Here is a 56,787-nt window from a genome sequence, read left to right as displayed (position 1 = left end):
TCTGAGCAACCGGCCAGTTCGGTGCCGCTTCTTCGATAATCCGGTCGAGATACGAACGGTGCTCCCATGCGCCAAAGACGAGGCGGCGCAAGAACTCGGCGCTCTCAGGCGGCATTGGTTCATCGGCAAGCCGGCGTTCGAGCACCTGATCAATCGCGTGATCGGTTTCATCAACTTCAAACAGGATCTGCAAGGCTGCGATCCGCACTCGATGCCGCTGACTGGCCAATCTCGCCCTCCCCATACGCATCCCGCCACTGGCCTATGCCGGATTGAGTGACTCCTTCCACTGGCGCAGCAGTTCGGCCACATATCCAGTGTGAATCCGTCCCGCCCGGAAATCCGGATCATCGATCAACGCCAATTGGAACGGGATGGTTGTTTTGATCCCAGTAATCACACACTCATTGAGTGCTCGCCGCATCCGGTTCAGAGCTTCATCGCGAGTATCGCCGAACGTAATAATTTTTGCCAGCAACGAGTCATAGTTACCGGGAGGCGCGTACCCTGAGTAGAGGTGCGAATCAACTCGCACTCCGGGGCCGCCGGGTGGTAGATAAAATTCCACTTCGCCGCTGGCCGGCAAAAAGTCACGCTCCGGATCCTCGGCGTTAATCCGGCACTCAATCGCGTGCCGCGCTATTGTAATGTCTTCCTGCCGCAGCGTCAAGCGTTCGCCACTGGCGATCAGCAACTGCCAGCGCACCAAATCGACGCCAGTCACCTGTTCGGTCACCGGGTGCTCGACTTGGATGCGCGTGTTCATCTCGATGAAATAGTAATTCCCCTGCTCATCGAGCAGAAATTCGAGCGTGCCGGCATTGACATAACCAATTGACTGGATACCGCGCACCGCATCGGCGCCCATACGGGCGCGCAATTCTGGCGTAACAACCGGCGATGGCGCTTCCTCAACGATCTTTTGGTGGCGGCGTTGGGCCGAACAGTCGCGTTCGCCGAGGTGGATCGCGTGGCCGTACTGGTCAGCCAGCACCTGAATCTCGACGTGGCGCACGCGGGTGAGGTACTTTTCCAGCAGCAGCGCGCCGTTGCCGAAGGCAGCCTCGGCTTCAGCGCGAGCGGTGGGGTAGGCACGTTGCAAATCGGCTTCATCATACGCCACGCGCATACCGCGCCCACCACCACCACCAGACGGCTTGAGTAATACCGGATAGCCGATCTGGCGGGCAATATCGATCGCCTCTTCGAATGAACGAATCTCGCCATCGGAGCCGGGGACGGTAGGCACTCCCGCTTTGCGCATCGTCTCCCGACCAATCGCTTTGTCACCCATCAAGCGGATCGGCTCAGGCGGCGGTCCGATGAAGATCAGATTGCAGTCAGCGCACATCTCAGCAAAATACGGGTTTTCCGAGAGAAAGCCGTAACCGGGATGCACTGCATCACAGCCTGAGATTAGCGCCGCACTAATCAACGCTGGCGCGTTGAGGTACGATTTCGCCGGTGGCGGTGGCCCGATACAAACTGCTTCATCTGCCAGTCGTACTGCCAACGAATCACGGTCGGCAGTACTGTACGCCGCAACGGTACGAATACCCAACTCCTGACAAGCCCGAATGATACGCACGGCAATTTCGCCGCGGTTAGCCACTAACACTTTGCGAATCATCAGGACATCACCATCCCGCCGTCGATTGTCAGCGTTTGCCCGCTGATATATGCGCCGGCATCAGAGGCCAGAAAACAGATTAATCCCGCCACTTCAGCCGGCTGGCCGAACCGGCCGAGGGGGATCGTTGCCAAAATGGCTTTGCGCGTCTCTTCGTTGAGGGCATCGGTCATCTCAGTCTCGATAAAGCCGGGAGCAATTGCATTGACGGTAATACCACGGCTTGCCATCTCGCGCGCAGTCGATTTAGTAAAGCCGATGATTCCCGCCTTGGCCGCAGCGTAGTTCGCTTGGCCGGCATTGCCAATCAACCCAATCACCGAGGTGATATTGATAATCCGGCCGAAGCGCTGCTTGGTCATCGGGCGCAGCACCGCGCGAGTACAGAGAAAGGCACCGCGCAGATTGGTTGCGATCACCTCATCGAAATCGCTCTCCTTCATTCGCAAGAGCAGATTGTCGCGGGTGATGCCGGCATTGTTGACCAGAATATCGATCCGACCAAACTGTTCCAATGTTGTTTTCACCAAATGCTCGACATCAGCCGGTTGGCTCACATCACCCTGCACGGTTATCGCTTTGCCGCCGGCAGCAGTGATAGCCGCCACGGTTGCCGCGGCCGCCGCAGCATTGCCACGGTAATTGACCACGACCGTCGCCCCGCTGGCTGCCAACCGTTCGGCGGTAGCGCGGCCAATCCCGCGGCTGCCGCCGGTGACAATCGCAACCCGCCCGCTCAGATCAAGCAGCATGCTCTTTTACCCCTCTGCCATTGCAAACAATGTCGCCCCATCAATAATGAGTACATTGCGTCGCCCGCTGGCCGCCTTGACGGTATCGGGCGTGAACTCAGTTGACGTAATGACCAACCCTTTCGGAATGCCCATCCGCTTCATATCTTGCAACAGGCTTTCAAGCGTACCGGGCCGCACCTTATCGGCAACCGACAGCCGGAGTAGATATGTAACACCTTCGTAGGTCAGTTCGAGATCAAGGTGCTTATCCTTGTCGATAAAGCGATAATCTTTGAACTCAAACCCCTTCTTGCGAAAGAGATTAAGGACATACGAGCCAAACTGGGGCAGCGACAACCCTTGCAAGTCTTCGAGCGTGCGCACCACGTTGGGGCGTTCGAGGCGGCCACCACGCTCGGCGATCTCCTTCTGCAACTGGCGGTTGCGTTCTTCGGCCCGGCCCGACATCACGGTGCCGAATGCAGGGAAGGGGATCAAAGCAAACGCCGAGAAGATAAAGTAGATCGTGATCAGATCTATCAACGTGGCCGGTGCTGCTGGTTGATCAGGATCGAGCTGAATCACCGGCATCGGGGCAATGCCGGCTTGACCAACCAACCCGTACCCGGCCATAATGGCCAGCCCAAAGAGAAATGTTACTACCCCGAGGGCAAGGCCATTGGCCAGATACTCGCCGCGCACCTTGCGGCCCAGATAGATGCCGGCCAGCACCGGCACCACCCCTGCGAGAATCTGCAAAATGTTGTTGGCCAAAAAGAGCGAACACCACGCAATGGCGGTAAGAAGGCCAACCAGTAGCACTTGTACCCATTCAATCGAGCGAAATGAATGGGCAAGGCGCTGGAGGAAAGACGGCTTCGCTGTTGGTTCTGACACCGGCTGCGGTGTCGTCTCGACGCTCATAGAATCCTCTACATTGTCAATTATGGACGGCCATTGCGATCGCCTTCGCGTTCCAATAATTCATCAACCGCTTCACGCAATTTGCCGATGTCGGTGAATGCGCGGTAGACCGAAGCGAACCGGATGTAGGCGACTTCATCAAGATCGCGTAACCGGCGCATGACCGCATCACCGATCACCTGCGAGCTAATCTCTTGTTCGTCGGTTGCCATGACCATCGCCTCGACATCGTTTACCAATTGTTCGATCGCGTTCGCCGATACGGGGCGGCGATAGCAGGCCGTACGCACACCGCGAGCGATCTTCTCGCGATCGTAGGGTTCGCGGGTGCCATCCTTTTTAACCACCATCAGACTCACCGATTCGATCCGCTCATAGGTGGTGAAGCGACGGCTACAGGCGCGGCACTTGCGCCGGCGCCGGATCACCTCGCCCTCGTAGAGTTTGCGCGTATCGATCACATCGGTCTCTGGAAAGTGGCAGAACGGGCACCGCATGAACGATGTCTACTCCTTCAAGTGTCTTTAACACGCATTATAGCACACGCTTATGCCGCCCTGATCTGCACCTCGCGTCCGAAACTACGGCGGAGGAGGCCACTGCGGCGAGTAGCCTCCCAAATTTCGACGTGGGCATCACCATCGGCAATGATATCAATCGTAATCGCTTCACCGATTTGCACCCGTACATCGCGCACTATCTGGCTCTTGCTGCGTTCAAGATACTCGGCCAACCGCAGCATTGCGCTGAGGCGGGCGATGCGCGTTTCATCATCCGGGGTGACAATCGCCGCATAGGGGGCCGGGCCACTCCAGCCTTTGCGGTGGTTGCGCACCAGACTGGCGATTATCACAATTTCGCGGTGGCTGAAACCAAGCAGCGTGGCGTTGTGAATCAGATACTCGCCGTGCTTGTGGTGGTCGTAGTAGCCGACACTCACGCCTACATCGTGCAAGATGGCGGCATACCCAAGCAATTCCCGTTCCCACGCGCCGTAGCCGTGCAAGGGGGCTAGTTGATCGAAGAGCGACTGGCTGAGGTGAGCGACACGGGCGCAGTGTTCGGGTTCATAGTGCGTGAGCCGGGCCAGATTAAGCACGCTAAACCGACGTGGATTGGCTAGGAGCGGTTGCGGCTGGTCGGCGAGAAAGTGTTGGTAGAAAATGCCTTCGCGCACGCCTTGGCCGCTGACCAGCAAGCTGGAGAAGCCGCCACGATCCATTAAGGTAGCGATGATGACCGCGCCGGCCAGCGTCACATCCACCCGCTCCTCTTTCATGCCCGGAATTTGGAGCCGTTCACGGCGCGGACGGCGGGCCAGTTCATCGATCATCCGCTCGAGCGCTTCACGGGTTAGTACATAGCCATGCACCCGTTCGAGCGGGTAGTTACGCTGCTTTTGGTCAATCCGGGCCAATTGGCGCACCGTGCCACCCATCCCGCCCAACTTGCCGTGGTGCAGGTCGGGCAACCAATCGAGCGGAGCAAAGGCGGCGCGGGCGGCTTCGCGCAGCCGGCGAAGGTCAGCGCGGCTAATGGGGTCGCTCTGCACAAATTGTTCGGTAAAGCGCACGACGCCGGCCTGTACCGAGAAACTGCGGGTGAGCGAACGATCGTAAACCGCCATGACCTGTGTCGAACCGCCGCCGGTATCGAAGAGAGCACCGGTTTGCAGCGGCAAGGCATTGATCGCGCCCAGATAGCCAAAGTAGGCTTCCTCCTCCGCCGAAATAATACGCAGATCGAGCGGCGTGGCCGCGCGCAGGGCGGCCCAAAACTCGGCTTGGTTGGCCGCCTCGCGGATGGCACTAGTACCGACCGCGATCACCTGATCAACACCGGTAGATAGGCAGAGGGAATAGAACATCCGCAGGGCTTCAACCGCCCGCCGGATTGGCACCGGCTGGAGCATGCGCGACGGGCCGATCCCCTCGGCGAGGCGCACGGTTTCGCTCACCTCATCAGTGAGCCGGAAGCTGTAGCCCGGCTCGTATGCCATCACAATCAGGCGTGTGGTGTTGGAACCGAGATCGATCACGCCGATTTTTTTCATAGTGGTAGTCCTAGCGGTTAGGCGAGGCTGTGAGTCGCTCGGAAAGACAGCTCTGCCATTCAACGCAACGGCACGTTGCGATTGCTGCATAAGGATTATGGAATGAGGCGGGGATGCTGTCAAATGACAACATAGGGACCACGACTCAGCAGCGCCTTCGGCGCGGCATGGGCGGGGGTGGGGCGGCGCCTAAGAGCTGCACCGCCGTGAGGCTCTCTATGTTACTTTGGACGGTACAATCAATGGTGTTGGGAATGATGCATGGCATGGTGCAGATTATGGCGCGCACGATCGCGTTGGCAATGCAAAAAGGCGGCGTCGGCAAGGCGACGACGGCGCTGAATCTAGGGGTCATGTTGGCGGCGCGCGGGCGACGGGTGCTGCTGGTTGATCTCGACCCGCAGGCTAACCTGACGCAAGGGCTTGGAGTTGACCCGGCGGGGTTGGAATACAGCGTCTACGAAGTCTTGCTCAACCCTGAACACGGGAGCGCTTTCGCTACTCGCACCCTCAGCGACGGGTTGGATCTCATTCCAGCCTCGCTCGATCTCGCCGGAGCCGAACTCGAATTGGCCGGGAGGGTAGGGCGCGAATTGCTCTTGCGCAAGGCCTTGCGCGCCGCCCAGAGTCAGTACGACTACATTCTGCTCGATCCGCCGCCGAGCCTCGGCTTGTTTGCGCTCAATGCGCTGGCCGCCGCCGAGATGGTGCTGGTGCCGCTGCAACTGCACGCTTACGCCTTGCGCGCCCTACCGCCGCTTGAAGCGACGATCGCGTTGGTGCGCGAGATTAATCCGCCGTTACGGATCGGCGGGATTGTCTGTACAATGGCTGACCGGCGCACCAACTTGAGCCAGCAGATCGAGCAGCAAGTGCGGGCACAATACGGCGATCTGGTCTTCAAGACGGTCATTCCTTTCAACATCCGGTTGGCTGAAGCGCCGGCAGCCGGCGCGTCGATTGCGACCTTTGCCCCACAGAGCGCTGGCGCGCAGGCGTATGCCGCCTTGGCAACCGAATTGGAGGAACAGTATGGCCGATGAAACAAACGAATCGATCCGGCGTGGACGCGGATTGCGCATCTCGGTGTCCTCTGCCGATCAAGCTGCTGAGTCTCCTCTGCCGGAACGTGATACGATTGTGCGCGGACACGGGCTACGGCTCTCAACAGCAGCAACCACCATGCAAATAGCAACGGTGCGTACCGTGAATGGCCCATTGCGTTATCGCCGTATCGGTGAAGGGCCACCATTGATAGCAGTGCATGGCGTTGGCGCATCCGGTCATTTGTGGCGTGATGTGTTGAACGGTCTGGCAGACATCCGTACCGGCTACGCTATCGATCTGCCCGGTTGCGGTGAGTCACCGGCGCGGAGTAGCGCTCCAACGTTAGCGATGCTGGCCGATGAGATCATTGCGTTCGCCAATGCACTAGGACTGCGTCGATTTGATCTGCTTGGTCACGCACTGGGTGCCGGTGTGGCAGCGATAGTCGCAGCAACTCATCCGGCACGGGTAAGTCAACTGATTCTCGTCAGCTTTGGTGTACGGCCTAGTACCCCTGATGCGCTCACTCTCGCCCTCACTCGCACCCCATTCGATGTCTTCCTCGGCCTTGCTCGTCCCCTGATCAATACGTGGACGGGCTGGGCAGTCGGGACTCCATTAACCAATCAGTTGATGGCGGCGTGGCTGCTGGCCGGGCCACCGGCTGATCCGGCATGCTGGGATGCGTATCTGTCCGACCATGCGCGTGCTGATAGCCGAATGTACGTTACAATGCAGACAATGCCTGCCGATCCGACACTGAAGCGCCGGTTGCAGGCGATCAAAGCCCCTACGTTGCTCATCAGCGGACAAGACGACCGGATCATCCGTCCTGCCGATGTGCAGGCAGCAGCAGGATTTATCGAATCGGCAAAAGTGGAATTGATCCCTGCTTGTGGTCATTTACCACCAATTGAGCATCCGGTTGAGTGTCAGCGGCTAGTACGCGAGATGATAATGGCGTGACCCCATCTCCCTTCTCCCCAGCAGGGATGTGCCGCGTGCTTGCGGGCGATTACTGCGATCACTGCACACCCGCGCAATGACAGACATCTCCACGTGGGGGAGAGGTCGGGGGTGGAGGCACCTCCGGCATCCAGCAGATTGACAGGAACGGGATCTATTCACCTCGTCTCCTCGCAGCCAGAGATTGCTGCGAGCGATCTGCGCCTGCACAATGACAGTAGCCCCATTCACCGACACGGAGGAGAAGCCGGGGTGGGGCCATTTCGCTCTGAATTGTTGAGAGGAATGCATTCCGCCTTACGGGAGAGTGGTCCCCTCTTCCCTATGAGAAGCGAGCTAGAGCCTGTTATGCACTTCGGAGATAAACGTGGGATGCGTTCAGCCTGACACACCAAGCCTATCCACGCGATGTGAGCCTTCATCGCTCTCTACCTAACCTTCATGACTGAAGACGCTCCGCAGCGCGACCACTCGCTGCGTGAGGTTGTGAATAGATGGCGTTGGAGCGTCCGCACGGGCGTAGCGACGTTGCAATGCAACGTCGCTCCAACGCGCATGCTGCCCACCGATCTGCCGCCGTGGCCCACCGACTCCCAGTAGAGACGGTGCATTGCACCGTCTCTACTCAGCGCACCGCACTCGTCCATGAATGGCGCGCGTTCGCCGGTTGGCACGCGATGATGAGCGGTTGTCAAAACCCTTGGCCGGAGTGCATGTGCCAGTGCGATCCTCATACGGAAGCGGTTCATTCCTGTTATGGTCGAACGTACATAACAGGCTCTAGGGGCAATGTGGTGCATTGCCCGCGCCGAGCAGCAATCCCCCGATAGCGCTATCGCGCTACCAACGGCACAAACAACCGGTGCGGGCCAATCAAGATAATCGTGTCACTATTGCGGTAGACGGTTGTGCCGTTTCGTATCTCAACGAAGACCGTGCGCTCGCCACCACCATCGAGTAGTGTCCAATTGTAGGCGGATTGATACGGCATCCACTCTGTCCAGTTGATGCTGTCATTGCTCAGCCGCATTTGTTGCGCCCAGCCGGTGCCATAGATGTAGAGGTTGACATTCGGTGTTGTCGTTACTGCTGCCTCGCCGTTGATCACAACCGGGTAGGTATTCCAGCGACAACCAAAGGTCTGCGACCAGAAGTGCTTATAGGTGGCCGCGCTCTGATAGGTGTAGCCGGCGCCCATCTCGCAGAGGCCGGCGCGCAGGATGTTGTCGCGATGACCAGCGCTACCCATCCAGCCATTCATAACCGCCTCTGACGTTGCATACCCCGCCGCCAGATTCTCGGCGGCCAGTGAATAGGTGTAACCGAAAGCGGGAAACCGCTGGCCGATATTGCGCCCGAGGCTATCAGTGTGCGATAGTGTGTTACGGCTGGCATTGTCTTGCGTAATCCAATCGGCGGCGGCTTGTAGGTTATCGTTGCGCTTGAGCGGTGGCAGGTTATGAGCCATCCGGATCTGGTTGGTCAATTCGATTATTTGTTGGCGAACGTCGGTTTGCGCCGCAAGCGGCGGCGCCGGCGCCGCTATGGTTGCGCACCCTAGGCTGAGGAGAAGCAGAAGGGCAACTGTGTATTGAGCACGCATACGATCCTCGCGCGACTGAGTTGTGCTAGATCTGTGTAATGTAGTGTAATGGGAACCCCCTGTTCTCACCAGAGAGAAATCAGTCCTACTCTCTTCATCTCGACCGGCGCAGCCGCTCTATCTGCCAATGCCACACAATAGATAGATGCCTTGTCACCGCTCGACAGCCAAACATCTTCGATCACGCTGTCTTTTTGATAATTGCCAGCGGTATTGTATCATTAGCTTACCATCCCCCTTGTCCCATTTCAACAATCGCATCATGAACCTTTTCTTGTATCCGTTACAGGACAACGCAGCTTCATGACGCTGTTTTTAGCTAGAACAATCACTACCATGCTGATGTAACTGCCACCGACCAGATACGTCTCGCCATCACAGTTTCCACCATCCACCAGTTAGAAAGGCTTGCTCACAACAATGAAACTGCTCAAAAACGTCTATGGAGTTGTGGGTGTGATCATCTTTGTCTTTATCTTTGCAATGGGGATCTGGCTCGAATTTGGCTGGCGTGATTCGCTGCTGGCGGCAGCAGCTTTGACGGTGGTCGGGTTGGTATTGGAGTGGCTGCGGAATACGTTTGGGTTGCATCTCTAAATGAATCACGATGGCAACCGGAAGCGGGCCACTGATTTGGCAGCCCGCTTTCATCTTCATTCATCAACCGGCCATATCAGCGGAACATTAGCAGTCGCAAGCCGTTGAGCACCACGATGATCGTACTGCCTTCGTGCCCGACCACGCCAAGCGGCAATGGTACGCCGATAGTCAAGGTAGTCAACACCAGCACCACCACTACCGCCAGCGCGAAGGTGATATTTTGCCACACCACGCGCTGAGTGTGGCGGCTGAGGCGCAGCGCATAGGTAATCGCGCCTAAGTCATCGCGCATCAAGACCAGATCGGCGGTTTCAAGCGCAGCGTCGGTACCAGCAGCTCCCATTGCAATACCTACTGTTGCCGCCGCCAACGCCGGCGCGTCGTTCACGCCGTCACCCACCATTGCCACTGCCCCGTAGCGCTGGCGCAATTGCTCGACAATGCGCAACTTGTCGGCGGGCAATAAGCCGGCATGCACTTCATCAATCCCTAATCGGCGCGCCATCGCTTCAGCCACCTGCGGGTTATCGCCGGTCAGCATCACGATCCGCTCGATGCCGGCAGCGCGCAACTCGCCAATGCGTTGGGCCGCGTCGGGCCGCTCGCGATCCATCACTGCTACCAATCCTAACCACTGCTGGCCGCGCCGGGCCAGCAGTACGGTGCCTCGGCCTTGCGCCATCAACTCATCGGCGCGGGCCAACAACTCTGGTGGTACGGTCATGCCGGCTTCGGCAAATAGGCGCGGCGAACCGACTAGCGTCTCGACCCCGTCCCACGTTGCCCGCACCCCCATACCAGTGACGGCAGTGAACTGATCGGGGGGGGCGACCGTCATCCCGCGCTCTTCGGCGGCGTGCAAAATCGCGCGTGCAATTGGGTGCTCTGACGGCTGCTCGGCGCGGGCCACGATCGTCAAGAGGTCAAGCTCATTTATACCCTCTGTCGGCACCAGATCGGTGAGGGTCGGTTTGCCAAACGTGAGTGTGCCGGTTTTGTCAAATGCGATCACCCGCACGTTGCTCAGCTCTTCTAGATGCACGCCCCCCTTAAACAGCACCCCACGCCGCGCCCCAGCCGCAATCGCGCTCAGCAGCGAAGCCGGCACGCTGATGACCAGCGCGCATGGCGAAGCAACCGTGAGCAACACCATGCCGCGGTAGAAGGTATCGGCGAATGGCGCGCTGGTCAACACCGGCGTAGCGAGAATGAAGAGCGCTACTGCCACAATCACGCCAATCGCGTAGCGCTGCTCGAAATATTCGAGGAAGCTTTGCGACCGCGCCTTGCGCGCTTGCGCTTCGCTCACCATCGTAATGATGCGGGCCAAGGTGCTCTCGCTGGCCGGCTTGGTTACCCGCACCTCGAGCGCGCCGGTCTGGTTGAGCGTACCGGCCAGCACCGCCATGCCCGGCCCCCTCTGCACCGGCATTGACTCGCCGGTCAGCGCCGATTCGTCAAATGTGCCGTTGCCTCGCTCGATCACACCGTCGAGCGGCACCCGGTCGCCGGGACGAAGCAGCACCACATCACCCACTTGCACCGCCTCCACCGGCAAATCGAGTTCGCGCCCGTCACGGCGCACAGTCACCGTATCGGGACGCAATTTCATGAGCGCGGTAATCGCCTGCTCGGTGCGCCGCATCGCATACGCTTGCAAGACGTTGCTCAGCGAAAAGAGGAAGAGCAAAATCGCGCCCTCGGTAAAATCGCCGAGGTAGCCTGCCCCTAACGCGGCCAGTACCATCAGCAGATCGACCTCGATCGACCAGTGGCGTAGCGACGCGATAATGGTGCGCACGGCGTAGAAGCCACCAAAAAAGTAGGTAGCAAGATGGACGGCTAGCATTATTGACTCTGGTGCGCCAGCTCCTTCCAACATTAGACCGACGATAATACCAACCAGAGTCAAAGCAACGAAGGCCGGTTCGAGGATCTCGTCGTTGAGCAGCAACGTCAGGCGCTGCCGGGGTGCTGTGTTAGAAATGGTGGTCATGACAATCTCCTCTCCGCCACCGGGTTGTATTGCCGAGTTACGAATGCAATACCTGCCGATCTTCGGGATCGAGGCGGGCCAGTAGATCATCGCCAAGGCGAGCAAAAATCCGCTGGGCGAACAGTTCCATCCAGATAAATTGGCGCGCGATCAAGACCATATTGCGGTTGGTAGTGACGGTAGCCGTCGTCGCCACATGGCCGGAAGCGATCAGAAACTCGCGTTCATCAGCCACAACGATCAACGTCTCGACCATCCCATGCAACTCGGTCTCACGTTTGGGATGGCGCACTACCTGCCCAAACGAGAAAGGCGCTTCACCGGTAAGGATGACGCCGAGCGCGACACCACGCGTGTGAGCAGCAGCAAGCGCCGGATAGAGCGCCGTGACGTCAGCATCAGTTAACACCAGCATCAACTCATGCTCGGCGCCTTCGATCAGATCACGTGCCGCTGCCAACGCTTCGCGCCTTCCGCTAAAATTCCACAGTCGGTCGCTCTCCTCGTGGCGGAAGAGCGGCATCAACTGGCTGCGCAATGCTTCAGCCCGCTCACGTGCTTCGCGCTCGTAGCGATCAAGCAGAATCGCCGGCGAGATCGGGCGGTACAAGGTCGCCTTCTCTTCAACCGATTTCAGCACTGCGCCGCGCGCCTCCAGCCGCCCTAACGCCTCGTAGACCATCGACCGCGGTACACCAGACAGCTTGCTGATCTGGTAGCCGGTAGCCGGATACTCGGTCAGCAAAGCGAGATAAACCCGCGCTTCGTACTCGGTTAGCCCCAGCGCCGTAAGTTGTTCGAGTAAGTTCGTCTCTACCATAGTTGTTCATTTCCGAACTACTAAAAGTGTACCACTCGGCACGAATTTCGTCAAGAGGATCTTTGCAAACGCTGTTCACCACCCGCAGACAAAGCGGTGGTGCAGTGCGCCGAAGAAGGTGATCGGCTGGGTTTGGGCAAAGCGTTCCGGCAACCGCCGCGATGAAGACGGTTGGCCATGCAACGCCTCAGTTAGAAATGCGCGCAACAACTGCCATGCCTCGCCGGGAGCGCCGCCAGCGTTGATCGCTTCCATGCCGCCGACGAAAGCATGCGGCTGGCCGGGGAAGACGGTAAAGCGGGTGTCAACGCCTGCCGCTGTCAGATTACGCTCAAGCTGTTCGACCTCGCTCAGCGGGATCGAGGCATCGGCTCCGCCGAAGATGCCCAGCACCGGGCCGCGGATCTGGCGTAGCGCCTCAGGAGCAACGTCGGCCATGCCGTAAAAGATGCCGGTCGCCGCTACCGCCGGGTTGTGCAGGGTGTAGAGCAGCGACGTGCGGCCACCGTAACAAAAACCCATCACCGCAATCCGATCGGCCAGCACATCGGGCCGCGCTGTTAGCCACGCGAAGACGGCGTCTAAATCGGCTTGTACTTGTTCAGGAGGTGTGGTTGAAACCTGATAGATCGCGCGCGGGATCCACGTCGTGCTGGCGCCGCGGAAGGTGTCGGGGGCAATAACTACGTAGCCATCAGCGGCGAGCGCGGTCGCCTTTTCGATGATGTCAGGTCGTAATCCCCACCATTCATGGATCATAATGACCGCAGGATGCGGGCCGGGGGTGGTTGGCTCGGCGACAAAGGCCCGGATCGGGCCGGCGGGGCCGGGAATGACAGTATTGGTCAACGCCTCAACTCGTCCTGCTCCAATCAGCGCGTCCAGTGGAATGCTCAATGCTAAACCTGCGACCACCACCACGATTACTCCTACGATCCATCCCAGCACCCGGCTCAATCGTCGCATGCGACACCTCAATACTATGCTTCTCGCGCAGCCAAGCGTACCGCAGCGGAATGTAGCAGTTCACACAAACACTCTCTGCGTCCCTCGGCGACCTCTGTGGTAGACTCTTTGTCTCGTTGACAGCTCGCCGGCAATCGAGTATACTTTAGGCCGGAACGACTCCGTAGCTCAATTGGATAGAGCGTCAGCCTCCGGAGCTGAAGGTTGGTGGTTCGAGCCCACTCGGAGTCGCCAAACACGAGACCCGCCCTCAAGGGCGGGTTGCTTTATTTCTTGACAAACGCAACGGTGGTCGTAGGCCAAGGCGTCGCTCTGGCCCCAACCACTGCTCACAACGTTCCGGTTAAGATCACCTCAACCTCACCCGACGCCGCGTCGGTCGCCGGCTCGACCGTCACCATCACCTCGGTAAAGGCATTGACTTCGCGCGGCGCATTGACAATGAGCGTGGCTAACCCAGCCGCATCGACTTGGAAAGTGCCGGCGGCAATCCGCTGCACGCCATCGCTCAGCCAGAAGCGGTAGACTCGATCGGCCTGCAACGGCGGCAACCCGCTAAAGACGACCACGGCTTGCGACTCGCCGGGATACATATACATTTCTCCCCGCGCCGCGAGATTGGCCTTTGTCGGGCGCAGCTCACGGGTCGCCACACCGGGAGCGCTGACAAACGACACCAACAGCCGCTCGTGGGCAAGCTGCTCATTCAGGCGTGCAATCTGCTGCTCGGAGCGGGTCAACTGGGCAGCCAACTGGGCCTGCTGCGCTTCATTAGTAGCCACTGCTTGGCGCAAATCGTTGACCGCCGCCGCCAGTTGCTGGTTCGTCTCAGCGAGGGTCGCCACCTGCCCCTGTAGGGATACGGTCAAGCCGCCGAGAAAGAGTACCATCACTGCCAATATGGTGACCATCGCCGGCGCTAGCCAACCGGTGCGGCGCGATGAAGCAGGGCGGGCAACCGGCGCGCGCTGCGCTTGATCGGCGGCAATCCGCTCCATTAGGCGCGCGCGCACGTGGGCTGGCGGCGTAGCCGGCGCTGCCGCATACGGCAACAGGGCGACCGTTTCGCGCAACTGTTGCAATTCGGCACGCGCAGTGGGCGAAGTGTTCAGAAGCTGCTCGAGCGCCGCCAGATCGGCAGGATCAAGACTGCCCAACGCTGCGGCAGCGAGCAGTGATTGTTCGTTTTCGCGATCATAGTCGTGCATTGCCGGCTACTTTTCTAGTGGTCGTGCGGGTCTATGCCGTAGTGAAGCAATGCTTGCTTCAATTTCTGTAATCCAAGCCGGATCCGGGTTTTGATTGTTCCCAGCGGGCTTTGGAGATGATCGGCGATTTCGCGCTGCGATAGCCCGCCAAAATACGCCAGTTCAATCACTTCGCGCTGATCAGCCGGTAAATCGGCCAACGCATCAGTTATCAATCGGCGCCGTTCGGTTTCAATCGTCGCTTGTTCAACATTCTGCTGCTGATCAGGCAGTGATGATAACAGATCGTCGTCACTGCCAGCCGCCATTGGCCGTGCCTGCCGCCGCCGTAATTCGTCAATGCAGAGATTGCGCGTAATCCCGAACATCCACGGTAAAAAGGCGCTATTGGCTTGAAAGGTCGCCGAGCGCTTCCAAATCCGCCAGAACGTCTCTTGCACAACCTCTTCCGCCGGCTCCGCCGCACCGAGCATCCTCAGAGCAAGACCGTACACTACTCGCGAGTGCCGATCGTACAGTTGTGCTAACGCTGCGCTGTTGCCAGCCGCGACTAATTCCATTAATGCTTCATCGCTTAACTGGGCCAAACGGGCCGTATCGTGCGGTTGGACCACAGCCAACCCCTTATAAGATATACGCTCATCGCCCCGAATTGGATGCCTCTCAATCCGGTGATGTGCGAAGATTCCACGCATCTATTATACACGGCGCAAACGCTTTTCGGAAAACAGCGCCTTACCGCTCGTCACCCGTGCGTTTTTATCCTAAATGTGGTACAGTTATATTGAATTGAGCCATATGTTTGACAGCCGTACTGAATATGTTATGGTTCAGGTTGTGGCGAATATCACAAGGTGATAATACATCACCTGTCTCTCTGGCAAGGCGCGCCACAATCGCCGGATCGTCGTCGCCTCCGGCGCCAGACCGGCTCGGCGATCCTAGGAAGGAACAGCCGCATGGCCGGCTACCAACCGCAACTCAATCCGTCGGGATCAGTTTCGTTGCCCGAGGCTCGCATACCAACAACAAATAACCACCACAGCGCCGGCGAATTGCCACCGCAAACTGCTGGCGGCTTGGCCGGCATCTTTCACCGCGCCAATATTTTGGCTGATCTTGGCGCGATCGAACAACGGCTCCTCGAGCGCACCCATTCGCGCGTGGCGGTGATCAGCGCTGCCGGCGCGCACACGGTGCGTTCCGGCGGTAAGCGGCTGCGTGCCGCACTCGCTGTGCTGGCTGCTCGCCTCGGCCACTATCACCTTGACCGCGTGCTGCACCCGGCAGCCGCCGCCGAATTGATTCACGCCGCGTCGCTCGTGCATGACGATTTGGTCGATCAGGCGAACCGCCGCCGGGGCCAGATCACTGTCCATGCCCGCTGGGATAACGACGTGGCGTTGATGGTCGGCGACTACTTCTTTGCCCTCGCCGCCGCCGAGATGGCGCTTAGCCCCGACCCACGCATTATCACCTTTTACGCCGAAGCGGTGCAAACTATTTGCGAGGGTGAGTTGAGCCCGGTAACAGTTGTCGAGCCGTTCGACCGCGCCCTGCGCCAGTATCTCTACAAGACCGGCGCCAAGACGGCAGTACTGTTTGAAGCAGCTTGCAAGGCCGGGATGGTGGCCGGCGGCGGCAGCGATGAGCAGATCGCGGCCATAGGCCGTTATGGCTATGATCTTGGGATGGCGTTCCAGATCGTCGATGACGTGCTCGACTTTATCGGCGATGAGCGGACGCTCGGCAAGCCAGCCGGCAACGATTTGCGCCAAGGCACGATTACGCTCCCGCTTATTTATGCCACTGCTGCTTCGCCAAGCCCGTTACTGCGCGATGTGTTAACCCAAACAACACCGGCAGATGCACTGGTCGCCGAAGTTATCCGTGAGGTTATTGCCGTTGGAGGTGTCACCGCTGCTCAAACTGAGGCCGAGCGCTACATCGAGCAGGCAATCGCCCATCTCAATATTTTCCCGCCGAGTCCGGCACGGCAGGCCCTCATTGACATTGCCCATTTTGTGATCGAACGCACCGTGTAGAGGCACAGCGGCGCCGCTCCTCTTCGCGGTAGGCAGCAGCGCTGCACCTCTTCACAACCCACTATGCCGCAACGCATAGCGCACGCCATCACGCAGATCGGCGCGAGTGATGATGTTGTTTAAATCAACTCCTAACGCAACCAATGTCTGCGCGACATCGGGGCGAATGCCGGTCATTACCAATTGCGTCCCCAGTAAGCGCACCGAGGTGGCGCATTGCAAGATGGCGTGCGCCACCTGTGTATCAATGACCGGCACTCCGGTCACGTCAAGCACTACCACTCGCGCTTGCCGCTGCTGCACCGTATGCAGTAATGCCTTAATCAGCATCGCCGTGCGCGCGCTGTCAAAGGCGCCTACCATCGGCGCTAACAGCACCCGCGGCGCCACTTCTAGCAACGGCGTTGAAAGCTCGGCTAACAACGCGGCTTGCGCTGCGATGACCTCTTCGCGGATTGCCAACTGCCGGCGCAGCTCTTCGGCTTGCTTAATGTCGGTAATGTCGATCCGCAACCCAACCACGCCGCCATCAGCCGTGCGCCGCTCAACGATCCGGATCCATCTCCCATCGGCAAGGCGCTGCTCAATCGGCGCTAGCTCAGCATGCAACCGTAACCGCTCAGCCACCCATTCCTCTACTCGACCAATCGCTTCGGCGTACTGCCCCCGCTCAGCACCGACACGAATGAACTCAGCAAAAGGACGCCCCGGCGTGATCAGATCGGCGCTAATTGCGTAGAGTTCGCGGTAACGCCGGTTACAGAAGACGATCCGATCCTCGGCGTCGAGCAAGAGAAAGCCCTCTTCAAGGCTATCGAGCGCGCTTAAGATTACTTCTAACTGCTGCTCGGCGGCGCGCTGCGCCGTCAACAACGCCGTGACCTCAACCACTTGGGCTGTCAACGCTGTTTCACTGCACCGGATTGCTACCTGCGCGTGCCGCGACCGATCGCAACGCAGCGGTGCAGCTAACTGTAAGGGCGGATCATCCGGCGCGAGCGTTGCCACCCACAATCGGGCCGCAGCGAGATCGTGCTCATCCCACGCTAATACGCCGGCGCAAGCAGCGATCAAGTCGTGGGGCCGATCACCCGTCTCGCTTAACTCCAACCACAAACGATTACACTGCACTGGCCCGTCCGTCGGCGCATACGCGGTAGGCAACGGCAACGCATCTAGCATTGCATAGCTCTCGTTGGTCATAGGAAGCGATCGTGTAAGAGCGGATGACGCCTCTGTATTATAACGCAGTCTACAATCGCCCGATGTATCTGAATGCCGGTTGATCTGGCTCGCGACAACGAGGCGAAGTGTGGTATAACCATGATAGGTTTGCAAAAGTTTTGCAAAGCTCTGACAGGAGGACTACAATGACTCTCACCGGAATGCATGCGTTGGTCACCGGCGGCGGTCGCGGATTAGGACGGGCCAGCGCGCTCGCACTGGCAAAGGCCGGTGCAACGGTTTCGGTGCTGGCCCGCAGCGCCGATGAAGTCGCCGAGACGGTCTGGCTGATTGAAGAGGGCGGGAGAGAAGCGTTGGCCCTTTCCGCCGATGTGCGCGAGAGTAGCCAACTCGAACAAGCTGTTGCCCAAGCCCGTGCCCGCTTCGGCCCCATCCGGGTCTTGGTCGCTGCCGCCGGCATTGGCCTGCGCGCGCCTATCTACGAAACTAGCGAAGCCCAGTGGGATGCGGTGGTTGACACCGTACTTAAGGGGGTGTTTCTCAGTGCGCGGGCTGTCATCCCCGATATGATCGAAGCCGGCGGCGGCAATATCATCATCGTCGGCGCTCCGCTCGACCGTATCGCCGTGCCCGGCTTTGCCGCTTACTATGCCGCCAAAGCCGGCGTTGACGGCTTGGCGCGGGTGATGGCGAAAGACCTCCGGCGCTTTGGCATCAATGTCAATCTCGTCCACCCCGGTGGCTTTGCCGACACCCAAATGGTGCGTACCACCGTCCCTGAAGTTCGCACCGGCTTGCTTAGCCCCGACGAAATTGGGCCGGCGGTAGTCGAACTCGCTGCGCTGCCGCCGCGTAGCCAAACCGGCCAAACTATCGATGCACACGCGCGCAGATTGGCTCAAAATTAGTCTGTTCATGGTCTTGACAAAACCTGTGCAAAGATCGAAAATATACACATCCGAAATCTTTGAGGCGGCGTATATCTAGACAGAGAATAATCAACGCCCCGCAAAGAGACAGCATCCGCGCTGTCGCTGCCAGCCGGAGACAAGGAGTACTGCCGTGAAAGCCTTCCCTCAGAATCACCCAGCCGACAGTGAAATCGAACCGGAAGAGTCCGTTGAGGCCGCCGAACTCGATGCTGAGTGGGATGGCGATGTAGAACTCATCGTGGAAGACGAGGAGTTGATCGAGCCAGTCGAAGACCTCAGTGATGAGAGTGATTTTGAGGCGGTCGAGGATTCGGTGCAGCTCTATCTGCAAGAGATTGGGCAGGTACCGCTGTTGACCGCCGAAGAAGAGGTCGAGCTGGCCCAGCAGTACAGTCGCGGCAAAGAGGCGCGCCGGCGGTTGCAACACGAGCAGTACGCCAATGACCGCGAGCGGATGCGGCTAGAGATGGAAGTGGCCCGTGGTGAAGAAGCGCGCCGTCGCCTTATTCAAGCCAACCTGCGTTTGGTAGTGAGCGTGGCCAAGAAATATATCGGCAGCCCAATGGCCTTTATGGATCTGGTGCAAGAGGGCAATATCGGCCTGATGCGCGCCGTCGAGAAGTTTGACTATACCAAGGGCAACCGTTTCAGTACCTACGCTACGTGGTGGATCCGGCAAGCGGTGACGCGCGCCATCGCCGAGCAGAGCCGCCTCATCCGGTTGCCGGTTCATCTTAGCGAGTCGATCGCTCATCTGCGCCGTGCCATCTACCGGCTTGAGCAGGAGTTTGAGCGCGAGCCGACCGCCGAAGAGCTAGCGCATGCGCTCAATATGAGTTTGCGTAAGGTAAAGCGGCTGTTGCGCGCTTCAACCCAGCCGATTTCGCTCGAGCAACCGCTCAACAACGAGCAAGAGGGCCGCGTTAGCGAGACGCTGGCCGACGAGACGGCGGTTTCGCCGATGGAAATTGCCGAACAGAATATGTTGCAGGCTGAGATCACGGCAGCGCTGAATGAGTTACCCGAACGCGAGCGCAAGATTTTGCAGTTGCGCTACGGCTTGCTCGACGGCCAGCGCCGCACGCTCGAAGAGGTGGGAGCCACTTTTGGCATCACTCGCGAACGCACGCGCCAGATTGAGGCCGAGGCCCTCCGCCGCTTGCGCCATCCCAGCGTCGGGCACCGGCTGTATGGGTATCTGGATTGAGACACCAGTATAGATGTACGGGCGGGTTCGAGACCCGCCCTTATGATTCATACCTCGCCGGTTTCTGTTCTGCCAGCGGTTCTCGCCCGTACAGCGCCGTTAGGTAGGCTAGATGGTGCGCATGATCAATAGTGAGTTGCTCAGGCCGCATCCGCCATGCCCAATTGCCTTCGGCTCGCCCCGGAAGATTCAGTCGCGCCCACGACCCTAACCCCAACACGTCTTGCATCGGGATGATTACCGTGTCGGCAACCGACATCAACGCCGCCCGGATGAAATCCCATGCAATTGTTTCGTCGCGCGCGCCGAGGTAGTTGCGCACATGTTGGCGAGTATGCTCATCGAGGGTTGACCACCATCCTACCGTGGTGTCGTTGTCGTGCGTGCCGGTATAGACCACGAGATCGCGGGTGTAGTTGTGCGGCAAATAGTTGCTCGACGCATCACCGCCCCATGCAAATTGCAACACTGCCATGCCCGGAAAGCCGAGTTGCCGTCGCAGCTCGTCTACATCCGGCGTGATCAGCCCCAAATCCTCGGCAATAATCGGCACTGACCCTAACTGCGCACGTGCCGCCGCAAACAGCGCCGCGCCGGGGCCGGGAACCCAACGGCCTTCCGTGGCGGTGGCGGCTTGCGCCGGCACTTCCCAGTAGGCGGCAAAACCGCGGAAGTGGTCGATCCGCACAATATCAACGAGACGAAACAGCAGCCGGAAGCGTTCGATCCACCAGTCGTAGCCGCGTCGAGCCAAGACCTCCCACCGGTAGAGCGGGTTGCCCCAGCGCTGACCGGTTGGACTAAAGTAATCTGGCGGCACTCCGGCGACTACAGTGGGGTTGCCTTCAGCATCGAGGTGGAAGATCTCAGGGTTAGCCCAGACATCCGCGCTGTCATAGGCGACAAAGATCGGCAAGTCGCCAATAATCTGCACTCCACGTTGGTTGGCGTAGTGGCGTAACGCCGCCCACTGGGTAAAGAAGACCCACTGCAAGAACTGTTGGAACCGGATCCGGTCAGCTAATTGCCGGTGCGCCGTCTCGATCGCCGCCGGTTCGCGCCGGGCCAGCCCTAGCTCCCAATGATTCCATGGCTCGCCGTGATAGGCCTCTTTCAGCGCAGCGAACAGGGCAAAGGTGTTGAGCCACGCTTGCTGTTCGGCGCAGAACTGTTCAAAAGCGGCGCGTTGCTGGCTGTCAGCCTGTGCGGTAAAGCGGGCAAAGGCCCATTCGAGCCGGGTCAGCTTCCATGGAATGACTGCGCCATAGTCAATCCAGTCGCTGTATGCGCCCGGCGCATCTTGCAACGCCCCCTCATCGAGCCAGCCCGCCCGCGCTAATTGTTCCAGTGAAATCAACAATGGATTGCCGGCTAGCGCCGAGAGGCCAGCATACGGCGAATCGCCGTAACTCGTCGGGCCAAGCGGCATAATCTGCCACCGCCGCTGCTTCGCCGCCGCTAACCAATCAACAAAGCGATAGGCTGTATCGCCAATATCACCAATCCCGCCAGCGCCCGGCAACGCCGAGGGATGTAAAAGAATGCCGCTGACCCGCCGATCATACATGGTACCACCTCGGAAACGCACAATGCCACTATTTCGTTGTATGCGCAATTATAACACAGGAAACGAATTGAGTGAGGATGAACCAGCATCCGTTCACAGAATCCGTTTGCCCAACGCCGACAACGCCAATTCGACGGCTAGCTCGGCGGTGGCATTGCGCTCATCGAGGATAGGATTTACCTCAACGATATCGAGGCTGCGTAACGCGCCACTCTCGGCGATCAGCTCCATCGCCAGATGAGCTTCACGCGCCGAGATGCCGCCGCCGACTGGTGTGCCGACGCCGGGAGCTTCACGGGGGTCAACTACATCGAGGTCAAAGCTGAGGTGAAAGCCGTCGGTGCCTCTGGTCGCAATCGCTAACGCTTGCTCCATCACCGCTGCCATCCCGCGCCGGTCGATCTCGTGCATGGTAAAGACGGTAATAGCGGAAGTGCGCAACGCTTCCCGCTCAAGCGGATCGAGATCGCGCACGGCGATTAAGACCACCTGCGCCGGATCAAATGCTGGCGTCCGACCCGCTAGACTGGTCAGTAGCGGATGGCCACGTCCGCTAAGAACGGCAAGTGGCATCCCGTGGATATTGCCGCTCGGTGTGGTGTGTTCATCGTTAAAATCGGCGTGCGCGTCGATCCAGATGAGGCCAAGGCGACGACCGCGTGCGCTGCCACTCGCCGAGCCGATCGTAAGGCTATGATCGCCGCCGAGGATCAGTGGTACCATTGCTTGCGCGGTGATGTTGCAGACCAGATCGGCTAACCGTTGGCACACTTCAGCAATTGGCTCAAGGTAACGAAGCCGTGATTCGGGCGGCGGCAGCGGCGTTGTCTCGACCATTGGCGTGGTCAAATTGCCGAAATCAACCACCTGATAACTAAGGTCATGTAACCGGCGGCTGAGACCGGCATAGCGTATCGCGCTCGGCCCCATATCTACGCCGCGCCGCCCCGCACCAAGATCGATTGGCACGCCGAGAATGGCAACCCGCCTTTCGCTAGTCATGAGGTGGCTGGCTCCTCTTCTTTGTCGCTCGTTAGCGGCAATGCTTCCGGTGGGCCAAAGAAGACTTCTAGCACTCCGTTGCGGAAATACGCCCGCCGCGCCGGTCGCTCGGCGAGGGTGGTGGGCAAGAGCATGTCACGCCGAAAATTGCCGATTTCGATAAACAACTCATCGCCGCGTTTGGTCATCGAAACTTTGCCAATCTCGACGTGCGGCAACGGCAAGCGCAAGACGTATTCGTCACCTTGCTTGACAATCTCTTGCGTTTTGCCAATAAAATGCACCTTAACTGGGTCATCATCGCCGAACAATTGCTGACCAACCATCGATAGATCGTTGATCCCGGCCAAATCACGCGCATAGTAAGGGCTTTCCCAAATCGGTAGCGGGCGGAAGAGGTCATAGACCATCTGGCGATAACCCTGCTGGATGCGGGCCAGCTCTTGCATAAATGCGCCTTCAACCTGATCGACCGGCAACACCCGGTTGAGCACGACACCATCAACCGGATACCCAAACAGGGCCAGATAGGTCGAAGCGCGCTGCGCCTCTTTGATCACCATCCGTTCAGGGTTGACGACGAGCCGGTATGAGCTGACCTGCGGATCGGTTAGCGTCGCCCGCAACGCTTCCACACCCTTCGTTAACCGCTCAAGTTTCGCAAAGACATCAGTCGCCGGCACCAATTGTTTGACCAGCGGGCGGGCCACTTTCAGCGTGGTCGGTTCCCAGTCCATCACCCGCGCCGCGTACCACTGGAAGGTCTCCGGCATCGTCAGTAAGCGCACCGTTTCCCCGGTTGGCGCTGCGTCAACAATCACGACATCAAAGTTGCCATCGCGGGCTTGCCGGCGGATGTGGAGCAAGCTCACAACTTCTTCCATGCCGGGAATAATGGCCAATTCTTCAGCCGCCACTTCATCAACCCCGCGCCGGCGTAGCAGATTGCTCAAATAGACGCGCAGTTCACCCCAGTGTTGGCGCACTTCATCGAGCACATTAATCTCTTGCCCCCATAACCGTTCACCGATCTGGGTCGGCAGTGACCCCAGCGGGGTGTCAAGGGCATCGGCCAAACTATGCGCTACATCGGTACTCACGACTAGCGTGCGATAACCTAGCTCGGCTGCCCGCACCGCCGTCGCCGCCGAGGTCGTGGTCTTGCCAACGCCGCCCTTGCCAAGATAGAGGATCAGCCGCATTGATGCATCCTTTGTCTGTTTGTCGCCACGAAAAAGTCGCTCATCTTGCTGATGCGACGCCGCATCAATTGTATCTGTTGCAATTCAGCCCGTCAATAAGCTATGGTACACTACCTACGATGATACTCGATCATCACTGCTACATCAAGGTGTAAGGATTACCAGTGCTTTCTGATCTGTTTCTTATTCGTCATGGGCAACCGGTGCATCATCCGGCTATCCCCTATCAATTGCCGCCGGGGCCTGATCTGTCCGAACGTGGCCGCGCCGAAGCGCGGCAAGTCGCCGCATTCTTAGCAGATAAGGGTGTCGAAATCCTCTTTGCTTCGCCGTTTGCCCGCACGACCCAAACGGCTGAGGTGCTCGTCGATACGCTCGGTTTGCCGGTTACGTTCACTGCGCTGGTGCAAGAGCATGCGCCGAGCGAGTCGTTTGACCATGTGCGCGCGCGGGTACGCGAGTTACTGGCCGGACTAGCCGATTCTCCCTACCAGCGGGTAGGTATCGTCACCCATGGCTCGCCGATCCGGGCTTTTTTACTTGAACTAAGCCACGATCAGATCGATCTGAGTGGGCACGTGTATCAGGGTGGTAACCCTGCGCCTACCTGTGGGGTCTGGCATATAACCTTCAATCATCAGCGCGCTTGCCGGTTTGAATTGGTCTTTAAGCCAACAGGTTAGCTCAATGCACCCTTGGGTTTGTGCCTTGCCCCTGCCAAGGGTACGAGGATATAACAGAAGCAAACATACGCGGAACTGAGTGCGGTGGGGAAGGGGCTACGAATGGACACAGATAGCGCGTGTGGCATCGTTCTAAACTCCGTATACCTCTGCGCCTTCGCGCCTTTGTTTACGTTTCGCGTTTTTCATAAGGGAAAGGCATAGCTATGAGCGACCTCGACCTTGTGATGGCTGCCTTCGCTGACCGTCTACGCACTGCCCGTCACGTCGCCGTACTAACCGGCGCCGGCATCTCAGCCGAGAGCGGCATTCCTACCTTTCGCGATGCTCAGACTGGCCTCTGGTCACACTTTAATCCCGAAGAACTGGCCTCGCCGGACGGCTTTGCCCGTAACCCGGCCTTAGTCTGGCGTTGGTATGCCGAACGGCGAGTGAAGGCCTGCGCCGCCCAGCCTAATCCGGCCCACTATGCACTGGCGGAATTGGCCAAGCGCGTGCCGCACCTGACCCTGATAACCCAAAATATTGATGGTCTTCATCAGCGGGCCGGCAGTCCCTGCGTTATCGAATTGCACGGCAGCCTGCATCGCGCCCGCTGTACAGTCGATGGCTCGGTGCATACAACGTGGGATTATGACGAGGAATTGCCGCACTGCCCGAATTGCGGCGCGATGCTGCGCCCCGATGTGGTTTGGTTTGGCGAACTGTTGCCGCGGCGGGCGCTGGAAATGGCATGGGAGGCTGCACTCGATTGTGATGTTTTTATGTCAATTGGAACATCGGGCGTGGTCGAGCCGGCGGCGTCATTACCGCGAGTGGCGCTTAGCCACGACGCAGCGGTGCTCATCCTCAATCTCGAACAAACTACTGCTGCTCGCCCGCCGCTCTTTACCATCAGCGGCAAAGCTGGCGAGGTGTTGCCGCGGTTGGTCAGGGAGGCGTTTGACCGGTAAACGCGATCTCTCTCCTTGCGAGGGGCAGTAGGTCACAGCCTGCTAGAGTGGGGCGGTCTGTCCGCAGCTATTTCCTACTCTCGCGCAGACCAATGGCGCGCAGGCATCCCCACGCTCGCGAGGAATTGCGTTGCCGCGCGGCGGACCGAGCGCGGCTCGGCTCCTACCGCTCGGCTCACAATGCCGTACAATGCTGCCATTCCACAAGGTTGACCTTGCAAGATGGCGGGGTAAAGCAGGAGGCAGGTGTTCACTGCATCGCGGCAGTCGCTGCTTGGCGGAAGGCATTCACCGCAGCGTCAATCACCTTTTGCGGATCGCCCCCGACAGAGGTCACCATCGCGCGCAGCGTTTCCCCGTTGCGCAACCGCGAGCGAATGGTTGCCACATCGAGCCCGGTCTGATCGGCTGCTGCCTGAATCAGCCACCCTAGCGTGCTGCGCTCGGCTGCTTTGGCCGCCCGATCGGCTAACTGCGCGCCCACCGTCGTATCGTTGACCAAGGTTGTCGCCCGCTCGCGAATGGTGGTCAGCATCTGATCAGCCTCAGCCTGCGTCATACGCCCTTTGCTCACCGCTTGATTGAGCCGCACCTTGGCCGCATCCACCACCGCCTGCACCAACGCATCGCCGCTGCTACCATTGGCAGATGCGATCTGGGCCAAACTCCGGCCATTCTGCAACTCGACGCGAATCGTCGCCATATCAAGACCGGTTAGATTTTGCAGGGCTTTGATCAATTGCCCAACGTTGACTGTGCCCACGCCACGCCAACCGCCGCCGCCTCTCCCGTATGCCACCTCGACCGGAGTCGAATGGGGTGCTACTGCTTGCGCTGCACTCACCAACGCCGGCTGGCTCCAAAGCAGGGTCAACGCCAACGCTGCGCCAGCGAGACCACTAAACAGGGTTCGTTTCATGGTATCTCCTCCATGGTGTCGTTGTGCTGCAAAGTGCCCCGACTGATCCGGGGTCAGATGTACTCTAGCACCCAACTTTGAAGAAATTATGAACCGGCAACGAGCAACTTGAGGAGACGGCTGCAACAATGTTGCGCCGGCAACGTCATACAGACAGGTATCGCGTAGCGATAGATAGCAAAGGAGAAGTGTTATGGCAACCACTCGCTTAACACGCAGCGCCACCGATAGCATGATCGGCGGCGTGTGCGGCGGCCTCGCCCGCTATTTCGGCATCGACAGCACGATTGTCCGGCTGGTGTTCGTGTTAGCGGTGCTGAGCGGTCTCAGCCCACTCATCTACATCGTGCTCTGGATCATTATGCCGAAAGAGGAATTGGCGCAGCCTACACCGCCAGCCCAAGACCCCACCGGTGAATGGAAGTACGATCCGTACACCGGCCAGCGGATCCGATAACCGATCTGCAAGTGATACGGGCGGGTTTCAAACCCGCCCGTACCAGTTTCCGCCTCCCATCTCCCCAGCATTGACGTCTCGGCGTACTCAGCGTATGATTCCGGTAACACCAGTATCTACCGCGCCAAACCGATGAACCTGCCAACCGCCGTCGCCAACCTGATCACCACCGCGCTTGGCCGCCCGATCGAGCGGGTCGATCACCTCGGCGGCAGCTTTGGCGCGCGCCTTGCGCGCGTCACGATCGGCGGGCAACGCTTTGCCCTCAAGTGGGCCGCTAGCGGAGCGCCAGCGGCGATGGTGGCTGCCGAAGCGCACGGTCTGCGCACGCTTGCCGCCGCCAACGCCATCCGCGTGCCTACGGTCGTCTTCGCATGCGAGGCCAATGACCACCAACCCGCCATCGTGCTCAGTGAATGGATCGCAGGCGATGGCCACCCCCCCGATCCAGCCCAACTTGGCGAACAGCTCGCTGCGCTGCACCGCCACACCGGTGCTGCGTATGGCCTTGAGCGCGATAACTTCATCGGCGGCACCCCGCAAATCAATGGCTGGATGGATGACTGGATCGCCTTTTTCCGCGAGCGACGCCTGTGGCCGCAGATCGAACTGGCTGCTCGCAACGGTCTCTTGCCTGCGCATCGCCGACAGATGCTCGAACGAGTTGTGAGCCGGCTTGACGAGTGGCTGAGCGGCGTGCCGCGCGTTCCTTCGCTCATTCACGGCGATCTGTGGAGTGGTAACGTGATCGCTGGCCCCGGCAGCGCGCCGGTCTTGATCGACCCCGCCATTTCGTACAGTGACCGCGAGGCCGAACTGGCCTTTACCGAACTCTTCGGTGGCTTCTCGCCCCGTTTCTACGCCGCGTATCAGACGGCATGGCCGCTCGATCCCGGCTACCGCGACCGGCGCGCGCTCTACAACCTTTACCACTTGCTCAACCATCTGAACCTGTTCGGCGAAGGCTATGGCACGCAGGTTGACGCAGTAGCTCGCCGGTATGGATAGGCACCACGTGAACGAACGTCTGATTAAACAGTTCTGTGAAAAGCATATAGAGTACGGCAGTTAACCTGCCGCACTCTATCAAAAAGTAGCACGCTATTCGCGCAGCCTATCGCTTAGCGCGTCTGGTTCTGTTCACGTGTGCGTTTGCAGGTATTAATACCAAAGACCCAATATAACGGGCATACTGCATAAGCCGCTGTAGCAAACATAATCAGCGCGAGAAACCCAGTGATAACCTGCAACCAGAAGAGCTGGCCAAACAGCGAAATCAACCCGAACGTCATCGTCAACACGAGACGAATATCACGATCAAGCGTGCCTACATTGCGCATAGTAACAATCCTTTCCCTCAACCTTTCTCGTGCCTAGCATAACAATCTTGGCTACGCTTGTTGGTGAAGATCTCACTACTGAGCGTAATGATTACTCATTTGCATTGTAAGGCAGGAAGTCAGACCATGCCATTTCGAAGAGGATTGACTCTTGTGCTACAATAGGGCAGTTTCGCCGAGACTATGCTGTGGGGAGCTATGAAGGACGAAACCACTGAAATGCCAATTGATCAGAATGATCCGTTCGGTTTGGCTGCTGTGCGCGATCTGTTGCATATGCTCGAGGAGAGCGATGTGTACGAAATCACGATCGAGCGCGGCAATGCCAAGTTGCATGTCAAACGCGGCCAGCCTAGCCCTAGCGGCGTGATCTATTCTGCACCGCTGCCCGCCGCACCGCTCAGCGCACCGCTCAGCGCACCCCTGCCAACCACACCAGTGACGCCTTTCGTCCAACCGCCGCCAACGCCAGAGGGGCCGCCGGTCGAGATGCCGGCTGGTCATACGATTACCGCACCAATGGTCGGCACCTTCTATGCCGCTCCCTCGCCGAAAGACAAGCCGTTCGTGCAGGAAGGCGATGAGGTGCGGGTTGGCGATACCGTCGGCATTGTTGAAGCAATGAAGATGATGAACGAGATCGAGAGTGACGTCGCCGGACGGGTGGCGCGCATTCTGGTCAAGAATGGGCAGCCAGTTGAGTACGGCCAGCCGTTGATGGTGATTGAACCGCTTTGATGCGCGCTTTTTCGGTGTCTGACTTGAATAGCGCTCTGCGCGCTCATCTGGAAGGCGACGGCTTGTTCTTCGACCTTTGGCTGCTAGCTGAAGTCGTGGAATTCCGCCGCTACCCTTCAGGGCACTGCTACTTTACCCTGAAAGATGAGCAAGCGAGCATTCGGGCCGTGCTCTGGCGCAGTGCCGCCGACCGGCTGGCAAAGCTGCCGGCCAACGGCGAGGCGGTGCTTGCCCATGGCCGAGTTGGCTTCTACGAAGCCCGTGGTGAAGTGCAGTTCGTCGTTGATCAGATCGTGCCGGCGGGGGAAGGCTTGCTCAACGCGCAACTCGAACAACTGCGCGCCCGCCTCGAAGCTGAAGGGTTGTTCGATGAGCGCCGCAAGCGACCATTGCCTCCCCTGCCGCGCCGGATCGGGATCGTCACCTCGCTCCAAGCGGCAGCGCTGCAAGATATGCTGACCATTTTCCGCCGCCGCTACCCGCTCGCCGAAATCGTATTATCACCGTGTCTGGTTCAAGGCGAATTGGCCCCGGCTAGCATTGTGGCTGCGCTCCGCCGCATCTATGCCGAACCGGTCGATCTCGTGATCGTAGCCCGTGGCGGCGGCGCCAGCGAGGATCTGGCGGCGTTCAATGATGAACAGGTGGTGCGGACAGTTGCTGCCAGCCCGGTGCCGATGATCACCGGTGTTGGCCACGAGACCGATACTACCTTGGTTGATGCCGTAGCCGATGTACGCGCCCCAACCCCTTCCGCCGCCGCCGAGTTGGCTACTCCGGAAATGGTCGCTCTGCGTCAGCGGGTTGCCGAGTGGCGCGAACGCGCCGCAAACGCCATGCTGGTCTACCTCGATGAGCAACGCCGCACAATTGCCCAGCAGACCAGCACGCTCCAACGCAACCATCCCCGCCGCCGCTTCGATGCCGCTCGCCAAACGGTTGATGAACTATCCCGGCGAGCCGAGCGCGCATTCGAGCGATGGCTCACCCTCGAACAAACCCGTTTGCAGGGTATGCAGGCTCGCCTGCATACCCTCAGCCCGCAAGCGACGCTGGCCCGTGGCTATGCGATCGCACAACGCGCCGATGGGCAAGTCGTTACCGATCCGGCGCAGGTGCAAGCGGGCGAGTCACTCCACCTCACGTTACGCGCCGGTACGCTGCTCGTCGCTGTAGAGGATCTCCATGAGTGAACCAACTGCCGTTGAACAGTACGAGACGTTGCTGGCCGAGTTGCAAGCAGTGGTAGAACGGCTCGAGCGCGGCGAGCTATCACTTGCCGACGCATTGCGCCTCTACGAACGTGGCGCTGAACTGGCTGCAGCTTGCCAGCAATTACTCGATGCCGCCGAATTGCGCGTGCGCCAGCTCGATAGCGCGTAACCGGAGCCTGAGTCGTCATGAGCGTCTCAATCGCGGAAAAAGTCTATCGTTACCCGCTTCGTCAGCGATGGTGGCGCGCGACACTGGCGAATCTGCTGGTGATCGCTAGCCTTGGCATTACTGTGTACCAGCTTCTCCGCGGTATCGTAACTGCTAGCGAACCAGTGGCGCTCTGGTTGCGCCGCACGCCATGGCTCCGCCCGCTCTACGATGGACTTTCACCGCTGCCGAGCAATCTGAGCTTATGGTTTCCAGAAGCGCTAGCGATGCTGCTGTGGGCTGCAGGTGGCTTGTTTATCGCGTTAGTCCTCCGCAACGCACTGCCGGCTATCCGAACCAGCACCCGTGGCCTGCTCGTCGAGTTTGCCGGCGGCTGGCTGCCAGTGGCTTGGGAAGATATGCAACAGATCCATGTCACCGGCGATGAGGCCGGCCAGCGCTTTATATTGCTGGTGATCCCCGCCAAACAAGCCAAGCGTCTGACCGGCTGGCATCGGGTGTATGGTTTGTTGTACGGCACAACTTTCCAGCCGGCCTTCTTGATTTCGTCATCAATCGAGAAATTTGACGATTTACTGAATACCATCCTGCAAGAGAATAACCGTGCAATCCGTGGGGTTGAAGGTGTACAGCCAGTAATGGTTGACGAACAACGCCGCTCACCCCTGTTTGGCCTGTTCTTGCGTGACGCTTCCGTCGAACTATCGGCTGCCAATACCGTCTTACCGCCAACGACCGCGCCAGAGGTGACGGCTACTCTCCCTGCATGGTCATTGATCAGGATCGCTCACCTCAGCGTGATAGTGCTTGTTCTGATCTTTGGTCTGCTGCACTATCGCAGTTACTGGGATCGAGCGCTCACTCTCATGTTTCCAGAGTTGCGCAGTAACCCTTCGCTGCTGTGGGTCAGTCAAGATCCAGTCTATCGCGCGATTTTTCTTGCCTATCAAGGCGCCAGTGTACCCTTTTTCGGCTTCGCCGAACGGCCCGACCTGCCGGCCCCAATGTGGCTGCTGATCGCCGCCCATCTGCTGCTTGCGCTCGTGATCGCTCTGGCTTTCGCATTGCTGATCGCTATCCCCTCGTCAGCTATTGCTGGTCAAAACGGGATGATCGTGCGCTTTCTCCCCCGTCCGGTGCCATTCGCACGCACTCTTCCGTGGGCGAGTATCAATGCGTTTCAGGTGATCGATCTCGGCTTTGGCCGTAGCATCGCTTTTGTCCAATCACCAGCGCTGCCGTGGCTCAGCCGGCTGTGCGGCTTGATAGTGACGGGGAAATGGACGCCGGGAGCCATCTTGATTGGCACAATGAAGAACTGGCCAGCATTGATCGAACGGTGCGAAGAACGCTTAGGCCATCTGCCGCCAATCCACAATACGCCCCGCTTCCAACCAGCGGCGTTTATGCCTAACCTGCAACTGATTAGCCAGCCGATGGCAACGATCACTGCGCTAAAAGCGGAATTGGCCGCCACCGACGCAACGACAACCAATCTGCTGTGGCGAGCTGGCAGGGTGATGCTCGTGGTATCATTGCCGCTGGGGTTGATGTTTGCCGTTCCTGCCTTGATTGACGGTGATCGCTGGCCAGAACTCGGCATTATCTTGGGCGGGATTAGCTTTTGGCTGGCTGGCTTGCTCGAATGGCCGCTGGTCGTGCTGATTTCGCTGATCATTCACGGCGTGCTCGACAACGACCAAGAGCAGGTTCATATTTTCACGTTCTACCCGCTGGTGCAGATGCCGCGCCTGTTGCCGCTGCTACTGGCCCTGATTTGCCTCATTATCAATCTGCCATGGCTGGCCGCTATCCTCTGGCTTGCTTCCCTCGCGATTGCCTACTGGGTGACAGTGGCGCTCTGGGTGGATGTGTACGAGTGGGAAGGTGCGCAGGCGATTCTGGGCGGTCTGCTACCGGCGATCTGGCAGCTTTTTGTGATGGTGGGATTCTGGCTGTTACGGTAAAATTGGCGTTGCAAACCTATTGGTGGTATTCAGAGTAATTATAGAGGGGATATTGACAATGGATCGCATCCGTATCGCTACCGAAGCTGCGCCGGCAGCGATTGGGCCGTACTCGCAAGCCATCCGGGCGGGCAACCTGATCTTTGTGTCCGGGCAGTTGCCGATCAATCCAGCCACTAACGAGATGATCACTGACGACATCGGCGCGATGACCCGGCAGATCTTTGCGAATATTGCCGCTATTTTGCACGAGGCGGGCAGCTCGCTCGACCAGATCGTGAAGACGACCGTCTTTCTGGCTGATTTGAACGACTTTGCTGCGATGAATGCCGCATACGCCGAGCATTTTGGCAACGCGCCGCCGGCCCGTTCAACTGTGCAGGTGGCCCGTTTGCCCCGCGATGCCCGGATCGAAATTGAAGTAATTGCGTTGGTGTAACAATTCACGCGCATCGTTTGCCGCTGTCGCGCGGTATTCATGATGAGATGATCACGTTGCCTTCCCTCAGTGGATTGGAACAACCGGATGCGACAGCGTGCTCCTTTTATCGCCATCCTGATTGGGACGCTCGTCACCATCGCATGGTTCCAGCGTCCCGACGGCAAATTGCACGTTATCTTGTTGCCGACCGCCGGCGATGCCGTTCTCATCCAATCGCCCGGCGGTTTGTTTACGCTGATTGATGGCGGGCGCGACCCGACCGATCTGGCAGTTGAATTGGGCGCATATCTGCCGTTTTGGCAACGCCAGCTCGCGGCCACAGTGCTGACTCGCGCTGTTGAGCACAATCTGCCCGGCCAGTTGGGCGCGCTGCGGCGATACCGGCCTGCGCTGGCGCTGGCGCAAACCATACCTAAGGGGGAATGGCACGATCTCATGAACGGCATGGCAACGCCGGTTCGTCAATTGCAAGCCGGGCAACAGATCAATCTCGGCGGGGCGCGCTTGCGCGTGCTGGCAACGAATGATGGCGATGACGGCGGCGCAGTGTTGCTCATTGAATATCGCGCGACCCGTGTGCTCATCCACCACGGCGGTAGCGCTGGCGATGCGGCCCTCGCCACACTGGCCGGGCAAACGATTGATCTGCTCATCTATCCTTGGCAACGACCGATCACAACGCCGGCCCTGCGCGATCTGCGCATGCGCGCTGTCGCCTTCAGTACCGGTTTTGAGGCCGATGATCCTGCGTTAGCTAGCTTCCACGAACGGCAACAACTGGCACCACGCCTGTACCATCCCAAACTCGACGGTGCGATCCATCTCATCAGTGATGGTCGCCGAACAACAATTACTACCCAACCGCCATGAACGACCGTCTCGGACTCGTGTTACTTCTCATCGGTGCGGCCCTCGCGCTGCTCAGCGCGGGCGCGTTCCTCTGGCAGCGGTTCTACCGCGACGATCCGGCCAATGCAGCTCGCCGCATTTTCAAAAATAGCGCCGTCACCTTTGGCTTGCGCATGTTTGTGCGCGGGTTGGATACCGTTATCCTGTTTTTGCTGGTCGGCGCGCTCGATCCGGCGGCGCTGGGAGCGTACAACACAGCGGCGCTGCTCGTGGCGCAATACCTCGCCACCTTCACCGAATTCGGCCTTGGCATCTTGCTTACCCGTGAAGTGGCGCGCCATCCTGACGCTGCCCGCCGGTTATTTGGTGTCACACTGGCGCTGCGCCTGCTACTCATCATCGCGGCGGCTGCGCCGGTAGCATGGCTGGTTATCGCCAGCTACAATCTCATCGGCGCAGTTGGGCTAAGCGAACCGCTCACCGCCGACGGCCAATTGGCGATCTGGATTTTGCTGCTGACCCTCGTGCCGAGCGCCTATAGCGGCGCGGTCACGGCGCTCTACAATGCTGCCGAACGTATGGAAGTGCCGGCGGCGGTGGAAGTGTTGACCGCGTTGCTCAGTTTTCTAGCTCGCATCGCCGTGCTTGGATTGGGATGGGGCGTGATCGGGTTGGCATGGGCAGCAGTGTTGGTCAGCTCAATCACCGCTGTGATCTTTTTCGGGTTGCAAGTGCGCACCTTCTTTGCTCCTACCCTTAGCTTCGATGCCGCTGCGATCCGCACCCTCGTCCCGCAGGCGCTGCCGTTGATGCTAAACAACCTGCTCAGCGTCATCTTTTTTCGCTTCGATCTCTTCATCGTGCGCGCCTTTGGTGGTAGCAACGCCGATCTGCTAGTGCAGCAGTACGTCTTGCCCTACCAATTGCTCAATATCGCGCTGGTGCTACCGCCGGCCATCACCTTCGCTGTTTTCCCGCTCTTGGCACGGCGAGCCGGTGGTGCGCGCAGCGAACTGGCCAGCGCCCAACAACGCACGCTACACCTGTTACTCTTCATAGCGTTCCCGCTGGCCATGGGCATGACCCTGCTGGCTGACGATCTCGTTTGGATCTTCACCCGCCGCCGCTTTGCCGAATACCTGCCGTCAGTGACGGTGCTAGCGGTGCTGGCTTGGTTCTTACCACTCTCGTTTACCAACGGTCTCTTGCAATACGTCCTGATCGCCATCGAACGGCAGACCGCCATCACCCGTGCTTTCGTCGCCGGCGCAATCTTTAATTTGACCGCTAACCTGATCGCAATCCCGCTCGCTATCCGGCTGGGCCGGCCCGAAGACGCTTTGCTAGCGGCGGCCATCATCACCATCACGTCGGAAGTCGTGCTGTACGCCGTCTTCCGGCCCGTGCTGCATCAAGAAGGCTTGCCACCGGGCATCATGAAGCTCATGTGGCAACCGGCGCTCGCCAGTCTTGCAATGGCCGCCGTGATGCTGCCGGCCATCCTCTGGCTACCGGGGTGGATTGGCAGCCTATGCGCGGTATTCATTGGCCCGCCGGTGTACCTAGCAGCCCTGTGGCTCATTGGTGCGATTGGAGGCGAAGAAATAGCACTGGCAAGACGAATTATCGGACGTGCGCCGTAATCTGATAAAGTAGAAACGCACAAACAAGTTCCAAAGAATATCCATTCTGCAGGTGTATGTCTAATACTTTCATCATAAACAAAGGAGCGGAACACAAACGCCGCGCTACATTGGGACAGTTCTTCACCCCACCATACATTGCCGATCTAATGGCAGCGTGGGTAAATCCCTTGCCGGAAACCATCACGCTCCTTGATAGCAGCATTCGTGCGCAGAGTCTGCCGAGAAGACAGCGCAACTACTCGCCAAATTCACATAACTGCCTTTGAGTTCGATCCCTCCCTGACTCGACCACTTATCCGATGTATCACTGAATGCAAGCGTCTGTGTGAAGAAAAGAACATTATCTTTACAGCCGACATTCGTAATGCTGATTTCCTTACCACGGTAGTACCGATTGTACGCGGTGAACTGTTTGCCGATACACTACCACCATTCAACATTGCATTAATCAACCCACCTTACCGGAAAATTCGCAGTGACTCAGAGTATCGTCGTCTTCTGCGATCAGCAGGAATTGAAACGAGTAACTTATATGCGGGGTTTCTTGCACTTATGAATGCGGCTCTTACACCTGAAGGCCAATTGGTTTCAATTACTCCACGCAGCTTCTGCAATGGCCCATACTTTCGATATTCCAGAGCATGAGTATGTTCTTGATAGAAGTGAACATACACGACTACCAGCAACCCTTGCTGATTCTTGGATTAGCGGTGTCAACAGGAAGGATCGTCGATTTTCGCGTGAAACCCTTTCTTCGTACTGAAATGGGAGAAGGGAGCGTTCCTCTCTTTTATCCGCAACACCTCTCCAATGGGTCAGTTCACTGGCCAAAAGGCAGTATAAGAAAGCCACGAGCTATCTTTCGTTGTCCGGAGACAGAAGACCTATTGGTGCCTTCTGAGACATATTCACGCCTCTGGTCATGGAATAGATCTCGCTTTTGCCAAAGGATTAACAATATTTCTTAATTCGACACAGGCTGACCGTTTATTTCGTGCATTTAGTGGCCACACTCAAGTCAACGCTACCGATTTACGTCTATTTTCATATCCACACCGTGAAGCACTAGAACAAATTGGCACCTTGATAAAGAGTGTTAGTCTTTCGCAAACAGAGATTGATATCATCATAGAGGAATTGGTATATGAACGATCATTATCTTGATCATCTGCGCCGAGAAAAGCTCGATCAGGCGATTAGCATACCCAAAGCACTTCATTTTGGCCCACGCCAATCAAATGAAGTTGCAGGGTACACCCTGCTCACACTCGCCGATCTTCGTCCAGACCAAAAATGGAGTGAGGCAACGGCACCTCTGCGTGGAATAAAGGGGATTATTGATTTTATGAGAGAATACTATAACGTATCTTACGCACCAAACACACGCGAAACGATCCGTGATGAGGCAGTCGAGTACTTTGTTTCTGCCGGATTATTACTAACAAACCCTGACAACCCAAATTGGCCGACGAACAGTGGTAAATACGTATATCAGATAACCAATGAAACATTGCAATTACTCAAGAATTTCAATACCGAGCAATGGAATAACACCTCGAAGATATATTTAGAACAGATTGAACCGATCAGACAAGAATTGACAAGGATGCGAAAAGCAGCAGATCTATCATTAACCTTCTCCTAAAGCACAATAATAAACATATCTCCCGGTGGACAAAACCTGTTAATCGAACCCTTCTGTCCTCGATTTGCACAAAATGGAATTGTTGTCGATGTTGGCGATGCGCGTAATCCTTATATAAATGATGGGTATCTCAAGAATTTAGGAATAAATCTTGGATTATCTGCAAAGATGCCCGATGTCATTGTGTTCGGTGCACCTCACAAATGACTTCTGCCCAGCGAAGCGGTAACGAGTACCGGTTCAATTCTGGATAACCGCAGGTCGTGGCACGTCTGTGCGATCCTGCTGCTAGGCAGCACGGTAGCCAGACGACGATAAACACTTACTCAGCACTACTAGCCGTTTAATCACCCTTGACCAATATCTGTTCACTCAATCACCTCGAATGCCAGATTAATCGAACAAGATCCCTAAATTGACGCAACTTTCTCATTTTTACACTTAAATAAATTGCACCAAAAATCACAATATACACATTTACAGCCAGTTTAACCGTTAAAATTTTATATTAATGAGATCAAAAACCAATTATTCAAACACTTCTGTTATCAATTATCATTTCATTTTCACCGTCTTTCTACGAAATTCTCAGCAAAATATAGGAACTTTTTTCATTTTTACGTCGTATCCTATATGTAATAGCGGCAGCGGTATAAGCGAAGGAGGCTTGTATGAACCGGCTGCGTATCCTCTGGAGTGCGATCACCCTGATGGTTGCGCTGATGATCAGCGGCGCGACACCGCTGATAGCAGCGCCTTTCTCCGGTCGCACCACTTTTGCCGACCCGCGCTTTGCATCTGTCTGGACCCGCACCGACGGCGAAGCGGTGCGCGGCGGGCGCACATGGTATTGGGGGCCGGGGCCGTGGTTCGATTACGGTGAGTTTTACCGGCAAAGCCCCAATAGCGCGCGCACCGTGCAGTATTTCGACAAAGCACGGATGGAGATTAACAATCCGGCTGAGGGTATTGTCACCAACGGCTTGCTCGTAAAGGAGCTTATCAGTGGACGAATGCAACTCGGCGATGATCCCTTCGATGTCAGTTATCGCGAAGGCTCGGATGTGCCGGTCGCCGGCAATCCACGGGCAGCCAATACCGTTGCCCCCGGCTATCGCGACTTTGCCGGCATTGCCACCATCGACAACGGCTACCGCGATCCAGCTCGGCTCAATCAGCGGGTGAACACTGTTATCTCGCGCAGCGGCAATATCAGTGTGCGCGATGACCTTGCCAAACCCGAAACCACCATTGTCCAATACAACAGCGTTACCGGCCACAATATTCCAAAAATCTTCTGGGATTTCATGAACCAACGTGGGCGGGTAATGGAGAATGGCCGCATCGTAACGGCGCCGATCGTAGATTGGCTGTTCGCAATGGGCTATCCGATCACCGATCCCTACTGGGTGCGGGCAGTGATCGGCGATGCCGAACGCGACGTATTGGTGCAACTCTTCGAGCGGCGCGTACTGACCTACACCCCCGATAATCCGGCTGGCTATCAGGTCGAGATGGGCAACGTCGGTCAACACTACTTCCAATGGCGCTACCCGCACCTTGGCATGCCGTGGGTCACACCCGATCCAGTGACACCACTGATTTACGCCTCGAATATTGATACCGGTAGCCATTGGGAACTGTACCGGGCTACCTTTAACGGCGGCGGCCAACGCCTCACCTTCAACAACGGCGAGACAGTCGCCTTCTCGTGGCGGCGCAGTTGGGACCCTGCACAACAGTACCTGATCGTTGACTCACGACGCAATAGCCCGACCTATCGCCAGATTTACGCCCTCAACAATATTGCTGCCGACTCAGGTGAGCCAGCACCGGGTGCCGGTGTGATCCGTATTAGCTACAGCAACACCGATGGTATCTTCCCGCCGCCAGATAACGACTTCTCTCTGATCCCCGGCAGCGAGTACAACGCAATGGTCTCACCGGATGGTAATCTGCTGGCATTTGTTTCGGAACGAAACGGCAACCCCCAGCTTTACCTGCGCCGTTTGAATATCCCGCTGCGCGGCTTTGCGCAACAGATCACCAGCTACGCCGAGGCATGCAACGTCGAAACGCCAACGTGGTCGCCTGATGGTCGTAACCTCTTCTGGGTCACCAATTGCGAAGGCAATTTTGAGGTCTATCGGGCTGACCTTCGCTACTATTACATCGACACCCTCTATGCTGGTCTGGAGCTAGTGAACATTCGTAACCTGACCAACAACGCGGCCAACGACCGCTTCGCTCGCGCCTCGCCCGATGGTAAGAGCATCGCCTTCGCCAGCGACCGTGACGGCAACTGGGAGATCTACGTGATGAACGCCGACGGTAGCAATATCCGCCGCCTCACCAACCATCCCGCTACTGACGACGCCCCCACGTGGTCGTCCGATGGCCGGCAGTTGGCCTTTGCCAGCGATCGTGACGGTGACTTCGAGATTTACATCCTCAACGTCAGCGATGGAGTCATTACCCAACAAGTGACCCAAAACACCGCCCAAGACCGCTGGCCGTTGTGGGCTCAGTAGAGGCGCACGGTGATGCGTCTCCCACGGCGGTGCGCCTCCCACCAGTAGGGGCGGATGGCAATCCGCCCCCACTGCCTTCGACCAATCAGAGAGGGGACATGTAGGATTGCAACCTACCCATAACCAAGGAGGTACCGCTATGCGAACCGTTCACCGAGTTATCGCAATCCTTGTACTGGTCGCTGCTATGCTGACAAACACGACCTTCCTCTCAGCAGCGCCCTTCGCCAACCGTAACGCATTCGCCGATCCGCGCTTTGCTGCCATCTGGACCCGCACCGATAGCGAGGCGGTGCGCGGCGGACGCACGTGGTACTGGGGGCCGGAGCCGTGGTTCGATTCTGCTGAAATCTACACCGATAGCCCACAGACGCTACGTACCGTCCAATACTTTGACAAAGCGCGGATGGAGATTAACAACCCAGCCGATGGTATCGTTACCAACGGTCTGTTGGTCGTTGAGATGGTGAGTGGCAGGTTGCAAACGAGGGACACATTCCTCTTTGATTATCGGTACAGTTGTGCAAATACGCCGGTTGCCGGTAATCCGCGTAGTGCAAATCCGGTAGCACCCGGCTATTGTCAGTTTACGTCGCGAGCAACATTCGATGATAACTTCCGCGAACCGTACCGCGATCCCATCCGCTTGAAAGAACGGATTAGCACTACAATCGATATGAACGGCAATCTCGGTGAACGCCCCGATCTGGCCCGGCCTGAAACGACCATCGTCCAGTACAGTTCTATCACCGGCCACAACATTCCGAAAATCTTCTGGGATTTCATGAATCAGCGTGGGAAAGTGGTTGAAAACGGGCGCGTGGTAACAGCCCCCATCGTTGACTGGCTGTTCACAATGGGCTATCCGATCACCAATCCCTACTGGGTGCGCGCGGTCGTTGGCGATACCGAACGCGATGTACTCGTTCAGCTCTTTGAGCGGCGCGTGCTGACCTACACGCCCAATAACCCTGCCGGTTATCAAGTCGAGATGGGCAATGTCGGTCAGCATTACTTCCAATGGCGCTACCCGCACCTCGGTATGCCGTGGGTAGCTCCCGATCCGGTCACCCCGCTGATCTACGCCTCGACCATCGACACCGGCAGCCACTGGGAACTGTACCGAGCCACCTTCAACGGCAGTGGTCAGCGTCTCACCTACAATCCCGCTGAAACAGTCGCTTATTCATGGCTCCGTAGTTGGGACCCTGCCCAGCAGATGCTAGCCATTGACTCAAGACGCAAGCAACCCGAATATCGACAGGTCTATCTCATGAATAATGTTGCTGTCGAGCAAGGGGAGACCGCTGCGAATGCCACGGCAACCCAGATGAGTTACATTGATGGTCATGATTTCTCGCTCATCCCACCATGGCAATATGATGAGTTTCAATCCAAACTCGTCAACGAGTTCAATCCGACAGTTTCACCTGACGGCACCAAACTGCTTGTTGTCTCTGAACGAATGGGGAAGCCAAATATTACGGTATGGCCAATACCCCAAACTACCCATCTCTTGTTTCCTTCGCGATTAACCAACAACGTATCAAATTGCCGTTACGAAAGCCCTTCCTGGTCGCCAAACGGTCGTAGTATTTATTGGGTTAGTGATTGTGACGGCAACTTTGAAATTTTTAGCGCCGATTTGCTTTACCGGCCTCGATATTCAAAAGGAATACCGTTCGTAACCGGCTTCCGCGCCGAACTCACTAACATCCGCAACCTGACTAACAACGCAGCCAACGACCGCTTTGCTCGCGTTTCACCCGACGGCACGCAGATCGCGTTCGCCAGCGACCGTGACGGCAACTGGGAAATTTATGTCATGAATGCCGACGGCAGCAACGTGCGGCGGCTGACCGATCATTCCGCCACTGACGATGCCCCCACGTGGTCGCCCGATGGCCGCCAACTGGCCTTTGCTAGCGACCGCGACGGCGATTTCGAGATTTACATCCTCAACGTTAGCGATGGGGTCATTACCCAACAAGTGACCCAAAATACCGCCCAAGACCGCTGGCCATTGTGGGCTCAGTAGGGCGCACGACGGTGCGTCTCCCACCCACGGCGGTGCGTCCCACCGGTAGGGGCGGAGGTCATCCGCCCCACCATCTTCTACGACACCGGCACCACTTTATTACCCGCCTCCGGCTCGCGCGCGATCAACACCTTATCAACCCGCAACCCATCCATATCGACCACCTCAAATCGCCAGCCGCCCCACCGCACCACATCGCCAGCGGTGGGAATCTGGCCGATCAGGCTGATCACCAAGCCGGCCAGCGTCTCGTAACGGTAGGTCTCTTCATCAGGTAACTCATCCACGTCGAGCAACGTGCGCACTTCGTCAATCGGCAATGAACCCTCAACCAGATACGAACCGTCTTCGCGCCGCACAATCGGCGGCGGGGTAGCGTCATCGTACTCGTCATCAATCTCGCCCACAATCTCTTCCAACACATCTTCCAGCGTCACCACCCCTTCAATCCCGCCCAGTTCACCTACCACTAACGCCATATGACGGCGACTGCGGCGAAAGGTGGTCAGCAGTGCTGAAGCGCGGCTGTTTTCAGGGACGTAGAGTGGCGGCGAGACCGCTTCACGCACGAGTGCCTGCTCGCCCTTCTTGCGGTAGAGCAGCAGCAGATCGCGCACGTGCACGATCCCGACAATCTGATCGGGTGTCTCTTCATAGACCGGAAAGCGCGAGTATCCGCTGGCTAACAACTCATCAATAACCTCGCCAAGCGTGCGGTTAGCTTCCACCATCTCGACTTCGTGGCGCGGGGTCATAATGTGGCGCACGGCCCGATCGCTAAATTTGAAGACCCGATCAATAAACTGCTGCTCCTGCGGCTCAACCTCGCCAGTTTCCGCCCCCTCCCGCACCAGCGCCCGAATATCCTCTTCGGTGATGCGCTCTTCTTCCACATTCGCCCGCCCGATCAGGGTCAAGACCAGACGGGTAGACAAGCTGAGCAGCACGATAATCGGCGTGCTAATCCGGGCCAGCAACAGCATTGGGCGTGCCATCAGCGTCGCGATCGCTTCGGCACTCTGCAACGCAATCCGCTTCGGCACGAGCTCGCCCAACACCAGCGACAGATACGTCACCAGCAGCACCACCAGAAATTGAGCGAGTTGGTTGGCATACGGCGCTAATAGCGGATACCCGGCGATCCAAGGCGCAAGTTGGCCGGTCAAGGTTGCGCCGGCAAAGACGCCATTCAGCGTGCCAATCAGCGTAATCCCGATCTGCACTGCCGAGAGAAAGCGATCGGGGTCGTCTTGCAATTGCAACGCGATCGCCGCCCCCCGGCTGCCATCCTCGGCACGTTGCTCAAGCCGCCCACGTCGCGCCGAGACGACCGCCAGTTCGGTAGCGGCAAAAGCACCGTTCGCTAATGCCAATGCAATAATGATCAACAATTCCTGCATGAGTTTCGTTTGCAATCAAGATGGTATCTAAGTGATTAGGCTATTTCTATTGTAATGACCACGAGCACATATGAATATTTCACACAAGTTGCACCTCTGCGATCCGGTGCCTACGGCATACAAGCACAAACGGCGACGGTTGAAGCAACCGTCGCCTGCCAAACTTTGCCCTACGCTACGTTCAGGTTCCATTTACTGATAGTTGATAATCCGGAGAAAACTTGCAGCCTGCAAGGATGCGCCGCCAACTAGGACGCCATCAATGTCAGGCTGGGACATCAATTCGTCAATATTGTCCGGCTTCACGCTCCCGCCGTATTGAATCCGCACCGTAGCGGCAATTTCAGCGCCGTACAGATCGGCTAGGGTGGCCCGGATCGCAGCGTGCATCGCCTGCGCATCCGCCGGGGTCGCCGTGTCACCGGTGCCAATCGCCCAAATCGGCTCGTAAGCGATCACCACATCCGCCATCTGTTCCGGCGTCACCTCAACCAACGCCGCCCGCACCTGTGCCGTCACAATCGGCTCGGCCTGCCCAGCATCGCGCTGCGGCTTGCTCTCGCCGACACAGACAATTGGGCGCAAGCCATGCGCCAACGCCGTCCGCAACTTCCGATTGACGAACGCATCGCTTTCGCCAAAATACTGCCGCCGCTCGCTGTGGCCGACAATCACATACCGGCAGCCAACGTCGGCCAGCATCACCGGCGACACCTCGCCGGTAAAAGCTCCCTGCGCTTCGGGGTAGAGATTCTGCGCCCCTAACCCCAACTGGCTGCCGGCTACCAATGGCGCCACCGCAGCCAACGAGGTAAACGGCGGGCATACAATCGCTTCCCGATCGGCCAACGGGCCGAGACCGGCGAGCAGATCGCGCACGAGCGCCGTCGCCTCACCGATCGTCTTATACATCTTCCAATTGCCGGCAATCAAGGGAGTACGCATCGCATCCTCATCTAAAACATCCGGGCCAGCGTCTGCAATACCCCAAACAGTGCGCTATCACTGAGTAAGAAGGTCAAGCCGACGCCGATCGCCACGGTGACGGCAAAGACTTTCCAATCCCATGCCAGCACCTTCGCGCCGTCAAACGGGCCAGCCGGGATCATATTAAACAAGCCAATCCAAGCGTTGAAGCGAAACCCAACGTAACAGATAGTGATCCAGAGGTCAAACGCCGGCGGGCGCAGCACCATGATCGGAACGAAGAGGAAGAGAAAGAGGACTGACAACACCAAATTTGTCACCGGCCCGGCCAGCGCAATAATCCCGCTCTGGCGCACGGTGAGCTGGCCGCGGTGCCAGACCGCACCCGGTGCTGCGATAAAAATGCCCAAGAAACTAATCAGAATTGACAACAGCAACCAGCGATCGTTAGCCAGAAAATGGGCTTGCGCGCCATAGCCGCGCGCCACTACCCGATGGGCTAATTCGTGTAGCACAAACCCGATCCCGGCTACAATCGCAGCCACGATGAGATTAATCACAAACTCGCTGCTGAGCAAGCGCGATGCGCCGGTCTGCATAATCGCGAAGGCCAGCGTCGTCCCTGCCCATGCCTTGAGCAGTTCGAAGTTATCATTCGGCGGGCGACTAAAGATGTCGTCAAATGAGGTGAAATCGCGCACGAAGGTTTCCACTACAACTGTTCGGATACGTCTCCTCACAATTATAGCATATCGCTACGCCAAACAACGGGCGCGGCACTGTACGGTGCCTAAGCTAGAGCACCGTAGCAAGCGAGGAAAAAGGCATACGGCGCAGCCTTATTGCTGCGCCATCACCAAACAGTGGCGCTACTGCCGGCGAATAATCTCAACAAGCTCTTCGAGCGAGAGCTGTGAGAAGTGGCGCGGTGGCGCTTTCGGCGTGCCGCAGAGCAAGAGACGGTGGCTAGGGTGCAGATACCAGTCGGCTTGGCTGTCACACTGGCGCAGCGTTTCGTACACTGGTTGCAAATCAACGCTCGAGCGGCGCTGGGCCGTTACCCCCATATAGCCGCGCCGGTCGCGGTAGGCAAACAGCACCGCGCCATAGCTAAACGCTAGCCGCGACGAGCCACCGTCGGCACTCTGCACCGCAATCCCTAACCCCCACGGCGTGTCAAATTCAAGCCGGTGCCGGAACGCTTGCTCAAACCGCAACTGGCGCACCTCGTGCTCGTACCACGCATCGAGATTGGCCAGCATCGCCTGCGCAACGTGATGAGGCCGATTCGGGTAGAGTGCATTGTACCCAGCAATTAAATCGGTAATATTGAAAAAGACATGCCCCGGCCGGTAATCGGCATGATCGATCCGCGTTACCTGATCAACTAATCGGCGTAGGGCTTCATCGTTTGGCGCGACGGCCCGCCGCACTAGCTCAGCCGCGCTGAGCGTCGGATCGTTGGTTTGGTGATGGTCAAACCGGCCACCGCCGGTGTCGACGTGAATTACGTGAGGATCAGAATCGACCGGCTGATCCCGCCACGTTCGCCCGGCTGGCACAAATTGTAAATCGGCATCTTTCGCCGGGCCAAACCGCATCAACAGCCAGATTGCGGTGAGGCAGTCGAGATCAGGGGCCAGATGACCCACAATCGTCAACGGCGTTTCCACACAGCAAACATTTCTAGAGCATTACTCGCTTCACATGCCCGATAGCCCGGTTGCGCACTATCGCCCAAGCCCCACAACTTGATCGTGCGCCGCTGTTTCGCAGCGAGAAATGCTACGACTTCTCTAAATGTCAAATCTTGTGCGTAATATAGCATAGCTGGCGCAGTTCCTCAAGTGGGCTGCGCCCCTCAATTGGCCTCATGATACACGATCAATGACTACTTTGGATTGTGATGATATGCACAGATTTGCGCGGGACGGCGGGCTGGGCTAGCGCTACTCTTCGCCGATTGCCGCGATGATGTGGTCACTGACCACGAGACTACCGCCGGTGATGGTCAAGGCGACTACATCAATCCGCCAGTCAGTCGTCGAGGGAATGTTGTGCTCAGCGAGGTAGTGGTACGCAAGGGTTATCAATCGTTGCCGCTTTTGCGCCGTAATCGATTCAAGTGCGTATTCATCGCGGCGCGTGCGCACTTCGACAAAAACAATCTGGTCGCCGTCACGGGCGACCAGATCGATTTCGCCGCTGCGACAACGCCAGTTGCGGGTGACCATCGTGTAACCGCACCGCTCGAGATAGGCGGCGGCTATTTGTTCACCCTTATCACCCAGTCGGCGTTTAGGTGTAGGCATACTTGCGCCAGACATCGTGCCGCTCTAGCTCGCCGAGGAGGGCAAAGGCCAGATACTGCGGCTGGCGCGGCGTCGATAGCAACACCATGTTCGCCTGTTCGGGGGTGCGCCCGCCTTTGCGATGGTTGCAGTCGCGGCAGGCTGTCACCACATTATCCCACGTTGTCAGCCCGCCTTGCGAGCGTGGCACTACGTGATCCATCGTCAGATGCGCTCGGCCCGGCTGCTGGCCACAATACTGGCAAGTCTCGCGATCACGGGCAAAGACGCCGCGCCGCGAGCAGGGCAGCCGTAATTGGCGCGGAATGCGGATATACCGCACCAGCCGGATGACCAGTGGAACGCTGTACGTGACCGATTGGGCACGCAGATGCTGCATCGCCGCTTCGACGAGCTCGGCTTTTTCTTGCAAGAGGAGGACGAGCGCGCGTCGCACTGAAATCAGTTGCAGCGGCTCATAACTTGCGTTCAAAACGAGAACTCGCTGTGCCAAGTGACACCCCCCTTAACATGAACCGATGTTATCACGATAACAAAGGCTCTTGCCCGGGGGCGTCATGGCCCCGCGCTAGAGCGGCCTGATGCGGTTCGCGGAGGATACAGCCCGAATCGCGCGCAACGCCGCACTGTCGCCGCCCATACTGCGCCGGCACCGGTGACGTGACGCGCAGTAACAAGCAGCTTGCCCGGCTGATGCCGAACAGTAACGGTAGCGGTGTTGCAACGGCGAATTGCCCATCAAATTCGATCCTATCCGAAACAGTCTGGCTGACCGATATAAAGGTAACATGGGTTGCGCAAAGTTGTCAACCCGCTACTGACCGATTTTGCCCGCTTCACTGAAAATCAGGCCGTCAATCAATTGTTCTACCGGTGCATGGTCATCGGTAAAGGGCCGGAATTGCGCCATCGCCGGCGTAAATTCGCGTAACGGCCCAAACCGGCCTTCATAGAGCGACCAGTACATCACCAGTTGTAAGGCCGGTATGTCAATCCGGGCCGCATTTTCGATGAAATTGACAACGCCGTCTCCCACCGGCTGGTTGACGCCAATCACGATTGCATTGCTAAACCGGGTGTCGATAATGTATACCTGCGGGAAGACAGCAACCATCGTCGAGGCCAGCGCATTCACCAGCCGGTCATCGCCGCTGGCTGGCCGGCCAGCATTTACCACGGCGACGCCGCGTGGGGTCAGCTTGGCTTTCACTTCCTGAAAAAACTCAACCGTCGTCAGGTGAAAGGGTATATACGGCTGGTGGTAGGCGTCCATGCCGATTACGTCATATCGCCGATCAGTCTGCACCAACCAGTAGCGAGCATCTTCGTTGTAGGTCGTGAAATACGGTGCTTGCGCTGTGCCGTCGGCCATGTCAAAGTAGCGCCGCCCGACTTCACTGATTTTACGGTCGATTTCTACCGCGTCGATGACTGTATCCGGCCCGTAAATTGCCAGAAACTGCTGGGCAATGCTACCCGCCGCCGCCCCTAGCAACGCCAACGAGCGGATATCAGCCGGGTTTGTGTTGGGGTAGAGGTACGGTGCGACGGTGAAGTAGTCCCACGGCCCGCCGTCGGTCAGCAGATCGAGCGGGTCGCCGGTTTCGCGGTATTTCAACCGGTAGATCGAGTGCAATGCCAACCCTTCGTTCAGAATCAGCACCCGCCGCCGGTCAACCGTGCCGCTCGCATACGTAACTTCCTGCTCGGCCACTTGGATGTAGTTGTAGTCAGATTCGTATTCGGCAATCAAGCGGCAGTTGCGGCAATCGGCCGCTTTGATCGCTCCGGTATTGAGTTGGTAAGCGGCGGCCAGCAAAGCGACTGTCGCTACCAGTAGCAGACCGCGCGGATCGCGCAGCCCGATCAGACTGAGCACAACCAAGAAGCCGGCAAAGAGGAAGAGCGTGCTGGCGACGCCGATGGTTGGGATCAGCACCAAGACGGTCAAAAAGGTGCCGATAATCGAGCCGATGGTCGAGAGCGCCGAGATGGTACCGGCAGTGCGTCCGGCCCGTTCGACATCTTCGGCTTGGCGCAGTTGCAGCCGGATAGCAAACGGACCCACCATTGCCATCAGCGTGACCGGCACGGCAAACAGTAAGATGACGCCGATCAGCGCGGCCAGAAAACCGCCAGCGGCGACATTGCGCAGCGCGCCTTGCGCAACGCTCAGGATCGGGCGGGCAATGAACGGAATGATCGCACAGCTCAGGCCAGCCCAGCCGATCAGTTGAAACAAGAGGCGCCAATCGGGCCGCCGATCGGCAAGCACCCCGCCCAACCGGTAGCCTACCGCTAAATAAACCAGCGTCATCCCGATCACCACGGCCCAGATCGGCTGGGAAGTGCCAAAAAAGGGCGCCAACATACGCGGCATCACCATCTCGATGCCGAGTGTACCGATCCCGGCCAGAAACACCACGGCGAGCAATAGCCGATCGTTGCCAGCTCGCCGCGCACTTATCGGAAAGGTTTTATCAGCCATTCACCCATCCGCTTACACTGGTGGGGTTACCCCCACCGTCATCTCACCGAATTGCACTAATGATTAGGCGTTCAAGAAGTTGCAAGACGAGCATTGCCACAATCGGCGAGAGGTCAAACATGCCGAAATTGGGCATGATACTCCGGATCGGCCCCAGAATCGGCTCGGTAATCTCTTGCAGAAAGCGTGTCACCGGAAAGTTACCCTGCGGATCAATCCACGAGGCCAGTACCCGCCCTAAAATGGCATAAAACAGCACGGTAAATAAAATACTGACAAAGCTTACCAAAAAGCCTGACATCTTACTCCCTCCCGTCGGTATCGAGTGATTCAAGCCGGACGCGCACCGCTGCCGCGTGGGCAAACAAACTTTCAGCTTCGGCTAGCCGCATCGCTGCCGGGCCGATCCGGCTTAACCCGGCCCGATTCATCCCTACGAGCGAGATGACTTTGCGAAAACTGTCAACGTTGACCGGCGATGCGTAGCGTGCCGTGCCTTCGGTGGGCATGATGTGCGACGGCCCCGCCACATAGTCGCCCAACACTTCAAACGACTCTTCACCCAAAAAGATGCCGCCGGCATTGCGTACCTCGCCGACATATGACCACGGCTCGGCAATCAGTAGGCAGAGATGCTCTGGCCCATACTCATTGGCCAAGCTAAACGCCGTTGCTAGATCGGGCACCAGCACAATCCCGCCACGCTGTGTGACCGCTTCGCGCGCCGCGCGGGCGTTTGCGACGGGTAATGCCGCCAGTTGCCGCTCGACTTCGTGCTGCACCTGTTCGGCCAAAACCTGATCGGTGGTCAGCAAAATGGCGCTTGCTTCGACATGCTCAGCCTGCGCCAATAAATCAGCGGCTACGGCGCGCGGGTTGGCCGTCTGATCAGCGATAATCAGCGTCTCGGTCGGCCCCGGCAAGCTGACCACTCCCACCGTGCCATACACCATCCGCATTGCGTGTATCACGTACCGGTTCCCCGGCCCGGCCACCGTATCAACCCGCGGGATGCTCTCGGTGCCGTAGGCAAGCGCCGCTATTGCCTGCGCGCCGCCTACTGCGAACATCCGGTCAACACCGGCTAGATGGGCCGCCGCCATCACGATCGCGGCTGGTTCACCGGTAGCCCGCTGTGGCGGCGAACAGACCACAATCTCACGCACACCGGCTACCCGTGCTGGCACCGCAGCGTGGATCAGCGATGACGGCAGCGGCGCCGCCCCTCCCGGCACATAAATCCCAACCCGGTCAAGTGGGCGTACAATCTGGCCCAGCGCTCCTTCGACCCCAAATTCGACCCATGAGTTGCGGAGTTGCCGCTCGTGGAAGCGGCGAATTTCGCTAATCGCCAGCAACAGCGCGCGGCGCAACGCCGGATCAAGATCGGCAGCCGCTGCCGCCCACCGCTCCCGCGGTATCTCAATCGCCATCTGATCTACGCCGTCGAAACGCAAGCTGTACTCGCGCAGCGCGTTATCGCCCCGTTGCCGCACATCGGCAATAATCTCGGCGACGGTGCGGGTCGTTGCGGCATCATCGTCAAGCGGTGTCCGCCGCAAAATACCAACGCGGGCAGCATTAAGATCACGAATGATAGGGATTGCCATCGCTGCTCACTCTTCATACTACCGGCCACCCCCTCCAGCGAGAAGTGGCGCTTTCCTCGCTATGTTATTGTCATTCTACCGCACCTTGCCGACTACGGTCGCGCCGTCAATGTCAAAACCACCTCGAGTTGCTCGGCACCACGTTGGAGCGTAAGCGTCACTTGCTCTCCTATCGCAAACTGATCGAGTAGGCCAATAAGCTGGTCGCTCGAAAAGATTGGTATGCCATTACAAGCGAGGATGATGTCGCCGCCAACCCGTACCGGTAAGCCGCGGTAGGTTGCTTCCGTCTCACTCCCACGTAAACCAGCTCGCTCGGCTGGGCTATTTGGTTGGACAACGCCAACCAGTACCCCACGGTTGACCGGCAAACCGAATCGGTTGGCGAAGAGGGTATCTACCGTTGTCATGCTTACTCCAAGCCACGGATGATCGTAGCGCCCCTTGCCAATCAATACCGGCACAACCCGCGCAATTGTCTGCGCCGGCACCGCATAACCAACCCCCTCGAAATCGCGCCCGCCGAGACTGACCGCTATCGCTGTATTGATCCCAATCACTTCGCCGCGCAAATTGAGCAAGGGGCCGCCCGAATTGCCGGGATTGATCGCGGCATCGGTCTGGATGACGTTAGGGATACTGAAACTGCCGAAGCTGCGGGTTGGCCCGCGCAAGGTGCGACCCAACCCGCTAATCACCCCCACTGTGAGCGTATTCTGCTCGCCAAACGGGCTGCCAATCGCGACTGCGATCTGCCCCACCTGCACCGTCCGGCTATCACCCAACGGTAACGGTGTCATACCCTCCGGCAAGCTCGTCACTTTAATCACGGCTAAATCGCTATCGGGATCGCTGCCAATCAGATCGGCAATCACTGTTGCCCCGTTGGCAAAGCGTACCTGTATCTGCGTCGCACTGTCCACCACGTGATGGTTGGTGATTATATGGCCCTGATCATCAAACAAAAACCCAGACCCTTGCCCAGTTGGTCCATCAGGTGTGATTGGTGGATGGCCCGGCGGCAGATTGGCACTTTGATCAACTACCACGTCAAGGCTGACAACCGCTTGGCTGGCGCGCTGGTACAACGAAATGAGCAATTGCTCGTACTCGGTAAACTCCGCTTCATTCATCGTACTTACTGCTACCGAAGCGATTGGTGGCACCGGCGCATCGGTGGGCCGCACCGGAGGCGCCGTCGGTGTGGGGGCAATGTTTACCGGTGCGATGGGTAAGTCTGCACGAGAACAGGCGGTGAGCAGGACGATGAAGCATATGATAAGCCACTGACGCATAGTGCAGTCTCCTAGGAATGTACGTAAGTGAAGAGTAATTACGAAAAATGTGATATTCAGTGTACCTTGACCGAGCTAAAACAACAAAAAAGAGACAGTAGTATCACTTTTATCGCTTTGTTAGCGTCATTGTGGATACAAATGACTCACGAGTTTGTCGCGCCTACGAAGAAAAGTTTAGGGCGCTTTCCCGAATTGACAAATGCGTCTCGAATCCGATCTAGGGCTACCCCGTGTTAAGAGAAATCTGAACACCAGTTCTTCGACAAATACCTGCCCTGCCGGCTCGCGGAAGTTCTTGATCACATCATTAATGGCACCTCGTTTATCTTTGGGCTGCAAATGACTAAGGGCCTTACCTAATAGTTACTGCTGCAAGGAGAGCTGCTTCTATTGCTGTAATACCTAACAGGTCCTGTGGCTGCTTAGCCAGTCATGCGGTGCATTTGGTTGTAGAACACGCGCACACTCGGCAATGACACAGGCCATCTCATAAAAACACCCTCTCACCATGCTTGGAATACCGTTATTATTTAACATTCCTTGCGCTTTTTGATGCTCTAAATAGCTCAAAATAGCTTGCAAAAATCTTTGTTGATCAGCAATGGATACCGCTGTATCGTTCAAAGTCTTCAGGAGTAAACGCAGTATCAAGAATCTGTTTCGTCTCGATAATTTCACAACCAATAGGTAATAGCTCGCTCCCATCAGCATCTATTCCCATCTCACTTGCAGCAGACAATACTGTTCCACTACCGGCGAAAGGGTTCAATATTTTCCCTGTATGTATGTCTACGCAAATACTCAATCAGCGAAGCTGAAAATACTTTTTTATCGTTGTACCAGCAGTACAATGGCCTTGTTTTATTCGCTTGTAAACTGACAAGAAGGTGCGAAAGCGCCGGTTGAATAACACATTTGCCGGTAAATCGTTGCAACAATTGTTCATCAAGGCAGATGATTTCGTTTAAATGTGTATACTGATCGCTAGCTGAAATCGAAGAAAGCGCATGCAGCATAGTACACCAATCTCCAAGACTTGAATGAGACTAATTAGTTATCCTATTCTATCACGAATGCTCCCCCCTGCCCAAGCTATTGCTTGTTGCCTCCTTCGTTCATGCTCAATCGTTGCAGTCAATTGCCGGAGACAACAAAACCGGCGAGAGGTCATTTCGCCTGCCACTCTCGCCGGTCGTGTCAACCTCTACACCGTAATGTCTCTATCGTGAACGCTCGTTCATGGTCTGCCGCGCACCGGCCACAAACCGGGCCAAACCGAGGCAAAGAAGAGGCCTGCAGCAAAACCGGCTTGCACACCGTTGAGCAGCAATAACCAGAGGGGGGCAAACCACCAGCCACCGTAGTGACCAACAATCTCAAGCGGCCAGAGCAAGAAGGGAATGGCTGCGATGACGAATCGCAGCGGCCATGCCAGCGAGCGATAGAAGCGCAACACAGCCGGCGCGCGCTCACCGATGCTTAGGCGCGCTAGCCAGAGACCAATCGTCGCCCCCCAACACCGGGCGCACACCGCCATCGGCCAGCCCAACAACCAAAACGAGCGCTCTGGCGTTGGGCAAATATAGGTTGCCAACAGATCACGGGCGAGAACACCGGCATCGCTCACCAGCGGCAACCCAGTCGCGCGGAAGAGCGGCGATGCAATCGGGCCGAGAAAGAGAATCCATAGCAAGAGATCGAACATCCAGCGCGGCCACGGGCGGATCGTCTGCGGCGTTGCCAAAGCGTGTGCAGTCATAGAACCATTCTAGGCTTGAACGGCATTGCATCCATATTAGTGCGGACATTACCAATGGACAGATGCGCAAGCATAGAGCTAGCTCTTGCATCTAGTCAGTACAAACTAGACCGCTCCCTCAACGCGCCTGCTTCTCCAATCGCCGCACATCCCACCAAATGCGCGGCAAGCATGCCACCTTTTCGCGAAAAGGTACATAAGCGCGGCGACTATACGAATCATACCCGTTGGCGACGATTTTATCAAGGATACCCCGGTACACGCACGCCGCAGCGGCAACTGCAAAGCGCACCTCAACCGGCAAGAGCGCAATACCGGGCCAACTCTCGTCGTACAAGCGCTGAGCGCGTTCGATTTGAAACTTCATTAACGCGATAAACCGTTCATCATAGACACGGGCCAAAATATCATCAGCGGTCAGGTCAAAGCGAGCCAACTCATCTTCGGGCAGATACACCCGCTGGCGGGCGGCATCTTCACCAATATCGCGCAAAATATTTGTCAACTGCAACGCCACTCCCAACTTAATCGCGTATGGCGTCGCGTCGGGAGCAGCGCCAGTAATCCCGATCACCAACAACCCGACGACCGAAGCGACCCGGTAGCAATAGAGCCAGAGATCAGCAAAGGTCGCATAGCGCGATATCGTCAGATCCATCGCGACACCGGCCAACAACTCATCGATTAGATGAGGGGCGAGATTGTAGCGTTGGCAAGTATCGGCCCAAGCCAAGAGCACCGGATGCGAAGTGTCAAGGCACGGACGGCGCGCAACTCGCACCCATTCGGCGAGGGCACGAGCTGGATCGGAGGTTGCCATATCCACCGTATCATCGGTCGTGCGGCAAAAGGCGTACAATGCCCGTACTGCCCGGCGCTGCGGCGGCGGCAAAAACTGCGTGCTGAAGAAAAAACTCTTGGAATGGCGTCGGATAATCTGATCGCAGATTGCGTAGGCCTCAGCCAGCGAACGAACCGGTGGCGGCGGGAGTTCATCAGTGTTCGACGAGGCAGGCAGATCGCTGAGATGGAAGAGCTGGGCAAGCTGCTCATCAGCCGGCAAAGCTTGGCTGACCGGCAATCCGTTCCCGCGCGTGATAATCGAGATCGAATTCAGCGACACACCGCACTCCTTTTGTCACATATTCACGCTTATTTGTACTATACGCAATCTTGCGCGTATAGGCAAGCCTGAATCAAGCGTGATTGGTTTGGGTCGCCAATCACGCTTACCCTCCTCGCAAACCATTAGCGACTGCGACTCAGGAGTGCCGCGACGTTTTCCACCGCTTCCTGTGCATCGCGCCCCAAGAATGTGCCCGGCATCTTATGTGTCAAGATCGGGTTGAGGTTGAACGCGCGACCGCCATAGCCAAAGAGCGGTGTTGGCGGTGGCAGTTGTTGCAATGCGCGGCCAATTTCGAGCAGTTGAGTGGCGGTTTCGGTTGTCGAAGCTGACAAACAGACCAAATCAGGCTGAATGTGGCGCACAGCATCAAGCAGGTCTTTCACGGGCACTTCCGGGCCAAGATAGACGACTTGCCAACCGTGCCGCACAAGGAAGACGGCTAGCATCAGTGCGCCGAGATCATGCTGTTCGCTCGGAGCGCAGCCTACCACTACTAACCCGCGGCCCTCAGTCACATTGTAGGTATTAAACAGGCTCGACAACTTGCGCCGGATAAACTGAGTAGCAAAATGTTCAGCGGTCACCGAAATACGCCCAGCATGCCACTGCTCGCCAATCTCGATCATGGCCGGCTGGATCAGCTTCAGGAAGACATCTTCGAGCGGGTAAAGCGCGAATGCCTCACCCAGAATCTGTTCAGCGCGTGTGGCGTCAAAATCGGTCAGCGCGTTGATCATCCGCGCCTGCATCCGATCCCACGTGTGCGGTTCCGTATCGACAGCGGTATTCAACCACGAGAGACTCGTCTCGCTCCCGTCAATCATCAGCGCAATCGCTTGGCTGATGGTCAATCCTTCCGCTGTGCGATCACGAAGCCAACGAATCGTGGCAATATCACGCTCAGAGTAGAGGCGGTGGCCGCCTTCGGTGCGCTGTGGACGCGGCACGCCATAGCGGCGTTCCCATGCGCGGAAGGTGTCGGCCGGCACGCCTGTCTCCTGTGCGACAGCCTTGGTGTTGTATCGCGGCTTGTCTGAAAATTGGGAGAGAAAATGTTGCGGTGCCATCGTTCCGCGACCCTTCCCAGCGCTCAAGCTGTGCTGTAGCGATGGCGCATAATCTTTACACCCGATCTATATCGTACCACGGTTCACAATTACGTGTGCGTTCCCCAAATACATTGAGTGCTGCACAAGCCTTGCGCTAAGCGTGGTACAATGTTGTCAATATTGTAGCATGTTGCACAATCACTGTCAATAAAATGCACAATCAATCGCGATATAATCTCAGCGTATCGCGCTGATTGCAGTCATCACGATGATGCGTGTACTGATCACCGGAATTAACGGTTTTGTCGGCGGCCATCTTGCCGAGTATTTGCTAGCCAGCGGGCGCTGGGAGGTATGGGGGTTGTCGCGCTCGTCTGCAATCGCGCTGCCCGAACTTGCCGGCAAGGTGCAATTGGTGCAAGCCGATCTGGCCGACGCCGAGGCGACGATGCGCGCTATCGTGCAGGTGCGGCCACATATCATCTTCCATCTGGCCGGCCAACCTTTCGTACCCGAGTCATTCCGCGATCCAGCCGGCACCTTGGCCGCCAATACCCTCGGCGCGCTCCACATCTTTCTAACCTTGATTGAATACCGTATGGCTACCCGGGTGTTGGTGATCGGTACGAACGAAGAGTACGGCAAGATCGATCCCGAAGATTTGCCAATCGATGAGAATACCCCCCTGCGCCCAACCAGCCCCTACGGCGTTAGTAAAGCGGCCCAGAGTCTGTTGGCCTTGCAATACTACTACAGCCATGGGCTTGATCTGGTGCGGGTGCGACCCTTTACCCATATCGGCCCGCGCCAAAACGAGCGGTTTGTGACCGCAGCCTTTGCCCGCCAAATCGCTCGCATCGAACTCGGTTTGCAACCGCCGGTCGTGCAGGTGGGCAACCTTGCTGCGCAACGCGATATTTCCGATGTGCGCGATGTGGTGGCAGCCTACGCGCTGCTAGCCGAACATGGTGAAAGCGGTGCAGTGTACAATGTTGGGTCGGGAAAGGCCGTTATGGTGCGCGAGTTGCTCGATATGCTCTTGGCCGAATGCACGGTGCCGGTCGAGGTACGGCTCAACCCCGAATTGATGCGCCCGATCGATATTCCGCTCGTCGTGTGCGACGCGAGCCGCCTACGCGCGCGCACCGGCTGGCAGCCGCGCTATACCCTGCCCGAGACCCTGCACGATGTTTTGACCTACTGGCGCCAACGGGTCCGCGCCGAGGCGTTGGCGGCTGCTGGCTAAGAAAATCGTCACCAAACTGCCAGCGATTGGTAAACTGTTTGTGGTCTACCGGCACTATACTGTGCCTAGCCGTATCAGGATCGTTTAATTGGCAAACCTATCAACAGAAGCAATGCTATGAAAGCTGTCATTCTGGTTGGCGGTCAGGGTACGCGCTTGCGCCCCCTCACTTGCCGCACACCGAAACCAATGTTGCCGCTGGTCAATCAGCCGTTCATTGAGTGGATGCTCTTGCGCTTGCGCGACTATGGCATCCGCGAAGCGATCCTTGCCGTGCAATATCTGGCTGAC

General features: G+C 57.7%; 55 protein-coding genes, 1 tRNA gene and 1 pseudogene (2 of these 57 running past the window's edge). 25 read left to right on the top strand and 32 right to left on the bottom strand.

What is annotated here, in order from left to right; genetic code table 11:
* The 6 genes in view from nusB to Q1A59_RS01185 are tightly spaced (at most 50 nt apart) and all read right to left on the bottom strand, a layout consistent with a single transcriptional unit that may run on beyond the window.
* Positions 1–244, bottom strand: partial view of a transcription antitermination factor NusB gene (gene nusB, locus Q1A59_RS01210; RefSeq protein ID WP_298405984.1) — the 5' portion only. 206 nt of this gene lie to the left of the window's left edge; only the first 244 of its 450 coding nucleotides appear in the window; it begins with the start codon at positions 242–244; its stop codon lies beyond the left edge, outside the window.
* 18 nt (positions 245–262) lie between these two features.
* Positions 263–1,630 carry an acetyl-CoA carboxylase biotin carboxylase subunit gene (gene accC / locus Q1A59_RS01205; RefSeq protein WP_298405983.1) on the bottom strand — a complete coding sequence of 456 codons (1,368 nt, stop codon included), beginning with the start codon at positions 1,628–1,630 and terminating at the stop codon, positions 263–265.
* Complete coding sequence (gene fabG, locus Q1A59_RS01200) at positions 1,630–2,382, bottom strand: 3-oxoacyl-[acyl-carrier-protein] reductase (protein WP_298405981.1); 753 nt, start codon at positions 2,380–2,382, stop codon at positions 1,630–1,632. The genes accC and fabG overlap by 1 nt, the downstream gene beginning before the upstream one ends.
* 6 nt (positions 2,383–2,388) lie before the next feature.
* A complete protein-coding gene (locus tag Q1A59_RS01195; protein ID WP_298405980.1) occupies positions 2,389–3,288 on the bottom strand; it encodes a restriction endonuclease in 900 nt (299 codons plus the stop codon).
* A 20-nt stretch (positions 3,289–3,308) separates the two neighbouring features.
* Positions 3,309–3,785, bottom strand: coding sequence for a transcriptional regulator NrdR (gene nrdR / locus Q1A59_RS01190; protein ID WP_298405979.1), 477 nt, complete (start codon positions 3,783–3,785; stop codon positions 3,309–3,311).
* Positions 3,786–3,835: 50 nt separating this feature from the next.
* Entirely contained in the window at positions 3,836–5,341 is a 1,506-nt protein-coding gene (locus tag Q1A59_RS01185) for a Ppx/GppA phosphatase family protein (RefSeq protein WP_298482796.1), read from the bottom strand.
* Positions 5,342–5,559: 218 nt separating this feature from the next.
* Here Q1A59_RS01185 and Q1A59_RS01180 point away from each other — a divergent pair, with 218 nt between their 5' ends.
* From Q1A59_RS01180 to Q1A59_RS18110, 3 genes and pseudogenes are all read left to right on the top strand, one after another.
* Entirely contained in the window at positions 5,560–6,384 is an 825-nt protein-coding gene (locus tag Q1A59_RS01180; RefSeq protein ID WP_299643471.1) for a ParA family protein, read from the top strand.
* The gene (locus tag Q1A59_RS01175; protein WP_298405975.1) at positions 6,374–7,354 is read left to right on the top strand and encodes an alpha/beta fold hydrolase; all 981 of its coding nucleotides are present in this window, start codon (positions 6,374–6,376) and stop codon (positions 7,352–7,354) included. Before Q1A59_RS01180 ends, Q1A59_RS01175 begins: the two co-directional genes overlap by 11 nt.
* A gap of 383 nt (positions 7,355–7,737) precedes the next feature.
* Positions 7,738–7,936: pseudogene (locus Q1A59_RS18110) on the top strand (transposase); the annotation flags it as partial.
* 250 nt (positions 7,937–8,186) lie between these two features.
* On the opposite strand, the gene Q1A59_RS01170 reads toward Q1A59_RS18110, so the two are convergent.
* Entirely contained in the window at positions 8,187–8,957 is a 771-nt protein-coding gene (locus Q1A59_RS01170; protein WP_298401802.1) for a CAP domain-containing protein, read from the bottom strand.
* Between the two features lie 456 nt (positions 8,958–9,413).
* Between Q1A59_RS01170 and Q1A59_RS01165 the strand changes: the two genes are divergently transcribed.
* Entirely contained in the window at positions 9,414–9,554 is a 141-nt protein-coding gene (locus Q1A59_RS01165; RefSeq protein ID WP_298401804.1) for a hypothetical protein, read from the top strand.
* A 76-nt stretch (positions 9,555–9,630) separates the two neighbouring features.
* Here Q1A59_RS01165 and Q1A59_RS01160 read toward each other — a convergent pair whose 3' ends face one another.
* The 3 genes from Q1A59_RS01160 to Q1A59_RS01150 form a co-directional block, all read right to left on the bottom strand.
* Complete coding sequence (locus Q1A59_RS01160; protein ID WP_298401807.1) at positions 9,631–11,553, bottom strand: heavy metal translocating P-type ATPase; 1,923 nt, start codon at positions 11,551–11,553, stop codon at positions 9,631–9,633.
* A gap of 37 nt (positions 11,554–11,590) precedes the next feature.
* Complete coding sequence (locus tag Q1A59_RS01155) at positions 11,591–12,373, bottom strand: TrmB family transcriptional regulator (protein ID WP_298401810.1); 783 nt, start codon at positions 12,371–12,373, stop codon at positions 11,591–11,593.
* A gap of 75 nt (positions 12,374–12,448) precedes the next feature.
* On the bottom strand, positions 12,449–13,339 hold the full coding sequence (locus Q1A59_RS01150) for a dienelactone hydrolase family protein (protein ID WP_298401813.1): 891 nt from the start codon (positions 13,337–13,339) through the stop codon (positions 12,449–12,451).
* Positions 13,340–13,496: 157 nt separating this feature from the next.
* Between Q1A59_RS01150 and Q1A59_RS01145 the strand changes: the two genes are divergently transcribed.
* Positions 13,497–13,573 (top strand) — tRNA-Arg (locus Q1A59_RS01145).
* A 95-nt stretch (positions 13,574–13,668) separates the two neighbouring features.
* On the opposite strand, the gene Q1A59_RS01140 is transcribed toward Q1A59_RS01145, so the two are convergent.
* Positions 13,669–14,547 carry an anti-sigma factor gene (locus Q1A59_RS01140; RefSeq protein ID WP_298401816.1) on the bottom strand — a complete coding sequence of 293 codons (879 nt, stop codon included), beginning with the start codon at positions 14,545–14,547 and terminating at the stop codon, positions 13,669–13,671.
* Between the two features lie 14 nt (positions 14,548–14,561).
* Complete coding sequence (locus Q1A59_RS01135) at positions 14,562–15,161, bottom strand: RNA polymerase sigma factor (protein WP_298401818.1); 600 nt, start codon at positions 15,159–15,161, stop codon at positions 14,562–14,564.
* Positions 15,162–15,506: 345 nt separating this feature from the next.
* Here Q1A59_RS01135 and Q1A59_RS01130 point away from each other — a divergent pair, with 345 nt between their 5' ends.
* A complete protein-coding gene (locus tag Q1A59_RS01130; protein ID WP_298401821.1) occupies positions 15,507–16,592 on the top strand; it encodes a polyprenyl synthetase family protein in 1,086 nt (361 codons plus the stop codon).
* 51 nt (positions 16,593–16,643) lie between these two features.
* On the opposite strand, the gene Q1A59_RS01125 is transcribed toward Q1A59_RS01130, so the two are convergent.
* Positions 16,644–17,795, bottom strand: coding sequence for a PAS-domain containing protein (locus tag Q1A59_RS01125; RefSeq protein WP_298401824.1), 1,152 nt, complete (start codon positions 17,793–17,795; stop codon positions 16,644–16,646).
* Positions 17,796–17,962: 167 nt separating this feature from the next.
* Between Q1A59_RS01125 and Q1A59_RS01120 the strand changes: the two genes are divergently transcribed.
* Both Q1A59_RS01120 and Q1A59_RS01115 read left to right on the top strand, forming a co-directional pair.
* On the top strand, positions 17,963–18,685 hold the full coding sequence (locus tag Q1A59_RS01120) for an SDR family NAD(P)-dependent oxidoreductase (RefSeq protein ID WP_298482550.1): 723 nt from the start codon (positions 17,963–17,965) through the stop codon (positions 18,683–18,685).
* 154 nt (positions 18,686–18,839) lie between these two features.
* A complete protein-coding gene (locus tag Q1A59_RS01115; RefSeq protein WP_298401830.1) occupies positions 18,840–19,916 on the top strand; it encodes an RNA polymerase sigma factor RpoD/SigA in 1,077 nt (358 codons plus the stop codon).
* 40 nt (positions 19,917–19,956) lie between these two features.
* On the opposite strand, the gene malQ is transcribed toward Q1A59_RS01115, so the two are convergent.
* The 3 genes from malQ to Q1A59_RS01100 all read right to left on the bottom strand — a co-directional run bounded on the left by malQ (position 19,957) and on the right by Q1A59_RS01100 (position 23,687).
* On the bottom strand, positions 19,957–21,483 hold the full coding sequence (gene malQ, locus Q1A59_RS01110) for a 4-alpha-glucanotransferase (protein WP_299643462.1): 1,527 nt from the start codon (positions 21,481–21,483) through the stop codon (positions 19,957–19,959).
* Between the two features lie 93 nt (positions 21,484–21,576).
* Complete coding sequence (gene rocF, locus Q1A59_RS01105; RefSeq protein WP_298401836.1) at positions 21,577–22,485, bottom strand: arginase; 909 nt, start codon at positions 22,483–22,485, stop codon at positions 21,577–21,579.
* The gene (locus Q1A59_RS01100) at positions 22,482–23,687 is read right to left on the bottom strand and encodes an ArsA family ATPase (RefSeq protein ID WP_298401839.1); all 1,206 of its coding nucleotides are present in this window, start codon (positions 23,685–23,687) and stop codon (positions 22,482–22,484) included. The genes rocF and Q1A59_RS01100 overlap by 4 nt, the downstream gene beginning before the upstream one ends.
* Before the next feature lie 164 nt (positions 23,688–23,851).
* Between Q1A59_RS01100 and Q1A59_RS01095 the strand changes: the two genes are divergently transcribed.
* Both Q1A59_RS01095 and Q1A59_RS01090 read left to right on the top strand, forming a co-directional pair.
* Positions 23,852–24,370, top strand: coding sequence for a phosphoglycerate mutase family protein (locus tag Q1A59_RS01095; protein WP_298401842.1), 519 nt, complete (start codon positions 23,852–23,854; stop codon positions 24,368–24,370).
* A 206-nt stretch (positions 24,371–24,576) separates the two neighbouring features.
* Entirely contained in the window at positions 24,577–25,323 is a 747-nt protein-coding gene (locus Q1A59_RS01090; RefSeq protein ID WP_298401845.1) for an NAD-dependent deacylase, read from the top strand.
* 250 nt (positions 25,324–25,573) lie between these two features.
* On the opposite strand, the gene Q1A59_RS01085 is transcribed toward Q1A59_RS01090, so the two are convergent.
* Positions 25,574–26,242 carry a hypothetical protein gene (locus Q1A59_RS01085; protein WP_298401847.1) on the bottom strand — a complete coding sequence of 223 codons (669 nt, stop codon included), beginning with the start codon at positions 26,240–26,242 and terminating at the stop codon, positions 25,574–25,576.
* A gap of 193 nt (positions 26,243–26,435) precedes the next feature.
* Between Q1A59_RS01085 and Q1A59_RS01080 the strand changes: the two genes are divergently transcribed.
* Together Q1A59_RS01080 and Q1A59_RS01075 are read left to right on the top strand one after the other, a co-directional pair.
* On the top strand, positions 26,436–26,699 hold the full coding sequence (locus Q1A59_RS01080; protein WP_298401849.1) for a PspC domain-containing protein: 264 nt from the start codon (positions 26,436–26,438) through the stop codon (positions 26,697–26,699).
* A gap of 132 nt (positions 26,700–26,831) precedes the next feature.
* Complete coding sequence (locus tag Q1A59_RS01075; RefSeq protein ID WP_298401852.1) at positions 26,832–27,707, top strand: fructosamine kinase family protein; 876 nt, start codon at positions 26,832–26,834, stop codon at positions 27,705–27,707.
* A 113-nt stretch (positions 27,708–27,820) separates the two neighbouring features.
* On the opposite strand, the gene Q1A59_RS01070 is transcribed toward Q1A59_RS01075, so the two are convergent.
* Positions 27,821–28,039 carry a DUF2892 domain-containing protein gene (locus Q1A59_RS01070; RefSeq protein WP_298401854.1) on the bottom strand — a complete coding sequence of 73 codons (219 nt, stop codon included), beginning with the start codon at positions 28,037–28,039 and terminating at the stop codon, positions 27,821–27,823.
* Between the two features lie 198 nt (positions 28,040–28,237).
* Here Q1A59_RS01070 and accB point away from each other — a divergent pair, with 198 nt between their 5' ends.
* The 11 genes from accB (at position 28,238) to Q1A59_RS01020 (ending at position 41,278) form a co-directional block, all read left to right on the top strand.
* A complete protein-coding gene (gene accB / locus Q1A59_RS01065; protein WP_298401857.1) occupies positions 28,238–28,777 on the top strand; it encodes an acetyl-CoA carboxylase biotin carboxyl carrier protein in 540 nt (179 codons plus the stop codon).
* Positions 28,777–29,970 carry an exodeoxyribonuclease VII large subunit gene (xseA, locus tag Q1A59_RS01060; protein WP_298401860.1) on the top strand — a complete coding sequence of 398 codons (1,194 nt, stop codon included), beginning with the start codon at positions 28,777–28,779 and terminating at the stop codon, positions 29,968–29,970. Before accB ends, xseA begins: the two co-directional genes overlap by 1 nt.
* Positions 29,963–30,160: an exodeoxyribonuclease VII small subunit gene (gene xseB / locus Q1A59_RS01055; RefSeq protein ID WP_298401862.1), complete on the top strand. Its 198-nt coding sequence runs from the start codon at positions 29,963–29,965 to the stop codon at positions 30,158–30,160. Before xseA ends, xseB begins: the two co-directional genes overlap by 8 nt.
* A 17-nt stretch (positions 30,161–30,177) precedes the next feature.
* Positions 30,178–32,127: a hypothetical protein gene (locus Q1A59_RS01050; protein WP_298401865.1), complete on the top strand. Its 1,950-nt coding sequence runs from the start codon at positions 30,178–30,180 to the stop codon at positions 32,125–32,127.
* A gap of 58 nt (positions 32,128–32,185) precedes the next feature.
* Positions 32,186–32,566: a RidA family protein gene (locus tag Q1A59_RS01045; RefSeq protein ID WP_298401868.1), complete on the top strand. Its 381-nt coding sequence runs from the start codon at positions 32,186–32,188 to the stop codon at positions 32,564–32,566.
* 87 nt (positions 32,567–32,653) lie between these two features.
* Entirely contained in the window at positions 32,654–33,439 is a 786-nt protein-coding gene (locus Q1A59_RS01040; protein WP_298401870.1) for a hypothetical protein, read from the top strand.
* Positions 33,436–35,061 (top strand): flippase, encoded by a 1,626-nt coding sequence (locus tag Q1A59_RS01035; RefSeq protein WP_298401873.1) that lies wholly within the window; start codon positions 33,436–33,438, stop codon positions 35,059–35,061. The genes Q1A59_RS01040 and Q1A59_RS01035 overlap by 4 nt, the downstream gene beginning before the upstream one ends.
* A 1,147-nt stretch (positions 35,062–36,208) precedes the next feature.
* Complete coding sequence (locus Q1A59_RS01030; RefSeq protein ID WP_298401877.1) at positions 36,209–36,709, top strand: hypothetical protein; 501 nt, start codon at positions 36,209–36,211, stop codon at positions 36,707–36,709.
* A gap of 6 nt (positions 36,710–36,715) precedes the next feature.
* The gene (locus Q1A59_RS18105; RefSeq protein WP_367280871.1) at positions 36,716–36,916 is read left to right on the top strand and encodes a BsuBI/PstI family type II restriction endonuclease; all 201 of its coding nucleotides are present in this window, start codon (positions 36,716–36,718) and stop codon (positions 36,914–36,916) included.
* A gap of 464 nt (positions 36,917–37,380) precedes the next feature.
* Complete coding sequence (locus tag Q1A59_RS01025; protein WP_298401880.1) at positions 37,381–39,240, top strand: hypothetical protein; 1,860 nt, start codon at positions 37,381–37,383, stop codon at positions 39,238–39,240.
* Between the two features lie 139 nt (positions 39,241–39,379).
* Positions 39,380–41,278 carry a hypothetical protein gene (locus Q1A59_RS01020; RefSeq protein ID WP_299643451.1) on the top strand — a complete coding sequence of 633 codons (1,899 nt, stop codon included), beginning with the start codon at positions 39,380–39,382 and terminating at the stop codon, positions 41,276–41,278.
* Between the two features lie 77 nt (positions 41,279–41,355).
* Here Q1A59_RS01020 and Q1A59_RS01015 read toward each other — a convergent pair whose 3' ends face one another.
* From Q1A59_RS01015 to Q1A59_RS00955, 14 genes are all read right to left on the bottom strand, one after another.
* Positions 41,356–42,678, bottom strand: coding sequence for a hemolysin family protein (locus tag Q1A59_RS01015; protein WP_298401885.1), 1,323 nt, complete (start codon positions 42,676–42,678; stop codon positions 41,356–41,358).
* Between the two features lie 192 nt (positions 42,679–42,870).
* Positions 42,871–43,623, bottom strand: coding sequence for a triose-phosphate isomerase (gene tpiA / locus Q1A59_RS01010; protein ID WP_298401887.1), 753 nt, complete (start codon positions 43,621–43,623; stop codon positions 42,871–42,873).
* A gap of 11 nt (positions 43,624–43,634) precedes the next feature.
* Complete coding sequence (locus Q1A59_RS01005; RefSeq protein ID WP_299643447.1) at positions 43,635–44,306, bottom strand: M50 family metallopeptidase; 672 nt, start codon at positions 44,304–44,306, stop codon at positions 43,635–43,637.
* 168 nt (positions 44,307–44,474) lie between these two features.
* Positions 44,475–45,278, bottom strand: a complete 804-nt coding sequence (locus tag Q1A59_RS01000; protein WP_298401889.1) for a hypothetical protein — start codon at positions 45,276–45,278, stop codon at positions 44,475–44,477.
* Positions 45,279–45,554: 276 nt separating this feature from the next.
* Positions 45,555–45,917 (bottom strand): YraN family protein, encoded by a 363-nt coding sequence (locus Q1A59_RS00995; RefSeq protein WP_298401890.1) that lies wholly within the window; start codon positions 45,915–45,917, stop codon positions 45,555–45,557.
* Positions 45,904–46,389 (bottom strand): HNH endonuclease, encoded by a 486-nt coding sequence (locus tag Q1A59_RS00990; RefSeq protein WP_245669054.1) that lies wholly within the window; start codon positions 46,387–46,389, stop codon positions 45,904–45,906. The genes Q1A59_RS00995 and Q1A59_RS00990 overlap by 14 nt, the downstream gene beginning before the upstream one ends.
* Positions 46,390–46,731: 342 nt before the next feature.
* Positions 46,732–48,405: a spermidine synthase gene (locus tag Q1A59_RS00985; RefSeq protein WP_298401893.1), complete on the bottom strand. Its 1,674-nt coding sequence runs from the start codon at positions 48,403–48,405 to the stop codon at positions 46,732–46,734.
* Positions 48,406–48,448: 43 nt separating this feature from the next.
* Positions 48,449–48,706: a YggT family protein gene (locus tag Q1A59_RS00980; RefSeq protein ID WP_298401895.1), complete on the bottom strand. Its 258-nt coding sequence runs from the start codon at positions 48,704–48,706 to the stop codon at positions 48,449–48,451.
* Position 48,707: 1 nt separating this feature from the next.
* Complete coding sequence (gene hisD, locus Q1A59_RS00975) at positions 48,708–50,015, bottom strand: histidinol dehydrogenase (protein ID WP_298401897.1); 1,308 nt, start codon at positions 50,013–50,015, stop codon at positions 48,708–48,710.
* A 92-nt stretch (positions 50,016–50,107) separates the two neighbouring features.
* Positions 50,108–51,310 carry a S1C family serine protease gene (locus Q1A59_RS00970; RefSeq protein ID WP_298401899.1) on the bottom strand — a complete coding sequence of 401 codons (1,203 nt, stop codon included), beginning with the start codon at positions 51,308–51,310 and terminating at the stop codon, positions 50,108–50,110.
* 177 nt (positions 51,311–51,487) lie between these two features.
* Complete coding sequence (locus Q1A59_RS18100) at positions 51,488–51,616, bottom strand: AvaI/BsoBI family type II restriction endonuclease (RefSeq protein ID WP_366144852.1); 129 nt, start codon at positions 51,614–51,616, stop codon at positions 51,488–51,490.
* 934 nt (positions 51,617–52,550) lie between these two features.
* Entirely contained in the window at positions 52,551–53,072 is a 522-nt protein-coding gene (locus Q1A59_RS00965; RefSeq protein ID WP_298401901.1) for a DUF2085 domain-containing protein, read from the bottom strand.
* A 118-nt stretch (positions 53,073–53,190) separates the two neighbouring features.
* On the bottom strand, positions 53,191–54,195 hold the full coding sequence (locus tag Q1A59_RS00960) for a phytoene/squalene synthase family protein (RefSeq protein WP_298401903.1): 1,005 nt from the start codon (positions 54,193–54,195) through the stop codon (positions 53,191–53,193).
* A 125-nt stretch (positions 54,196–54,320) separates the two neighbouring features.
* Entirely contained in the window at positions 54,321–55,268 is a 948-nt protein-coding gene (locus Q1A59_RS00955; RefSeq protein WP_298401905.1) for a B12-binding domain-containing protein, read from the bottom strand.
* A gap of 250 nt (positions 55,269–55,518) precedes the next feature.
* On the opposite strand from Q1A59_RS00955, the gene Q1A59_RS00950 reads away from it, so the two are divergent.
* The gene (locus Q1A59_RS00950) at positions 55,519–56,496 is read left to right on the top strand and encodes a GDP-mannose 4,6-dehydratase (RefSeq protein WP_298401910.1); all 978 of its coding nucleotides are present in this window, start codon (positions 55,519–55,521) and stop codon (positions 56,494–56,496) included.
* 117 nt (positions 56,497–56,613) lie between these two features.
* Positions 56,614–56,787, top strand: partial view of an NDP-sugar synthase gene (locus Q1A59_RS00945; protein WP_298401913.1) — the beginning only. The gene runs 939 nt beyond the window's last position; 174 of the gene's 1,113 nt are visible here — the first part of the coding sequence; the start codon lies at positions 56,614–56,616; the stop codon falls past the right edge of the window.

The sequence above is a fragment of the uncultured Chloroflexus sp. genome, assembly GCF_937951745.1.
GTDB lineage: Bacteria > Chloroflexota > Chloroflexia > Chloroflexales > Chloroflexaceae > Chloroflexus.
The sequence above is the reverse complement of the archived record's forward strand: the minus strand, read 5'-3'. Positions and strand labels throughout refer to the sequence as shown.

What these genes read in the sequence shown, in the direction of transcription:
- Q1A59_RS01140 (WP_298401816.1), bottom strand. Translation starts at nt 14,547, where the DNA reads ATGCACGACTATGATCGCGAAAACGAACAATCACTGCTCGCTGCCGCA.
- Q1A59_RS01075 (WP_298401852.1), top strand. Translation starts at nt 26,832, where the DNA reads ATGAACCTGCCAACCGCCGTCGCCAACCTGATCACCACCGCGCTTGGC.
- rocF (WP_298401836.1), bottom strand. Translation starts at nt 22,485, where the DNA reads ATGACTAGCGAAAGGCGGGTTGCCATTCTCGGCGTGCCAATCGATCTT.
- Q1A59_RS01195 (WP_298405980.1), bottom strand. Translation starts at nt 3,288, where the DNA reads ATGAGCGTCGAGACGACACCGCAGCCGGTGTCAGAACCAACAGCGAAG.
- Q1A59_RS01030 (WP_298401877.1), top strand. Translation starts at nt 36,209, where the DNA reads ATGAACGATCATTATCTTGATCATCTGCGCCGAGAAAAGCTCGATCAG.
- Q1A59_RS00995 (WP_298401890.1), bottom strand. Translation starts at nt 45,917, where the DNA reads ATGCCTACACCTAAACGCCGACTGGGTGATAAGGGTGAACAAATAGCC.
- Q1A59_RS01150 (WP_298401813.1), bottom strand. Translation starts at nt 13,339, where the DNA reads ATGCGACGATTGAGCCGGGTGCTGGGATGGATCGTAGGAGTAATCGTG.
- fabG (WP_298405981.1), bottom strand. Translation starts at nt 2,382, where the DNA reads ATGCTGCTTGATCTGAGCGGGCGGGTTGCGATTGTCACCGGCGGCAGC.
- Q1A59_RS01160 (WP_298401807.1), bottom strand. Translation starts at nt 11,553, where the DNA reads ATGACCACCATTTCTAACACAGCACCCCGGCAGCGCCTGACGTTGCTG.
- Q1A59_RS01085 (WP_298401847.1), bottom strand. Translation starts at nt 26,242, where the DNA reads ATGAAACGAACCCTGTTTAGTGGTCTCGCTGGCGCAGCGTTGGCGTTG.
- Q1A59_RS00980 (WP_298401895.1), bottom strand. Translation starts at nt 48,706, where the DNA reads ATGTCAGGCTTTTTGGTAAGCTTTGTCAGTATTTTATTTACCGTGCTG.
- Q1A59_RS01180 (WP_299643471.1), top strand. Translation starts at nt 5,560, where the DNA reads ATGTTACTTTGGACGGTACAATCAATGGTGTTGGGAATGATGCATGGC.
- Q1A59_RS00985 (WP_298401893.1), bottom strand. Translation starts at nt 48,405, where the DNA reads ATGGCTGATAAAACCTTTCCGATAAGTGCGCGGCGAGCTGGCAACGAT.
- Q1A59_RS00955 (WP_298401905.1), bottom strand. Translation starts at nt 55,268, where the DNA reads ATGGCACCGCAACATTTTCTCTCCCAATTTTCAGACAAGCCGCGATAC.
- Q1A59_RS01035 (WP_298401873.1), top strand. Translation starts at nt 33,436, where the DNA reads ATGAACGACCGTCTCGGACTCGTGTTACTTCTCATCGGTGCGGCCCTC.
- Q1A59_RS01185 (WP_298482796.1), bottom strand. Translation starts at nt 5,341, where the DNA reads ATGAAAAAAATCGGCGTGATCGATCTCGGTTCCAACACCACACGCCTG.
- hisD (WP_298401897.1), bottom strand. Translation starts at nt 50,015, where the DNA reads ATGGCAATCCCTATCATTCGTGATCTTAATGCTGCCCGCGTTGGTATT.
- Q1A59_RS01090 (WP_298401845.1), top strand. Translation starts at nt 24,577, where the DNA reads ATGAGCGACCTCGACCTTGTGATGGCTGCCTTCGCTGACCGTCTACGC.
- tpiA (WP_298401887.1), bottom strand. Translation starts at nt 43,623, where the DNA reads ATGCGTACTCCCTTGATTGCCGGCAATTGGAAGATGTATAAGACGATC.
- xseB (WP_298401862.1), top strand. Translation starts at nt 29,963, where the DNA reads ATGAGTGAACCAACTGCCGTTGAACAGTACGAGACGTTGCTGGCCGAG.
- Q1A59_RS00970 (WP_298401899.1), bottom strand. Translation starts at nt 51,310, where the DNA reads ATGCGTCAGTGGCTTATCATATGCTTCATCGTCCTGCTCACCGCCTGT.
- xseA (WP_298401860.1), top strand. Translation starts at nt 28,777, where the DNA reads ATGCGCGCTTTTTCGGTGTCTGACTTGAATAGCGCTCTGCGCGCTCAT.
- nrdR (WP_298405979.1), bottom strand. Translation starts at nt 3,785, where the DNA reads ATGCGGTGCCCGTTCTGCCACTTTCCAGAGACCGATGTGATCGATACG.
- Q1A59_RS01020 (WP_299643451.1), top strand. Translation starts at nt 39,380, where the DNA reads ATGCGAACCGTTCACCGAGTTATCGCAATCCTTGTACTGGTCGCTGCT.
- Q1A59_RS01015 (WP_298401885.1), bottom strand. Translation starts at nt 42,678, where the DNA reads ATGCAGGAATTGTTGATCATTATTGCATTGGCATTAGCGAACGGTGCT.
- Q1A59_RS01045 (WP_298401868.1), top strand. Translation starts at nt 32,186, where the DNA reads ATGGATCGCATCCGTATCGCTACCGAAGCTGCGCCGGCAGCGATTGGG.
- Q1A59_RS01040 (WP_298401870.1), top strand. Translation starts at nt 32,654, where the DNA reads ATGCGACAGCGTGCTCCTTTTATCGCCATCCTGATTGGGACGCTCGTC.
- malQ (WP_299643462.1), bottom strand. Translation starts at nt 21,483, where the DNA reads ATGTATGATCGGCGGGTCAGCGGCATTCTTTTACATCCCTCGGCGTTG.
- Q1A59_RS01175 (WP_298405975.1), top strand. Translation starts at nt 6,374, where the DNA reads ATGGCCGATGAAACAAACGAATCGATCCGGCGTGGACGCGGATTGCGC.
- Q1A59_RS01170 (WP_298401802.1), bottom strand. Translation starts at nt 8,957, where the DNA reads ATGCGTGCTCAATACACAGTTGCCCTTCTGCTTCTCCTCAGCCTAGGG.
- Q1A59_RS01120 (WP_298482550.1), top strand. Translation starts at nt 17,963, where the DNA reads ATGACTCTCACCGGAATGCATGCGTTGGTCACCGGCGGCGGTCGCGGA.
- Q1A59_RS01080 (WP_298401849.1), top strand. Translation starts at nt 26,436, where the DNA reads ATGGCAACCACTCGCTTAACACGCAGCGCCACCGATAGCATGATCGGC.
- Q1A59_RS01100 (WP_298401839.1), bottom strand. Translation starts at nt 23,687, where the DNA reads ATGCGGCTGATCCTCTATCTTGGCAAGGGCGGCGTTGGCAAGACCACG.
- Q1A59_RS01025 (WP_298401880.1), top strand. Translation starts at nt 37,381, where the DNA reads ATGAACCGGCTGCGTATCCTCTGGAGTGCGATCACCCTGATGGTTGCG.
- Q1A59_RS01070 (WP_298401854.1), bottom strand. Translation starts at nt 28,039, where the DNA reads ATGCGCAATGTAGGCACGCTTGATCGTGATATTCGTCTCGTGTTGACG.
- Q1A59_RS01130 (WP_298401821.1), top strand. Translation starts at nt 15,507, where the DNA reads ATGGCCGGCTACCAACCGCAACTCAATCCGTCGGGATCAGTTTCGTTG.
- Q1A59_RS00950 (WP_298401910.1), top strand. Translation starts at nt 55,519, where the DNA reads ATGATGCGTGTACTGATCACCGGAATTAACGGTTTTGTCGGCGGCCAT.
- Q1A59_RS01125 (WP_298401824.1), bottom strand. Translation starts at nt 17,795, where the DNA reads ATGACCAACGAGAGCTATGCAATGCTAGATGCGTTGCCGTTGCCTACC.
- Q1A59_RS01155 (WP_298401810.1), bottom strand. Translation starts at nt 12,373, where the DNA reads ATGGTAGAGACGAACTTACTCGAACAACTTACGGCGCTGGGGCTAACC.
- accB (WP_298401857.1), top strand. Translation starts at nt 28,238, where the DNA reads ATGAAGGACGAAACCACTGAAATGCCAATTGATCAGAATGATCCGTTC.
- Q1A59_RS00965 (WP_298401901.1), bottom strand. Translation starts at nt 53,072, where the DNA reads ATGACTGCACACGCTTTGGCAACGCCGCAGACGATCCGCCCGTGGCCG.
- Q1A59_RS01050 (WP_298401865.1), top strand. Translation starts at nt 30,178, where the DNA reads ATGAGCGTCTCAATCGCGGAAAAAGTCTATCGTTACCCGCTTCGTCAG.
- accC (WP_298405983.1), bottom strand. Translation starts at nt 1,630, where the DNA reads ATGATTCGCAAAGTGTTAGTGGCTAACCGCGGCGAAATTGCCGTGCGT.